Source organism: Pseudomonas sp. KBW05 (genome assembly GCF_003852405.1).
Lineage (GTDB): Bacteria > Pseudomonadota > Gammaproteobacteria > Pseudomonadales > Pseudomonadaceae > Aquipseudomonas.
Genome location: NZ_QAJM01000033.1, coordinates 1 through 57,671 on the forward strand (window position 1 = coordinate 1; position 57,671 = coordinate 57,671).

Genomic DNA, 57,671 nt, shown 5'->3' on the forward strand with positions numbered 1-57,671 from the left:
TTCACTGACCCACCGCATTCGCGAGCAAGCCCGCTCCCACATTTTTAGACCTGCTGTGCCTGGAAGACCGTACTCAGGCTCAAGCAATCAACGAATAAACCACCGCCGTAATCGCCACCAGGCCGACCGCCGTAACGAACACATTGGACGCCTGCCCACGGTACTTGGCCATGGCCGGCACCTTGCGAATCGCGTACATCGGCATCAGGAACAGAATCGACGCAATCACCGGGCCGCCCAAGGATTCGATCATGCCGAGGATACTTGGGTTAAGCGTGGCGACAATCCAGCACACCACCAGCATGAACGCGGCGGTCATGCGGTCCAGGGTCTTAGGTGCCGGGCGGCGGCCGGTCTTGACCACCAGGCCCTTGAGGCCTTCGCTGGCGCCGATGTAGTGGCCCAGGAACGACTTGGCAATCGCCACGAACGCGATCAGCGGCGCGGCGAAGGCGATGGTCGGGTTGTCGAAGTGGTTGGCCAGGTACGACAGGATCGACAGGTTCTGCGCTTTCGCTTCGGCCAGTTGCGCCGGCGACAAGGTCAGCACGCAGCTGAACACGAAGAACAGCACCATCACCACCATCAACAGGTGCGCGCGGGACAGGATCTGCGAGCTGCGTTCATCGGCATGTGCGCCGTACTGGCGCTTCTGGTCCACCGCGAAAGCCGAGATGATCGGCGAGTGGTTGAACGAGAACACCATCACCGGAATCGCCAGCCACAGGGTGCTGAGCAGCGCCGAGGGCTCCGGCACCACGCTGGCGGTGCTGAGGATGCCACCGGTCCAATGCGGGATCAGGTACACCGCGAGGAACAGCAAGGCGACGATAAATGGATACACCATCAGGCTCATCGCCTTGACGATCACTTGCTCACCGCAACGCACCACGGCCAACAGACCGAGGATCAGCACAAACGCCAGGATCGCCCGCGGCGGCGGCATGATGTGCAGTTGGTGCTCCATGAAGCTGCTGACGGTGTTGGTCAAGGCGACGCTGTAGATCAGCAGGATCGGGAAGATCGCAAAGAAGTACAGCAGGGTGATCAGCGCGCCGGCGGTGATGCCGAAGTGCTCTTCGACCACGTCGGTGATGTCGGAGCCTTCACGACCGGACAGGACGAAGCGGGTCAGGCCACGGTGCGCGAAGAACGTCATCGGGAATGCCAGCATCGCCAGGATCAACAGCGGCCAGAAACCGCCCAAGCCAGCGTTGATGGGCAAAAACAAGGTGCCGGCGCCAATGGCCGTGCCGAACAGGCCAAGCATCCAGGTGGTGTCCTGGCGGCTCCAGCTTGTGAGGGTTGCAGGTGTCGATGCATAGCGTTCGTCAACGCTATTGGCCTGATCATTCATCCGGTCGGATCTCCGCATTTACACGGCCGGGACGAGTCAGAAAAACCTGACAGGCAGCGCCCCGACCATAGAAGGGGCCGGATTGTCCGGGATTCTTGTGAATAAGCAAAGACTTAGCTGAGGAACGGTGGCGTGGTATATCGACACGCCGCACCCAAGCCAGACACATTTGTTGACAACCTGGCGTCGATCTCAGCATGATCGGGTCATGAACTTTATTCAGCTGCACCTCACCCGCACCACCACCACGACCGCTATCGGCGGGTCGCGCGGTGGCTGTGGGTGGTCAAGCTAAACACCCCACAGATTCAACCCAAGGCCCCGCCAGCAATGGACGGGGCCTTTTTATTGCTCCGCCCACCTGGCAATCTCAAGGAGCAACACCATGGCTGACGCCCTGCTGATCATCGACATGCAAACCGGCCTCTACGATGGCCCGGAGAAGCCTTTTGAGCGCGAACGCGTACTCGCCACCATCAACCAACTGATTCAGCGCGCCCGCAACGCCAGCGCGCCGATCTTCGTCGCACGCCACACCGGCCCAGAAGGCTCGCCCATCGCAGCGGGCAGCCCGCTCTGGCAGCTGTGGCACGGCCTGGACGTGGATGAATCCCGCGACCATCTGTTCAATAAAACCCGCCCCAGCTGTTTTCTGGGGACTGACCTGGCGCAGCAACTGAATGCGGCGCAGGTCAATGAGCTGGTGATTGTGGGCATGAAAACCCAGTTCTGCATCGACACGACTTGCCGAGTGGCGGTTGAACTGGGGTATTCGGTGATACTGCCCGAGGATGGCCACACCTGCATGGACACCCCGGCGTTCAACGCGCAGGCGATCATCGAGCACCACAATGCGACGTTGGCGGGGGCGTTTGTGAAGCGGGTCAGGGCGGCTGAAATCAGCTTCTGACAATGCTGATCCTGTAAAAACAGAAACCATTGTGGCGAGGGAGCTTGCTCCCGCCGGACTGCGCAGCAGTCCCCGGCTCTTCAGGGGCGCTTCGCACCCCAGCGCAAGCAAGCTTGCTCGCCACAGGAAACTCACGCCGAAAGGGAAACTTTTCTCCCCCCAGCAGCACGTTCATTCTCACAAATCCCGCATACTCCCCTCCTCAAACCCTTCAGGAAGAGCCTTCCGATGTCCACCACTGTCCTGGTTCTGGTTGAAACCATCAACGAATACCTGCACATCATCGAAAACGATGACTTCCACGTGATCCTGGCACCAACGCCCGCCGAACGCGCCCAGGCCATCAAGGCCCACGGTGGCCAGATCAAGGCCGTGCTGACCCGTGGCCCGCTGGGTTTGTATGCGGAAGAAATCGCCGCCCTGCCCCTGCTGGAAATCATCTGCGTGATCGGCGCCGGCTACGAACATGTGGACCTGCAAGCCGCCAGCAATCGCGGGATCGTCGTCACCAACGGCGCTGGCGTGAACGCGCCGTCGGTCGCCGACCACGCCATGGCGCTGCTGCTGTCGCTGGTACGCGGCATCCCGCAGACCGACGCCGCCGTACGGCGCAACGAATGGCCCAAGGTCATGCGCCCGTCCCTGGGCGGCAAGCAGTTGGGCATTCTCGGGCTGGGCGCCGTGGGCCTGGAGATCGCCAAGCGTGCAGCCCTGGGTTTCGGCATGGAAATCAGCTACCACAACCGCCAGCCGCGCGATGACGTGGACTACACCTACTGCGCAACAGCCGTGGAATTGGCGCGCACCTCGGACTTCCTGATCCTCGCCACGCCCGGCGGCGCAAGCACCCGCCACTTGATCGATCGCCACGCCCTCGACGCACTCGGGCCGAATGGCTTCCTGGTCAACATCGGACGCGGCAGCGTGGTCGTCACCGCCGATCTGGTGGCCGCCCTTGAGCAACGCCGCATTGGCGGCGCGGCGCTGGACGTATTCGACGACGAACCCCAGGTACCCGACGCCCTCAAACGCTTGAGCAACACCGTACTGACCTCCCATGTCGCCGGCCTGTCGCCGGAAGCCGCCCACGACACCGTGCAGCGTGTGGCCGACAACCTGCTGGAATACTTCGCCGGCCGCCCGGTGCTCACGCCGGTCGCCTTGCCCCCGCCCGCAAAATGACCGATCAGGCACGCTGATTATCACCCAACACGCTAACCTATTAAGCCGCCCCGACCTTGTCGCTGGGCGGTGGTGCGCATTAGATTAGGAAATAGTCCGAGGCCTTTAGAATAAGCAGAAGGGATAAGCATGGCGCTGAACGACCAATCGACCCAGATCCGAGCAGGCGAAGAACTTGATGCCAGCCTGATCGATCCCTACCTCAAGGCCCATATCCCCGGCCTGAGCGGCACGCCGACCATCAGTCAGTTTCCGGGCGGTGCGTCCAACCTCACTTACCTGCTGGAATACCCTGGCCAGGAATTCGTCCTGCGCCGCCCGCCCTTTGGCCACAAGGCCAAGTCCGCCCACGACATGGGCCGCGAATACCGCATTCTCAACCAACTCAAGGACGGCTTTCCGTACTGCCCCAAGGCCTACGTGCATTGCACCGACGAGTCGGTGATCGGCGCCGAGTTCTATGTGATGGAGCGCGTCAACGGCATCATCCTGCGCTCCGACCTGCCGCCCGAGCTGGGCCTGGACGCGGCCAAGACCGAGGCGCTGTGCAAGAGCTTTATCGACAAGTTCGTCGAACTGCATCAGGTGGACTACACCGCGTGCGGCCTGGCCGACCTGGGCAAGCCCGAAGGTTATGTGGCGCGGCAGATCAGCGGCTGGAGCGATCGCTACGAAAAAGCCCTGACGCCCGACGCCCCGCGCTGGGAAGCCGTGCGCGCCTGGCTCAACGACAAGATGCCGGCCGACCACCCCACTTCCAGCATCGTGCACAACGATTACCGCTTCGATAACGTGATCCTCGACCCGCACAACCCAATGCAGATCATCGGCGTGCTGGACTGGGAGCTGACCACCCTCGGCGACCCGCTGATGGACCTGGGCAACACCCTCGCCTACTGGATCGAAGCCGCCGACCCGGCACCGGTGCAACTGATGCGCCGCCAGCCGAGCAACGCCCCCGGCATGCTGACCCGCCGTCAGTTCGTGGACTACTACGCCGCACGCGCGGGCATCCAGATCGACAATTTCGATTTCTACTACACCTACGGCCTGTTCCGCCTGGCGGGCATCGTGCAGCAGATCTACTACCGCTTCTTCCATGGCCAGACCCAGGACAAACGCTTTGCGCAGTTCATCCACATGAACAAGCTGCTGGAGCAGATGAGCCTGAATGTGATCGCTAAATCAGCCCTCTAAGGAACCCCCATGTCCAAGACCAACCTGTTCGACCTCGACGGCAAGATCGCCTTTGTTTCCGGCGCCAGCCGTGGCATCGGCGAAGCCATCGCCAAGTTGCTGGCCCAGCAAGGCGCCCACGTGATTGTCTCCAGCCGCAAACTCGACGGTTGCCAGCACGTGGCCGACGCGATCATCGCCGAGGGCGGCAAGGCCACGGCCATTGCCTGCCACATCGGTGAAATGGAGCAGATTACCCAAGTGTTCGCCGGTATCCGCGAGCAGTTCGGCCGCCTGGACATCCTGGTCAACAACGCCGCGACCAACCCGCAGTTCTGCAACGTGCTGGACACCGACCTCGGCGCGTTCCAGAAGACCGTGGACGTGAACATTCGCGGCTACTTCTTCATGTCGGTGGAAGCCGGCAAGCTGATGCGCGAGAACGGCGGTGGCAGCATCATCAACGTGGCGTCGATCAACGGCATCTCCCCGGGCGTGTTCCAGGGTATCTACTCGGTGACCAAGGCCGCCGTGATCAACATGACCAAGGTGTTCGCCAAGGAATGCGCCGCGTTCGGCATTCGCTGCAACGCCCTGCTGCCGGGCCTGACCGACACCAAGTTCGCCTCGGCCCTGGTGAAGAACGACGCCATCCTGAAAACCGCGCTGGCGCAGATCCCACTCAAGCGCGTCGCCGATCCGAGCGAGATGGCAGGCGCGGTGCTGTATTTGGCGAGCGATGCGTCCAGCTACACCACCGGCGTTGCACTGAATGTGGATGGCGGTTTCCTGTCCTGATCACGCATTCGGCGGTTGCTGGCGAAAGCTCACCGCCAGGCGGTTCCAGCCACTGATGCTGGAGACCGCCATGGTCAGGTCCACCAGTTCCTCTTCGCTGAATTCCACACGCACGGCGGCAAAGAGTTCATCCGACACCTGTGAGGTGGGCAGCATCGCCACCGACTCGCTCCAGGCCAACGCGGCCTTCTCCCGCGCCGTGAAAAACGGCGAATCGCGCCACACACACAACGCAAACAAACGCCGCTCGGTCTCGCCGCGCTGGCGTGCCGCCATCGAGTGCATGTCGGTACAGAAGCCACAGTGATTGAGTTGCGACACGCGGATCTTGATCAACTCCAGCAAGGGCTGTTCGATCGACAGGCCAAAGGTGTTCGCCTCCAGCATCAACATGGCCTTGAGCGCTTGCGGTGAAGCCGTGTAGTAATCCAGACGGGGTTCCATGGGGTGCATCTCTGAAATGACAACCCAGCCTAGAACCCCCACGCCATAAGCCCTATAGCCAATCGGCCGGTTTATGCGCAGACCATTTTGCAGCCACCGCGCCAGCGCGTAGTCTTGGCGCAGACTGAAGCCTTGGGATACAACATGGAACTGCACGTCGTGATCAACGGCCGCAAGGATCTGGCCGAACAGCTGTACCAGCAACTGCGCGAGGCCATCAGCTCCGGGCGCCTGGCCGCCGGTGCACAATTGCCGCCCAGCCGCTTGCTGGCCGAGCAGTTGGGGGTGTCGCGCAAGACCGTGTCCGACACCTACGCCACCCTGACCTACGAAGGCCTGCTGGTGGGCAAGACCGGCCGCGGCACCTTCGTCAACGCCCATGCGCCGCAGGCAGAACGCCAACAATCGGCCACCGACCTGGCCTGCGCTGCCAACCTGGCAAAGTGGGCGTCGCTGCCCTCGCCCATGCGCCACCCCACGCGCGACAGCACCTTGCGCTACGAATTTATCGGCGGCGCCACCAGCCGCAATCAGTTCCCCCAGGATGAATGGCGGCGCTGCACCCAGGATGCATTGCGGCGCATTGCGCAAAACAGCGGCTTCTACAGCCAGCCCGAAGGCTTGCCCGCGCTGCGCAGTGCCATCGCCGGGCATATCGCGTTTTCGCGGGGCGTCAAATGCCGTGACAGCGACATCGTGGTCACCAACGGCGCGCAGCAGGCGCTCGACCTGATCGCCCGCGTGGTCCTGGAACCGGGCAGCATCGTCGCCATGGAAGACCCCGGCTACAGCCCCGCACGGCAGCTGTTCATGGCAATGGGGGCCAGCGTCGCCAGTGTGCCGGTGGACGAACAGGGCATTCAGGTTGACCAGATTCCCGATGGCACACGGTTGATCTACGTCACGCCGTCCCACCAATTCCCCCTCGGCATGCCCATGAGCCTGTCACGCCGCGAAGCCCTGCTGGCGCGCGCCTTCGCGCTGGGGGCGATCATCATCGAAGACGACTACGACAGCGAATTCCGCTACGAAGGCCGCCCCACCGATTCCCTGCAAAGCATGGACACCCGCGGCGTGGTGACCTACGTCGGCACCTTCTCGAAAACGCTGCTGCCCGAGTTGCGCCTGGGCTACGCGGTGCTGCCACCGGCGATCCATGGCGCCGTGCTCAAGGCCAAGCAATTGACCGACCAGCACAGCTCCACGTTGCCGCAGTGGGCGCTGGCCAAGTTCATCAGCGAAGGCTACCTGCTCAAGCACATCCGCCGCTGCCACACCGTGTATGCCGGGCGCCGCGAGCGCATCCTGCAACGGCTGGCGGGGGACTTGTCGCCCTGGTTCGAAGCGGTGCCCACCGTGGCCGGGTTCCATATGGCGGCGTTGTGCAAGGGCTCGATCGATATCTCGCTGCTGATTCAGCTGGCGCGCCAGGTCGAGGTCGGCTTGTACCCACTGGACGTGTTTTTCCATGACGCACCGCTGCGCCCGGGCTTGATCATCGGCTTTGGCGCCATCGAGACCCTGGACATCGACCCGGCCCTGGACCGGGTGCGCGATATCCTGCAGCAGATTGGCTAGGGGATTTACCGCCGGATTGGTCATTGGTACTGGCACAACAAGGCTCTAGCCTGTGCACTGACACCCGTCCCCGGAGACCATCGCCATGCCTGCCTGTGCCTTCAACACTGTCCATGTCCGCGCCATCGCCGGGCGCTCCAGGGAGCTGGGCGAACGCCTGCAACTCATCGCGCAAGCCGTGCGCAACAGCCCTGGCTGCCTGGACTACAACGTGTGCCGCAGCCCGCTGGACCTCAACCAGTGGACCGTCAGTGGCCACTGGGCCTGCGCCGAACAACGCAACGCGCACTTCGCCCTGCCGGCCCTGCAAGGGTTTATCGACCTGACCGGCGAACGCCTGGCCAGCCGCCTGGTGTTCGACCATTAAGGCATTGGCCTCCTGCACTTCACCGGGATTGGTTATTGGTGACCCCAGCCACGCGGCGTAGGGTGGACAGGTCTCGAACTATTCGGAAACCTCGCCATGAAACGACTGCTCGCTGCCTCCCTGATGCTCGCCGCCCTCAGCGCCTTTGCCCATGAACCGGTGTACAACCAGGAATCGATCAAGGTCTTGCAGGAACACACGCTGACCAATGTGCCCGGCAAGAAAACCATCATGCTCACCGTGGACTATGCACCTGGGCAAGCCACCGTACCCCATAGCCACACCGGCACCGCCGTGGCCTACGTGCTGGAAGGCGAAATCACCTCGCGGGTGAATGATGAGAAGGCGGTTACCTACAAGGTTGGTGAATCGTTCTATGAGCCGGCGGGGTCGCGGCATTTTGAATCGAGCAATGCCAGCCAGACCAAACCAGCCAAGTTGCTGGTGGTGATGGTGCTGGATGATAAGGCCGAGGTGCTGACCCCGCTGCCTAAGTAACCAGCCCCCAAAATTCATGTGTGTGCAGGATTGTGTGGGAGCGGGCTTGCTCGCGAATGCGGTGGGTCAGTCGAAGTATTTGTGGCTGACAGTCCGCATTCGCGAGCAAGCCCGCTCCCACAGGTTGAATGGTGTGCTTTCAAGGATTCAGGGGCGTTTGAACTGGCGCCGTAACTGCTCGATCCGGGGCCGGCAAGCGCACCCTTCCAGATGATCATTGACCATCCCCATCGCCTGCATCAACGCATACATCGTGGTCGGCCCCACATAGGTCCAGCCGCGTTTCTTCAGCGCTTTCGATAAGCGCACCGAAGCCGGCGAGGTCGGGTTGCCCGTCCAGTACGCCATATCCACCCGCGCCGGGCGCTCCGCCTCACCCGGTTCAAACGCCCATAACCAGCGCGCCAACGACCCCGTCTCATCCACCAGCTCACACGCCCTGCGTGCATTGTTGATGGTGGACACGATCTTCGCCCGATTACGCACGATGCCCACGTCCTGCATCAGCCGCGCGATATCGGCCTCGCCGTACTGCGCCACCCGGCGAAAATCAAAGCCCTCGAACGCCGCCCGGAACTGCTCGCGCTTGCGCAGGATGGTGATCCACGCCATGCCTGCCTGGAAGCCTTCCAGGCAGATCTTCTCGTACAGCTGAACGTCATCCGCCACCGGCACGCCCCACTCGTGGTCGTGGTAATGCGGGTATTGCGGCGCCGACGTGCGCCAGGCGCAGTAGGTCTGCCCGTTGGCGTCGGTGGTCAGTCCTGGTATGTCCATCCATCACCTCGTAGGCCCAGCGGCGGATGATAAGCGAAAAATTTTCCAGGGCACTAACCGCTCAAACATCGCCCTCCCCGACCAACTGGTCAGACCGGGTCCGGTCAACCACCGAATTTTTACTTGTGATTTCAAAAAAGCCGAGCGTAGACTGGCCGCGCACTGGACTTACCGGTAAGACCACAACAATTAAGCCCTGGAACCACCAGGGCACCGAATAGAGATCCCTCCCATGCTCAGATGGTGCTCGCGTTCGATTTTCCTGCAAGTCGTGATCGGCCTGATGCTAGGCGTTGTTTGCGGCCTGGCCCTTCCCGAATTCTCCACACAACTCAAACCCCTCGGCGACGGTTTTATCAAGCTGATCAAAATGCTGATCGGCCTGATCGTGTTCTGCGTGGTGGTCAGCGGCATCTCCGGTGCCGGCGACTTGAAGAAAGTCGGGCGCATCGGCCTCAAGTCGGTGATCTACTTTGAAATCCTCACCACCGTCGCCCTGGTGATCGGCCTGGTCATGGCCTTCAGCACCGGTATTGGCCAAGGCGCCAATATCCACCTGGAGCAATTGTCGTCCGCCGGTCTCAATGAACTGGCCGACAAGGGCCAGCACATTCGCGGCACCAGCCAGTTCCTGATGGACCTGATCCCCAACTCGGTGATCGGCGCCTTCGCCGAGAACAACGTGCTGCAAGTGCTGCTGTTCTCGGTGCTGTTCGGCAGCGCGCTGAACCTGGTGGGCGAAGCGGCATCGGGCATCTCGCGCCTGATCAACGAGCTGAGCCATGTGATCTTCCGCATCATGGGCATGATCGTGCGCCTGGCGCCGATTGGTGTGTTTGGTGCGATCGCCTTCACCACCAGCACCTACGGCCTGGACTCGCTGCAACACCTGGGCAGCCTGGTGGGCCTGTTCTACCTGACCTGCTTTGCCTTCGTCGGGCTGATCCTCGGCCTGGTGATGCGCCTGTCGGGCCTGCGCATGCTGCCACTGCTCAAGTACCTGCGTGAAGAACTGCTGATCGTGATGGGCACCGCCTCCTCCGACGCCGTGCTGCCACAGATCATGCGTAAACTGGAGCACTTGGGCATTGGCAGCTCCACCGTCGGCCTGGTAATTCCAACGGGGTATTCGTTCAACCTCGACGGGTTCTCGATCTACCTGACCCTGGCCATCGTGTTTATCGCCAACGCCACCGGCACGCCGCTGTCGATGACCGACCTGATGACCATCCTCCTGGTGTCGCTGATCACCTCCAAAGGTGCCCACGGCATTCCGGGCTCGGCGCTGGTGATTCTGGCGGCGACCCTCACGGCCATCCCGGCGATTCCGGTGGTGGGCCTGGTGCTGGTGCTGGCAGTGGATTGGTTCATGGGCATTGGCCGCGCACTGACCAACCTGATCGGAAACTGCGTCGCCACCGTGGCGATTGCGCGCTGGGAGAAAGACATCGACCTGCAGCGTGCCAACAAGGTGCTTGAAGGGCAGCAAGGGTATGCCTTCCAGGCCAAGAAGGCGGTGTTGCCGGCGCATCAGGAGTTCTAATCCATTTCATGAGCGACGCAGGTCCAATGTGGGAGCGGGCTTGCTCACGAATGCGGTGGTTCAGTTGGAACATCTTTGGCTGACACCCCGCTTTCGCGAGCAAGCCCGCTCCCACATTTAGACCTTTGCCCATTTCACTATTGTGTTTGCAACATAAAGGAGAGGTAGACGTGATCAGCACCTCAACCGTCGTCAATTCAGTGGTAGAAAAACTCCGCGCCGCCTTGGCGCGCGGCCAGTGGCGCCGCGGTGAAATGCTCCCCGGGCAACGCGAGCTGGCCGAACAAATGGGCATCAGCCGCCCGAGCCTGCGTGAAGCGGTGATCGTCCTGGAAACCCTCGGCCTGGTGCGCTCCATGCCCGGCAAAGGCGTGGTAGTGCTGGAGACCAGTGTCAGCGAACCACAATCCAGCGACGCCGTGGCCGACGCGAGCCTGGAAGATATCCTGCAACTGCGCTACACCCTCGAACCCTTCATCGTCGGCCTCGTCGCCCAATCCATCAGCAGCAAGGAAGTCGGCCAACTGCGCCTGACCCTGATGGACATGCGCGAAGCCCTCGACGCCGAAGACGCCGAGGCCGGCATGAACGCCTACATCGGCTTCCACGAAGAACTGTTCGCCCTGACCTCCAACCCGATCTTCCAGAATGTGGTGCAGCAAACCAGCAACGCCCTCAAGCAGAGCGCCCAGGTGCTGCGCAACTCGCCGGAGCACCTGGCCGAACGCCTGCGCGAAAACGAGGCGGTGGTGCGCGCCATCCGCAACAAGAACAGCGCCCTGGCCAGTGCCGAGATGCGTCGGCACATCCTGCAGGAAGGCCTGCGCATGGGCATTCGCTTGAACATCCCGGATGACCATCTGGGCAGCTGATTTATTGGAGACCGGCCATGACCGCTTACGCGTTGCAACGCGACCCTATCTTCCCTGCCCTGCGCTTGATCGCCGGTAAAAAGCCCTCGGTGGACGACATCTACCCGCGCCTGTTCGACGCCATCCTCGAACAACGCATTGCGCCGGCCAGCCGTTTCACCGAAGAGAGCCTGGGCGAGACCTTTGGCGTCAGCCGCAGCGTGATCCGCCGGGTGCTGGCGAAACTGTCGCACCAGCAGGTGATCATCCTGCGCCCCAACCAGCGTGCCCAGGTGGCTGCACCGGATGCCCAGCAAACCCGGCAGATCCTCGAAGCACGACGCCTGACCGAAATCACCGTGGTGCAATTGGCCTGCGTGCACGCCACGCCCACGCAACTGCGCCAGTTACGCGAGCTGATCGCCCGCGAACGCGAGTGCATCGAGCGCGACCAGCGTGGGCCGGCGATTCGGTTGTCCGGAGAGTTCCACCTGCAATTGGCCGCGATGGCACGCAACGCACCGCTGGCACAATTCCTCAACAGCCTGGTGCCGCTGACGTCGTTGGTCATTGCCCAATACGAGGCGAAAGCCTGTACTTACTGCGCATGGCAGGAGCATATGGTAATTGTGGATGCGGTAGAACAACGAGATGCTGCGGCAGCCGTTGCATTGATGACCCGACATCTGGACCATCTGGAATCGAAATTGCTCAAGCACCACTGAACCCAAGTAAATAGAGATCCAAACTGTGGGAGCGGGCTTGCTCGCGAATGCGGTGGTTCAGTTGGAACATCTTTGACTGACACACCGCATTCGCGAGCAAGCCCGCTCCCACATTTGCCCCTCATTGCCTGATCAATAGCGTTCCAATAAAAAGCCCCCGTATCTCGCGATACGGGGGCTTTTGTTTGCAGCGTCAGATCAAACCGGTGACAACACCGACTGACCACTCAACGCCAGGTCCAGCAACTCACGGTTGGCCACCGCGTACATGGCGTAGTCCGTGCCGACCGCAGCACGAATTTCTACCATCATCGACACCCAACGATCAGCCATGTCCTTGTGCTGCTCAAGCCACAGGGCCACACGGGCTTCCATGTCTTGTGGCGCGTCGGCCATTTGCAGGACCGAAATGGTGATCGCCCGTTGCTGCCAGTCCACATCGTCACGGAACGCTTCACGGGCCTGGGCCTGCCAGTTGTTGGCTACCGGCAGATCGCTGATCTGCTGCAGGTACCACGGCAGGTCCAGGGCGCTGCCAACGGCGAAGTAGGCCTTGGCCACTTCGGCGGCGTCATGCCCAGTCACGTCGGCGGCTTCGATGATCGGCAGCAAGGTGTACAGGTGAGTAGTCCCTGCAACCATGCGGGCCAACAACTCCGGCACACCGGCTTCGGTGTATTTGCCGTAGCGGTTCTGCCAGCCTTCGCGGGTCGGGCCTTCCAGCAGTTCGTCGAGCTTGAGGCCCAGTGCTGCCAGGTGTGGACCGAAGTGCGCGGTGTCACGGCCAGCGTCCTGCTCGTTGCGACGGCTGCGCAGGAACCAGCGCGTAGCACGGCGACCCAGGCGCATCAGCTCGTCCATCAACTCCAGTTGCACGTCGGCAGAAACCTGGTGGTCCAGGGCTTCAATCTGACGGAACCAGTGCGGGAGGTGGAAGATGTCACGCACAATCACATACGCGCCCGCCACGTTCGCCGGGCTCATGCCGGTCGACTCTTTGAGTCGTTGAACGAAGGTGATGCCCATGTGGTTGACCAGGTCGTTGGCGATCTGGGTGCTGACGATCTCGCGCTTCAAGCGGTGGCGACGCATGGCTTCGCCGAACTTGGCCACCAGGCTCGGTGGGAACGCGGTCTCCATGTCGCGGGTCAGGTAGTCGTCATCCGGTACCAGCGACTTGAGCAGCGCTTCCTTGAGGTCGATCTTGCTGTAGGAAATCAGCACGGACAGCTCCGGACGGGTCAAGCCCTTGCCCGTCGCGGCGCGCTCGACGAGCTGCTCCTCGGTCGGCAGGTACTCGATGGCGCGGTCCAGCTTGCCACGGCCTTCCAGGTCGCTCATCAGGCGCTTGTACTCGGCCGCACGCTCGTAGGCACGGCGCGCGGCCAGGGACAGGGCCTGGGTCTGCTTGTAGTTGTTGCCCAACACCAGGCTGCCGACTTCGTCGGTCATGCTCGCCAACAACTGGTTGCGTTGCTTGTCGGTCATGTCACCGGCCTGCACCACTTCGTTGAGCAGGATCTTGATGTTCACTTCGTGGTCGGAGCAGTCCACACCACCCGCGTTGTCGATGAAGTCGGTGTTGGAACCGCCGCCATTGAGGCCGAATTCCACACGACCCAACTGGGTCATGCCGAGGTTACCGCCCTCGCCCACCACCTTGCAGCGCAGCTCGTTGCCGTTGACGCGCAGCGCGTCGTTGGCCTTGTCGCCCACGTCGGCATGGCTTTCGCTGCTGGCCTTGACGTAGGTACCGATACCGCCGTTCCACAACAGGTCCACCGGCGCCTTGAGCAAGGCGTTCAGCAGTTCAGTCGGGGTCAGCTTGTCGGCCGCGATGTCGAAGCGCTCTTTCATCTGTGGCGAGATGGCAATGCTCTTCGCGCTGCGCGAGAAGATACCGCCGCCTTCGGACATGATGCTGGTGTCGTAGTCGGTCCAGGCCGAACGCGGCAGCTCGAACATGCGCTGGCGCTCGACAAAGCTGGTGGCCGGGTTCGGGTTTGGATCGATAAAGATGTGCAGGTGGTTGAAGGCCGCGACCAGTTGCAGCTTGTCGGACATCAACAGGCCGTTACCGAACACGTCACCGGCCATATCGCCGACGCCCACCACAGTGATGCTGTCTTCCTGCACGTTGATGCCGCGCTCACGGAAGTGACGCTGCACACCGACCCACGCGCCCTTGGCGGTGATACCCATTTTCTTGTGGTCGTAACCGGCGGAACCACCGGAAGCAAACGCATCGCCCAGCCAGAAGCCGTAATCGATGGCAATGCCGTTGGCGATGTCGGAGAAGGTCGCAGTGCCTTTGTCCGCTGCCACTACCAGGTACGGGTCGTCGTCGTCATGACGCACGACGTTGGCCGGTGGCACCAGGACGCCGTCTTTCAGGTTGTCGGTGATGTCCAACAGGCCGGAGATGAAGATGCGGTAGCAGGCGATGCCCTCGGCCGCGATCTCGTCACGGCTGCCGCCCAGTGGCAGGCGACGCGGCAAGAAGCCGCCCTTCGCGCCCACTGGCACGATGACCGAGTTCTTCACTTGCTGGGCTTTTACCAGGCCAAGCACTTCGGTACGGAAGTCTTCTTCACGGTCGGACCAGCGCAGGCCGCCACGGGCCACGTTGCCGAAGCGCAGGTGCACGCCTTCAACCCGTGGCGAGTAGACGAAGATCTCAAACTTCGGCACCGGCTTAGGCAGCTCAGGGATCGCACGCGGGTCGAACTTGAAGCTGAAGTACGACTTGTTCTGGCCGTTGGCGTCGGTCTGGTAGAAGTTGGTGCGCAGGGTGGCCTTGATCAGGTCCAGGTAGCGACGCAGGATGCGGTCTTCGTTGAGCACCTGAACATCGTCCAGGGCGGTGAGAATCGCTTGCTCCAGGCGTTGCTGCTTGTCTTCCAGGTCGTCGCTGGTGAGCTTGCGCGCCAGGTAGAAGCGGGTCTTGAACAACCGGGTCAACTCGCGGGCGATGTCGGTGTGGTTATTCAGGGTGCTGGCGATGTAACCGAGGTCGAAGCCCAGGCGGATCTGCTTGAGGTAACGGGCGTAGGCACGCAGCAGCGCCACGTCGCGCCATGGCAGGCCGGCAGTCAGCACCAGGCGGTTGAACGCATCGTTCTCGGCGTCGCCATGCACGATGTGCACGAAGGCGTCTTGCAGGGTGTCGTTGAGCTGCTGGATGTCCAGGTTCACGCCTTCGGCGGCGATGAACGCAAAGTCATGGATCCAGAACTCGCGGCCATTGGCGTGGCGCAGGCGGTACGGGAACTCGCCCAGCACACGCAGGCCAAGGTTTTCCAGGATCGGCAAGACGTCGGACAGCGCCAGCGGGGTGTCGGCGTGGTAGAGCTTGCAATGCAGCTCACGCTGGCCGGAGACCTGGCCCAGCGGCTGGTAGAAGCTCATCACCAGAGGGTTGGCTTCGGTGAGGCTGTTGAGGTGCTGCATGTCGACCACGGCCGAATGCGCGGCGAAACGCTCGCGGTAGCCGGCCGGGAAGCCTTTCGGGAAATCCGCCAGCACGTTGGTGCCCTGGGCTTCGCCGAAGCTTTCCACCACGAGGCTGGAGTAGTCGTCCTGCCAGCTGCGGCAGGCCTGCACCACTTCTTTTTCCAGTTGCAGCGGGTCGATGTCCAGGCGGTTCTTCGGGTCAACCCGCAGGATCAGCTGCACGCGAGCCAGCACGGACTCGGAGAAGAAGGTCCAGAACTCGCAGTCCGAGGCCTTCAGGCGATCCATCAGCACTTGCTGGATCTTCTGGCGCACTTCGGTGGAATAGATGTCGCGTGGCACGTAGGCCAGGCAGTAGCAGAAACGACCGTAAGGGTCTTTGCGCAGGAATACGCGGATCTTGTTGCGTTCCTGGATCTGCACGATCGACATCACGGTGCTGAACAGTTCGTCGACCGGGGTCTGGAACAGGTCATCACGTGGCAAGACTTCAACGACTTGCGCCAGCTCCTTGCCCAGGTGAGCCTTGGGCTGGAAGCCGGAACGGCGTTCGATTTCCGCGACCTTGCGACGGATATACGGAATCACCCGCACGCTTTCGCCGTACACCGACGAGGTGTAGAGGCCCATGAAGCGGTGTTCCTTGATGACCTTGCCGTCGGCACTGATTTCGCGGATCGACACGTAGTCCGGGTAGGCCGGACGGTGCACGCGGCTCGGGTGCGCAGCCTTGGCGAACGACAACACAGACGGCTCGCGCAGGTAAGCCACGGCGTAGTCTTCGATGCGCGTGTCTTCGGCGGTCAGGCCGGCACGCAGCAGCTTGGTCAGACCGAGGAAAGAGTCGGTGTCATATTCGATATGACCGCCATCTGCCTCGTCACGTACCACAAACTCTTCATAGCCGAGGAAGGTAAAGTGGTTGCCCACCAGCCATTCCAGGAAGCTCTTGATCTCAGCCTTTTCTTCGCCGTCGATAGTGAACTGGCTGGCGTCGATACCGGCCAGCAGGTCCTGGACCTTGGCTTTCATCGGTTCGAAATCAGCCACCGCCACGCGCACTTCGCCCAACACCTGCTCAAGCTCTTTGCTCAGCACGTTGAGTTCGGCGGCGTTGGCGCAGCGGTCGATTTCCAGGTACATCAGCGATTCTTGCTGGATGCCTTCGCCCTGGGTGCCTTTTGGCAGGATTTCCAACAGCTCGCCCTTGCTGCCACGACGCACGCTGAGCACGGTGGTTTGCAGGGTGTGGATGCTGTAGCCACGACGGTTCAGCTCGGTACGGACCGAGTCCACCAGAAATGGCAGGTCATGGTGCAGCACTTCGACCGCGGTGTGGGTCGATTGCCAGCCATGACGTTCGTAATCGGGGTTGTACACCCGTACTTGCGGTTGGGTGTGGTCAAAGCGCTCAAGCAGGCGCCACGCAGAGAGGGTGCAACCGGCCAGGTCGGAAAGGCGACGCTGGGTCAGTTCGTCCAGAGAAATGATGCCGAAGAATTGTTCAGCGAACAGCGCCACTTGTGGCAGTGCCTGTTCACTGATGTGCTGCGCCAGTGCCGCTTGCAGTTGATGCTGGAAGTCGGCCTTGCTGGCTGCGGTGAAGAACGCCATCTGTGGTACTCCGCTTGGGCTTGTTATTGATGAAAGCGTCGCGTGTTATCCCCTTGCGGGGAGACCGTCAGCTCTGTTCGCAGGTTAACCATAGCGAATCAAAGCGACAGGTGGGTGAAGCTGCACAAGACAACGGGGTCACATACAACTTGCACGAGATGCGCACCGGGCCAGATGACGGTACGACGGGCAGGTCAGGCGCCTGGCTCATGCACATCCGTTGCGCAGCTTAACGAGTGTGGGAAGACAGCTGCTTGCGGTGCTGCGACATATTCGGTCATCGGTACGCAGGCCAGCGGTTGCAACTTGGGCAACCCGGAATTTTCGGTTAAAAAACCAGGTGTTTTTACCGCACCGAGTACCGGAAATGACTGATAGCACGCGTCAGGTCATGCACTGGGTCTGACACAGGATGCAGCACAAAATTCGCGGCAATGGCACAATTGCCCGCATCAAGCCCCGCCCAGACAGGATTCCCCATGCTGCAACTGACAACCGACGCCCTGATGGTCACTCCGTGCGATGACGAAGAAGACAACATGGCCATGCTCTGCTGCCACGGCAAGAACGGCGAGATGTTCATGCTGACCCGCTACCCGGATGAAGACGAAGTGGAACTGACCTGGGACTACGAGCCATCGACCCTGGACGGGCTGAAGGTCACCCTGGGTGACACGACCCTGCTGGTGGAACTGGCTGCCGGCGACGCCGACGCTCTGGGCGGCAAGGATCAATTGCAGATCAGCCACGCCACCGCTGCCTCAGACATGGCCGAGGTTGAAGAAACCCTGCAGAACATCCTCAACGGCACCGGCACCTTCACCCGAATCTAAGCTGCATAAGAGAACTAATGTGGGAGCGGGCTTGTGTGGGAGCGGGCTTGCTCGCGAATGCGGTGGTTCAGTCAACAAAAATAGCGACTGATACTCCGCCTTCGCGAGCAAGCCCGCTCCCACATTGTCTTGCGCACGCCAAACAAATTTCCTACAAGTTTTGCCAAAAATACTCATTACGCCGTTAGTCGCTACACCCCGCGATGCATTAAAGTAAGCCTCCCTAGCCCGGCGTTTTGACTCGACCCCAGGGCGCACCTCTCCAGGAACCGTCATCGATGGAACATCGTGAAGCGCTGCTCGCGCTGCGAACCTTTCTTTCTACGCAGATTCTCGGCCAGGAAAAACTCATCGATCGTCTGCTGATCGCCCTGCTCGCAGACGGCCATATGCTGGTAGAAGGCGCGCCGGGCCTGGCCAAGACCAAGGCCATCAAGGAGTTGGCCGAAGGCATCGAGGCGCAGTTCCATCGCATCCAGTTCACCCCCGACCTGCTGCCGGCCGACATCACCGGCACCGAGATCTATCGCCCGGAAACCGGCAGTTTCGTGTTCCAGCAAGGGCCGATCTTCCACAATCTGGTGCTGGCGGACGAAATCAACCGCGCGCCGGCCAAGGTGCAATCGGCCCTGCTCGAAGCCATGGCCGAGCGCCAGGTCAGCGTCGGGCGCAGCACCTACGAGCTGTCGCCGCTGTTTTTGGTGATGGCCACGCAAAACCCCATCGAGCAGGAAGGCACCTACCCGCTGCCCGAAGCCCAGCTCGACCGTTTCCTGATGCATGTAAAAATCGGTTTCCCGGACGCCGCCGTCGAACGGCGCATCCTGCAACAGGCCCGTGGCGAAGCGCTCAACGGTGAAACCAAGCCCGAGCGCCGTGTCAGCCAGCAAGCCATCTTTGCCGCCCGCAAGGAAATCCTCGGCCTGTACATGGCCGACGCGGTGGAGGAATACCTGGTGCAACTGGTCATGGCCACGCGGACCCCGGCCAAGTTCGACCCGGAGATGGCCGAATGGATCGCCTACGGCGCCAGCCCGCGCGGCTCCATCGCCCTCGACCGCTGCGCCCGCGCCCATGCCTGGCTGGCCGGGCGCGACTTCGTCAGCCCGGAAGACATCCAGGCGGTGCTGTTCGACGTGCTGCGCCACCGCATCATCCTGTCGTTCGAAGCCGAAGCCGCGGGCATTGACCAGGACCGCGTGGTACAGCGCATTCTTGACGTCGTTGCCGTCGCTTGAACCCCATGAACGCAAGCGATGGCATCCGCGTCACCCTCAGCGAATTGATCGAGATGCGCCATCGCGTGCGCGAAGTGCAGCTGTTTTCCACACCCAGCCAACGCAGCCCGCTGATCGGCCTGCACCACTCCAAACTGCGCGGGCGCGGCGTCGACTTCGACCAGGTGCGCGTGTACCAGGCTGGCGACGATGTGCGCACCATCGACTGGCGCGTGACGGCGCGCACCCAGGAGCCACACACCAAACTGTTCCATGAAGAGCGCGAGCGGCCGATCTTCATCATGGTCGAGCAAAGCTGCCGGCTGTTTTTCGGCTCCGGGCAGATGTTCAAGTCGGTACTGGCCGCCCAGGCGGCGAGCCTGATCGGCTGGGCGGCGCTGGGGCACAACGACCGCGTTGGCGGGTTGGTATTCGGCGATAACGAGCACTACGAAATCAAACCCCGCCGCAGCAAGCAAAGCCTGCTGCAACTGCTCAACCGCCTGGTGCGCGTCAACCAGAGCCTGAACACCGAAAGCCATCCCGAAGCCGATGCCCTGGGCATGGCCCTGCGCCGTGGCCGTGAAGTCTTGCGCCCCGGCAGCCTGGTGATTGTGATCTGCGACGAGCGCGCCCTGACCGAAGGCGCCGAGCAGCAGCTGAGCCTGTTGTCGCGGCATTGCGACCTGCTGCTGCTGCCGATCTCCGACCCGCTGGACCACGCCCTGCCCGCCGCCGGGCTGCTGCGTTTTGCGCAACGCGGCGCGCTGTTGGAACTGGACACGCTGAACTACGATTTACGCCAAGCCTACAAAGCCCAGGCCGAGGCGCGCATCGCCCGCTGGGAATTGCTCGCGCAAAAGCTGCGGGTGCTGCTGATGCCCTTGAGCACCCAGAGCGAAATGGTCGAGCAACTGCGCGAATACCTCAACCCGCAACGCCCGGTTAAAAAGCAATGAGCAGCCTGGACCAACTGCAACCGCTGATCGCCCCGCCGGCCATTGGGTTCTGGCCGCCTGCGCCGGGCTGGTGGCTGTTGTTGCTGCTGATCCCGCTGCTTGGCTGGGGGCTGTGGACGCTGCGTCGTTTCCTGCCCGCGCGACGCCCCGTGGCCCGCGCCGAACAACCTCTGGACCCGTTGCGCATTGCCGCTCTGGCAGAACTTGCGCTGATGCCAAAACCCTACGACGGCGCGCCGGCTGGCGCCTGGCTGCAACAACTCAACGGCCTGCTCAAGCGCCTGTGCCGCAACGACTACCCCTACAGCCAGAGCCACACCCTCAATGGCCGCAAGTGGCTGGCCTTCCTCGACAACCGCTGCCCCGCTGCCGGCCTCACCCGTTGGATGGTGCTGGTGGAGGGCGCCTACAAACCTGAATGCAAACTCGACGACAAAGCCATCGCCGGCCTGACCCAAGCCGTCGACACCTGGATCCGCAAACATGTTTGAGTTCGCCTGGCCGTGGATCTTCGCCCTGCTGCCATTGCCCTGGCTGATGCGCCTGGTGCTGCCCGTGGCCGACAGCGGCGAGCCCGCGTTGAAAGTCAGCTACCTGGGCGACCTCGAAAGCCTTGCCCGCCGCCGTGCCCGCGTAAACCTGCCGGGCTGGCGCCAGCAAGCGCCGTTTGTAGTCTTGTGGCTGTTGCTGCTGACCGCCGCCGCGCGCCCGGAATGGCTCGGCGAACCGCTGCCGATTGCCGCCAGCGGCCGCGACCTGCTGGTGGCGGTGGACGTGTCCGGCTCCATGGACTTCCCCGACATGCACTGGCAGGACGACGACATCAGCCGCCTGAGCCTGGTCAAACACCTGCTCGGCGACTTCCTTGAGGAGCGCGAAGGCGACCGCGTCGGCCTGATCCTGTTCGGCAGCCAGGCCTACCTGCAAGCGCCACTGACCTTCGACCGCCGCACAGTGCGCACCTGGCTGGATGAAGCGCGTATCGGCATCGCCGGCAAAAACACCGCCATCGGCGATGCCATCGGCCTGGCCCTCAAACGCTTGCGCCAGCGCCCGGCACAAAGCCGCGTGTTGATCCTGGTGACGGACGGCGCCAACAACGCCGGGCAGATCGACCCGCTCACCGCCGCGCGCCTGGCCGCCGAAGAAGGCGTGAAGATCTACCCCATCGGCATTGGCGCCGACCCCGAGCAAACCGGTTCCCTGGGTATCCTCGGCGTCAACCCGAGCCTGGACCTCGACGAACCGGCACTCAAGGCCATCGCTCAGGCCACCGGCGGGCAATACTTCCGTGCCCGCGACGGCGAAGAATTGCAAACCATCAAGGACACCCTCGACAAGCTCGAGCCGGTCGAACAACAACCGACCCAGGCGCGCCCGGCGCAGGCGCTGTATAGCGGGCCGCTGGCCCTGGCGTTGATCCTGAGCCTGTTGCTGGTGGTCCAGGAACGCTGGCCGAACAACGCCCTGCAACGGCTGTTCAATAAACTCTCGAGCAAGGGGATTTTCCTGCAACAGCACCCCGAATGGCGCAAGCGCCTGCAACGCCTGCGTTTGCGGAGGCGGCGATGATCGACCTGTGGCCGCATTGGTTCCGCCCCTGGTGGCTGTTGCTGCTGCCGTTGCTCGGCTGGCTGCTGTGGCAGTTGTGGCACCGGCAGAAACGCGCCGGGCGCTGGCAGATGATCCTGCCGCCGGCCTTCCATGCCGTTTTGCTCAGTGGTGGCAACGGTCGCGAAAGCAAATCGCCGTGGGTGGTGCTGGGCATCGCTTGGCTGTTGGCCGTGCTGGCGCTGCTTGGGCCGAGTTGGCAGCGGGTTGAACAGTCCAGCCAGAAACCCTCCGACCCGTTGGTGGTGTTGCTGGAACTGACCCCGGAAATGCTCGCCACCGACAGCCCGCCCAACCGCCTGGAACAGGCGCGACGCAAGCTCTACGACTTGTTGCAGGCACGCAGCGACGCGCAGACCGCCATCGTCGTGTATGCCGGCAGCGCCCACACGCTGGTGCCGCTGTCCGACGACCTGGCCACCAGCCGCAACCTGCTGGAAGCCCTGCGCCCGTCGATCATGCCCGAGCCCGGCCATCGTGCCGACCTCGCGGTGGAAAAAGCCCTGGACCTGCTCAAGCGCGGCGGTCTCGGCCAGGGACGCTTGCTGCTGATCGGCTCGTCGCTGTCCAAACAGGAGCGCCAGGGCATTCGCCTGCTGCTGCAAAGCGCACAATCACCAAGCCTGTCGATCCTCGGCATCGGCAGCCGCGAAGGCACGCCCGTGACCCAGGAAAGCGGCGAATTCCTCAAGGACGAACAGGGCGCGATCCTGGTGCCGCGCCTCGACAGCCCGACCCTCAAGGCCTTCGCCAACGAAATGGGCGGCCGCTACCGTGCTGCGCGCCTGGATGACAAAGACCTGCGCCAACTCGGCGTGCTCGACCCGCCGCAAGCCCTGCGCGACGACGGCCAGCGCCTGCACCTCGACACCTGGGCCGACCAGGGTTATTGGCTGCTGCTGCCCTTGTTGCTGCTGGCCGCCTGTGCCGGGCGGCGCGGCTGGTTGTTCTGCCTGCCGCTGTTGTTCCTGGTCGCGCCACAACCCAGCTATGCCTTCGAGTGGCAGGACCTGTGGCTGCGCCCTGACCAGCAAGGCCAGTACCTGCTCAAGCAAAAACGCCCCGCCGAAGCCGCCGAACACTTTCAAGACCCGCAATGGCAAGGCGTAGCGCTGTACGAAGCCGGCAACTATGCCGAGGCCATCAAACGCTTTGCCGAAGGTAATGACGCCTATTCCCACTACAATCGAGGCAATGCGCTGGCCAAATCCGGTGAACTGGAAGCCGCCATCGACGCCTACGAACAGGCCCTGGAAGCCCAGCCCGACCTGCAACCGGCGCTGAAAAACAAAGCCCTGCTGGAAACCCTGATGCAGGAACAAACGCAGCCGGAACCTGAAAAGCCGGCAAAAAACGAAGATGACGAAACCACCCAACCCGGCCAAACTGCGCAACCGGGCGCCAGCGGGCAAAACGCTACGGGTGGCGAGCAGTCGTCCCAAGGCCAGGGCGAAGCCGGCACCGGCGATACCCAGACCGGCGCCACGCCCCACCCTGGTGGCAACGAAGTGCCGGGCAGCGAACTGGGGGATGAGCAAACCACCACCCCGCCGCTACGCCCCAGCGACGCCAGCCTCGACGGTGAACACCGCCAGGCCCTGGAGCAATGGTTGCGGGAGATCCCCGACAACCCCGGCGAACTGCTTCGCCGCAAATTCTGGTACGAACAGCAACAACATCAGGACAAGACTCGATGAGCCGCCGCCCCACCCTACTGCTTCTGCTCGCGTTATCGGCAGGCCACGCCCAGGCGGCGAACCTGGTCGCCAGCGTTGACCGCAGCCGCCTCAACTCCGGGGAAACGGTGGAACTGACGGTGGAATCCAGCGACGTCACCCAGTTCGGCAAACCCGACCTGTCGCCCCTGGAGGCGCAGTTCGAAGTCAGCGGCACCCGCCAGCTCAACCAACTCACCACCCTGGGCGGCGATAACCACGCCACCACACGCTGGATCATCACCCTGCTGCCCAAGGAAAACGGCATCGTGGTGATCCCGCCGCTGCAAGTGGGCGAATATTCGACCCAACCCATCAGCCTGCAAGTGGTCGAGACCGCCAGCCAGAACACCAACGCCGAACTGGCGCCGGTGTTTGTCGAAGCCAACCTCGACCAGACCAGCGTGTACGTACAGGCCCAGGCCCTGCTGACGGTGCGCGTGTACCACTCGGTGTCGCTGTATGACGACAGCAGCCTTACACCGCTGCAGATCCCCGACGCACGCATCGAGCAGTTGGGCGAGTCGCGCACCTACGAAAAAGTCATCAACAGCATCCGCCATGGCGTGATCGAAACCCGCTACGCGATCTACCCGCAACACAGCGGTGTGCTGGATATTCCCGCGCAGACCTTCAGCGCCACCTTGGTGGAATCACGCCCGCCCCAGGAAAACACCCTGCAAGGTACCAAGCCCGGCAAGTTGATCCACGTCAGCTCGGCGCCGCTGCCACTGACGGTCAAGCCCAAGCCTGAGCTATACCCTGCCGATACACCATGGCTGCCCGCACGTAGCCTGACCCTCGACGAAAGCTGGAACCCCGAGCCGGAGCATGTGCAGATCGGCGACTCGCTGACCCGCAGCCTCACGATCAAGGCCGAAGGCCTGTCGAGCGCACAACTGCCGGCCCTGCCCAGCAGCGAGATCAGCGGCCTGCGCCGCTACCCGGATCAACCGGTGCTCGCCAACCAGATCAATGACCGTGGCCTGATCGGCAGCCGCGAAGACCGCGAAGCCCTGGTGCCCAACCGCGTCGGCCCACTGGAACTGCCGGCGGTGGAAGTGGTGTGGTGGAACACCCACGAAGACCACCTGGAACGCACCAGCCTGCCGGCGCGGACCTTGCAGGTCGCCAACAACCCGAGCCTGGTAGTGGATACGCCTGCCACGCCCACTGTCATCACGGCGCCAGACGACAGCCACCTGTGGTTGTGGCAGCTCAGTACGCTGATCCTGGCCTGCACCACGCTCCTGGGTTTCGGCCTGTGGTGGCGTGCGCGCCGGCAACCGGCCGTACTGCGCGCCGCACAAACCGGCCCAAGCCCGCGCACCTTGCTCGACGACCTCAAGCGCGCCACCCAGGCCAACGACCCCCAGGCTACCCGTCAGGCCCTCGACGCCTGGGCGCGGCAGCAACCGGAAACCCTGGCCGAGATGGCTGCGCGGTTTATCCCACTGTCCGATGCCCTGGACGGCCTGAACGGCGCGCTCTACAGCGAAAGCGGCCAGTACTGGCTGGGTGAAGAGCTGTGGCGCGCGGTAAAGGCCATCCCAATGGCCGAACGCGAAGCAGACCCGACCGCCGACACCACCAGCCTGCCGCCGCTCTACCCCAAGTAACTGACACCACACAGATCAAAATGTGGGAGCGGGCTTGCTCGCGAATGCGGTGTACCAGTCAATACATGTGCTGACTGACACACCGCATTCGCGAGCAAGCCCGCTCCCACACTTGATCTGCACCATCCGGGGCAGTGTGTTCACATTCCGGGTAAACTCCCCTCCTTTTCATCTTCTCCAGGGAGTTCGCCTTGCGTCTGTTCCACACCTCCGACTGGCACCTTGGGCAAAACCTGCATGGCCAGGAACGCGATTACGAACACGCCTGTTTCCTCGACTGGCTGTTGGGCCAACTCAAGACTCATCAACCCGATGCGCTGCTGATCGCCGGTGATATCTTCGACACCGTCAACCCGCCGCTCAAGGCCCAGGAGCGCCTGTATGACTTCATCATCAGCGCCCACGAACAAAACCCCAGCCTCACCATCGTGATGATCGCCGGCAACCACGACTCGGGCTCGCGCATCGAATTGCCCGCGCCGTTGATGCGGCGCCTGCGCACCCACGCCCTCGGTCGTGTGTTGTGGCTGGATGACGGCCAATTGGATGCCGAGCGCCTGCTGATCCCATTGCCGGATGCCAAGGGCAAGATCGCTGCCTGGTGCCTGGCGCTACCGTTTCTGCGCCCGGCGGAAGTCACCGGTGCACACTTGGGTGACGATTACCTGCGCGGTATCGGCCAGGTGCACGAATGGCTGATCGCTGCCGCCAACGCCAAACGTAAAAAAGGCCAGGCATTGATCGCCATCAGTCATGCGCACATGGCCGGTGGATCGGTGTCGGAAGACTCCGAGCGCAGCCTGATCATCGGCAATGCCGAGGCACTCCCCGCCAAGCTGTTCGACAGAAGTGTCGGTTATGTTGCCCTCGGCCATTTGCACAAGCCGCAAAAGGTCAATGGCGAAGAGCGTATCCGCTATTGCGGCTCGCCGATTCCGCTGTCGTTTTCCGAAATCGGCTACAAGCACCAGATCCTCGACGTGACCTTCCAGGGTCAAGCCCTAGTGAGCGTCGAACCGCTGCTGATCCCTCGCTCGGTCGACCTGCAACGCCTGGAAGCCGCGCCCCTGGCCGATATCCTCAAGACACTGTCCGAACTGCCCGACATCGACCTGCTCGCCGAAACCCAGCGCCACCCCTGGCTGGAAGTGCGCGTGCGCCTCGACGAACCCCAACCGGACCTGCGCCAGCAAATCGAAACCGCCCTGCAAGGCAAGGCCGTGCGTCTGGTGCGCATCGCTGCCGAATACGCCGGCAACGGCGCGCGTGAGGAAGAAGGCGAAGCGCGCCTGATCGAACTCGACCAACTCACCCCCCAGGAGCTGTTCAGCCGCGCCTGGCAGGACAGTTACGGCAGTGAAGTGGATGAACAGACCTTGAAGGATTTCGCCGTGCTGCTCCAGGAAGTGCAACAGGAGGATGAACCCGCATGAAAATCCTCGCCATTCGCCTGAAAAACCTCGCCTCCCTGGCCGGCCCGTTTGAAATCGACTTTACTGCCGAACCGCTGGCCAGTGCCGGCTTGTTCGCAATCACCGGGCCAACCGGCGCCGGTAAAAGCACCCTGCTTGATGCGTTGTGCCTGGCGTTGTTTGGCGCCGTACCGCGCCTGGGCGACACCGGCCAGGCGAAGATGCCCGACGCCGACAGCGATATTTCCATCGGCGACCCGCGCACCCTGCTGCGACGCGGCACCGGTGGCGGTTATGCCGAAGTGGATTTCGTCGGCGTCAACGGCCGGCGCTATCGTGCCCGCTGGGAAGCCAACCGTGCTCGCGACAAGGCCAGCGGCAAATTGCAGAACAGCCGCCAAAGCCTGATCGACCTGGACAGCGACCAACTGCTGGCCAGCCAGAAAACCGAATACAAGACCCAGTTGGAACTGGCCCTGGGCTTGAACTTTGAACAGTTCACCCGCGCCGTACTGCTGGCCCAGAGTGAATTCAGTGCATTCCTCAAGGCCAACGACAACGAACGCAGCGAGCTGCTGGAAAAACTCACCGACACCGCGCTGTACACCCAGCTCGGGCGCCGTGCGTTCGACAAGGCCAAAGAGGCCAAGGACGCCCACAAACAGCTGCAAGACCAGGCCACCGGCGTCGTGCCCCTGGCAGCCGAAGTGCGCGCCGAATTGGATCAGCAATTCGACGCCGCGCAACAACAACTCAAGACCCAACAAGCCCAGCTCAAGCAACTGGAGGCGCAACAAGCCTGGCTCAAGGAGTTGCGCGAATGGCAAGAGCGTCAGCTCAGCGCGACCGAACAACTCCAACGCGCGCAGGCCGATTGGGCCAGCCAGGGCCAGCAGCGCCAGGACCTGAGCCGGCTGGACCAGTTGGCGCCGCAACGTCATCACTTCGCGCGCCAAGCCGAACTGGGCAATCTGCTGTCGCCGCTGGCCGCGCAGATCCAGCATCATATCGAACAGCAGGCCACGCTCAATGCCCGCCAGGAACAGGCCCAGCAACAGCAAACCGCCGCCCAGGGCGCATTGGTCGGCGCTGTCAGCAACCAGAGTGAAGCCGCGCCCCTGCTGCAACAGGCGTTCGCAGAGCAAACAACGTTGGCGCACTTGACCAAGGAAGTGGGCAAGTACATTGACGAAAAACAACTCAAAGAAAATGCGTGCATAGAAGGCCAATCTGCACTGGGTAACGTACAGGCTATGCATCAACAAGCGTCTGTACGCATTGAGCAGTTGGATGCTGAGTTGGCGCACAGTATCGCTCTCGCACCGTTAAGTGCGGCATGGGATGGTTACCGCCCAAGCCTGCAACAACTCATGCAAACCGCTAGCCGATTCAACAAAGGTAGCGCCGAATTACCACAGCTTGAAAAGCGCGCCACCACCGCTGCCGAAGACTTGGCCCAGCAACGTCAAGCCCTGGATCTGCTGTACCAGGAAGCCGGTGCAGAACCCCATGCCGTAGCCGAACAAATTCATTTGTTGGCCGGCCTGCTGCAAGACAATCGCAAGCAACAACACGCTTTCGAAGACCTGAAGCGTTTGTGGGATAGCCAGCAACAACTGGATCATCAATCCACCGTGCTCGCTCAGAAGCTGGTTGATGCCCACCAGCAACGCGAAATCCTTATTCATTCGGGCAAACAGGCAAAGGCGGAACTGACCACTGCCGAACATACGCTGACAGTGACCAAACAGTTGCTGGAGCGTCAACGCGCGGCACGCAGTGAAAGTGTGGAGGAGTTACGCGCGACGCTTGAAGACGACCACCCCTGCCCGGTATGTGGTAGCCACGAACACCCCTATCACCAACCCGAAGCTCTGCTGCAAAGCCTTGGACGTCACGACGAGAGTGAGGAGGCAACCGCGCAAAAGGCGGTCGATACGCTGAATCAAACACTGATCGAGTTGCGCGGTGACCTTGGCGGGGTGAATGCGCAAATCAAGGAGTACCTGAGCCAGCAAGAAGAACTGATCAAGGCCCAGACAACCTCGACGCTGAATCTGCAAGCTCATGCACTTGGCGCCTCGCTGCTCGATCAGGACGCGACCAAGCGCAGCGCCTGGGTCATCCAACAACTGAGCCAACTGACGCAACGCATCACCCAGGACGAACAGCGCCAAAGCGCCTTGCTGGGTCTGCAACAAAACGCCGGACGCATGCAGCAGCAGCTGGAGACTGTGCAGGAGGCGAACCGACAGACCAGCCAAATGCTCGCAGACCAACAACGTGAATTGTCTGCGGACAGCAAACGCCTCGACGAAGCGTTCAATACCTTCGCCAGCCTGTTGCCCACTGAGATCCTGGAAGGATTGCGCAGCGAACCGACGGCCACCTTCATGCAGTTGGACCAGCAAGTCAGCCAGCGCCTTGAGCAGATGAGACTCCAGCAGGATGAACTGTCTGAGCAGCAGCAACGCCAGCAAGCCATCGAAAAAGAAACTGACCGTCAACAGAATCGCCAACAACAATTGGAAGACGCTCAACGAAACCTCGCTGGGTTGACTGCGCAGCAACAGGCCGCGCAGGAGAAACTCAGCGCACTGCTAGGCGACCACACCAGCGCCGAACACTGGCAACAGCAACTCGACCAGGCCGTCACGCAGTCGCGTCAAAGCGAGGCCGACGCCAATAAGCAACTGCATGAGCTGCACAACGCGCTGATCCAACTGGCCGCCGACCTCAACGCGCAACAGGAGCGCCAGCAGGCGCTGCAAACCGAGCAGCACACGCTCGTCAGCCGTATCGGCGAATGGCGCGCCCTGCACCCGGAGCTGGATGACGCAGGCCTTGCACGCTTGCTGGCCTTCGATGACGCGCAAGTCAGCGCACTGCGCCAGCAGTTGCAGCACAGCGAAAAAGCCGTCGAGCAAGCCAAGGTCCTGCTGCAAGAGCGCGAACAACGCCTGGCCGACCACCAGGCCCTGCACAACGGCAACCTCGACGCCGAACAGCTGGACAGCGCCCTCGCCGAACTCAATCAGCAAGTGACCGATGCTGAAAAACACCTCGCCGAATTGCGCGCGCGCCAATCCGAAGACCAGCGTCGCCAGGACGCCAACCATGCCTTTGCCGCGCAGATCGCCAAGGCGTATGAGGAATGGCAACGCTGGGCACGCCTGAACGCTTTGATCGGCTCGGCCACGGGCGACACCTTCCGCAAGATCGCCCAGGCCTACAACCTTGACCTGCTGGTGCACCATGCCAACGTGCAACTGCGCCAACTGGTGCGCCGCTACCGCCTCAAGCGCGGCGGCAGCATGCTCGGCCTGCTGGTGCAGGACACGGAGATGGGCGATGAACTGCGCTCGGTGCATTCGCTGTCTGGCGGCGAGACCTTCCTGGTGTCGCTGGCGCTGGCGTTGGGCCTGGCGTCCATGGCGTCGAGTACCTTGAAGATCGAGTCGCTGTTTATCGACGAAGGTTTCGGCAGCCTCGATCCCGAATCCCTGCAACTGGCCATGGACGCACTGGACGGCTTGCAGGCCCAGGGCCGCAAGGTGGCGGTGATCTCCCACGTCCAGGAAATGCACGAACGCATCCCGGTGCAGATCCAGGTCAAACGCCAAGGCAACGGCTTGAGCACCCTGGAAGTCAAATGAGCGAAGCGCTGCTGTATTCGTTCCGCCGCTGCCCCTACGCGATGCGCGCGCGGTTGGCATTGCGCTACGCCGGCGTGCCGGTGCGTATCGTCGAGGTCAGCCTCAAGGCCAAGCCGGCCGAAATGCTCGCGCTATCGCCCAAGGGCACGGTGCCGGTGCTCAGCGTTGACGGGCGGGTGATTGAAGAGAGCCTGGAAATCATGCAATGGGCCCTGGCGCAGCACGATCCTGACGACTGGTTGCTGCACGGTGATCCGGCGGTCTTGGGGTTGATCGCAGAGAACGATCAGGGCTTCAAACATCACTTGAATCGATACAAGTACGCCGAGCGCTACCCGGAACAGTCGATGGAACATTATCGGGCCGAGGGCGAGGTGTTCTTGCAGAAGTTGGAGGGGTTGCTGGCCGGGCGGGATTACCTGCTGGCCAACCACCTGACCCTGGCGGATGCTGCACTGGCACCGTTTGTGCGCCAGTTTGCCCATGTGGATCGAGTGTGGTTTGCCGGTACATCGTATAAACGGTTGCAGGTTTGGTTGCAGCGTTTTCTAGAGTCGCCGCTCTTTGTTGCCGTCATGGCGAAGGCTTGAAAGCCACACAATCCGAATGTGGGAATGGTCCTGTGGGAGCTGGCTTGCCTGCGATGCAGACACCTCGGTGAATCAGTGGTACCGAGTTGATGCTATCGCAGGCAAGCCAGCTCCCACATTTGACCTCACCAGCTTCTGGATCAGTGCTGGGCTTTGTGATCCAGGGCCGCATAGAAGTTGGCGCTCTGTTGCAGGTATTTCTGGGTGTAGGCGCTGGTGCTGGATTTTTTGCCGGTGAGTTCCACGCTCGCAGCAGCCGGCAGGGCCACGGTGGCGGAAACGGCGGAAGCAGCGATGATCGAGAAGAGATTGAAGTTCATGGCGGTAACCCTTGTGTTCGTTTGATTGAGTGGCCGGGAAGGCCTTGGAACCAAACTTACGCCCGAGGGTTACGCCTTAGAAATGCTTTGAAACAGTAGCCGTTATCACTCGAATTAATAGAAAGGCGCAGGCCCCGCAGTGCGGGGCCTGTGGCTTATTGACGCAGCAAGAACTTGAGGTCGCTAGGCGCATCGATCGGCAATTTCTGCACGGTTTTACCCAGCAGGCCGGTCTTGGGGTCACGCTCGACCACTACGATTTCATTGCTTTTCTGGTTGGCGATCAGCAAGAACTTGCCGCTCGGATCCAGGCTGAACTCGCGCGGATGGTCGCCCTCTACGGAGCGGCGTTGCAGTTCCTTGAGGTGCGCGGTGGCCGGATCGATGCTGAATACCAGCAGTTGATTGGCCGTGCCACGGTTGCTCACATACAGGAACTTGCCGTCGCTGGACGCGTGCAGCGCAGCACCGGCCTTGTCGGACACCGGCTGGCCAGCCGCGAAGTCCACCAATTGGGTCTGGGTAAGTGTGCCATCGTGGTAGTCATACACCGCGACCTGGGCGCTCATCTCGGTGGTCAGCCAGGCATGCTTGCCATCCGCGCTGAACAACAGGTGACGCGGGCCGCTGCCCGGTGGCAATTGCACTGCAGCCGGGTTGGCCGGGGTCAGCGGCAGCTCGTGGTTGGCCTTGGGATCGTAGCGGTAGGCAAACACCTTGTCGGCGCCCAGGTCTTGCACAAACACGTACTTGCCGTCCGGTGACGACACCACCGAATGCACATGGTTGGACGCCTGGCGCTCAGGGTTGACGCGGCTGGCCGGGTGCCCGCTCAACTGCACGGGTGCCGACAGTGTGCCAGCAGCGTCCACGGGCAGGATCGCCAGGCTGCCGCCCGGATCTTCCAGTACCGAATAGTTGGCAACGAAAAGATAACGCCCGTCAGCGGCCACGCTGGAGTGAGTCGGTTCGTTGCCCAGGCTCTGCACCTGATTGATCAGGGTCAGTTGATGACTCTGCGGGTCGATGCGGTAACTGCTCACACGACCGACCGGATCCTTCTGACCCGGGCCATTCTCATTGACCACAAACAAATGTTTCTGGTCCTTGGAAACAGTCAACCAGGACGGATTCGCGGCCTTGGCGGCCAGGACGGGCTGGCCCTGAAACTTACCGGTACGGCTGTCGAATTGCAGGCGGTAGATGCCTTCGCTGGTGCCGGCGGTGTAGCTGCCGACCAACAGTTCATAGGTCTCGGCCGGCGCGGCCTGCACCGACATTGCTCCAACACTGCCCGCCATCAGCAGGGGCCAGAATTTACGCATCAGCATCGGCTTCGTCCTCGTCGTTATTGTTGCCGGTGAACGCGCTCAAGCAAACCAGGCGGTGCTCGCCGTCTTCATTGATCAGCAACCAGCTTTGCAAGCTTTCATCGAAGGTGGCGGCGGCCAGTTGTTCGGGACTGAACTTCCAACGCTTGAGGTCCCGGCCGTCCATGCTTTCGATCAGCAAATGCTGGTCAAAGGTGAACTCGAAGGCGTGCAGCCCGTTGATGATCAGCATGTCGCTGTCGTTCAGGGCGCTGCTCAGGTTTGGTGTTGCGTCGGTCATGATGTGAAGTCACTGCGGGGGAAAAGACACATGATAGGTCAATTCCCCCGCCGTGCCTTGCGGCAATGGTCTAATCGATCAATGGGCGAACAGTGAGTTGCCCTTCTGCCCCGCCAACTTCTCGGGTTTGATCAGGAACCGCGCCAGTGCCGGCAACAGCCACAGCGCACCGAACATGTTCCACAGCAACATGAAGGTCAGCATCAGGCCCATGTCGGCCTGGAACTTGATCGCCGAGAAGATCCAGGTACACACGCCAATCGCCAGGCACAAACCGGTGAACAGCACAGCTTTACCAGTGGACTTGAGCGTCTGGTAATACGCCTCTTGCAGTGGCAAGCCGGCACGCAGGAAGCTTTCCAGGCGGCTGTAGATATAGATGCCGTAGTCCACGCCAATCCCCACACCCAGGGCCACCACCGGCAAGGTCGCGACCTTGACGCCGATACCCATGAACGCCATCAACGCGTTGCCCAGTACCGACGTCAGCACCAGCGGCAGCACGATGCACAGGGTCGCCGCCCACGACCGGAAGGTGATCATGCACATGGTCGCCACGCACAGGTACACCAGGATCAGAATGGTCAGTTCCGACTCCTTGATCACCTCGTTGGTCGCGGCTTCAATCCCGGCATTACCGGCGGCGAGGATGAATTCCAGGCCGTCCTTGTTGTTCTCCTTGGCAAATTCCTGCACCGCATGCACCGCACGGTCGAGGGTTTCGGCCTTGTGGTCGTTGAGGAACACCAGCACCGGCGCCAGGGAGCAATTGTTGTTGTACAGGCCATCGGCACGGGAGATCGAGCTGTTCAATACATCAGGGTTGCGCGACAGGGTTTCCCATTTCAGGTTGCCCTCGTTCATGCCCTTGATCATCTGCTTGGACACGGTCACCAACGAGATCGCCGACTGCACGCCCTCGGTGTTCTGCATCTTCCACATCAACTGGTCGATGGGCGCCATCGCCTCGTAGCGCGAACAGCCCTCGGCAGCAGTCTTGACCATCACCACCAATACATCGGAACTGGTGGAGTAGTTGCTGATGATGAAGTTGTTGTCTTTGTTGTAGCGCGAATCCGGGCGCAGTTCCGGCGCGCCCTGATCAAGGTCGCCGATTTTCAGGTTCTGGCTGTACCAGAGGCCGCCGCCAAAGGCGACCAGCGCCAGGGCGATGGAGATCGGGGCGACTTTCGGGCTGGCAAAGTTCGACAGCAGGCGCCAGAACCCGTGTTCGCGATTCGCGTCTTTCTTACTCTTGGCGATGGCGCGCTTGCTGATGCCGACGTAGGAAATCGCCACCGGCAGCAGGATCAGGTTGGTAAACACGATCACCGCCACACCGATGGACGCACCGATGGCCAGTTCGCGGATCACGCCGATATCGATGATCAGCAGCGTAATAAAGCCCACCGCATCCGCCAGAATCGCGATCATCCCCGGCAGGAACAGTTGCCGGAACGTACGTCGCGCCGCCGTCAACGCGTTGTCGGCCTCGCTGGATTGCAGGGCGATACCGTTGATCTTCTGCACGCCGTGGGAAATACCGATGGCAAAGATCAGGAACGGCACCAGCATCGAATACGGATCGAGGCCAAAACCGAAAAAGTGCATCAGGCCCAGTTGCCAGATTACCGCCACCAACGTGGTGCTCAGTACGGCGATGGTGCTGCGCAGGCAGTTGGTGAACCACAGCAACAGGATCAGAGTAATGACAAACGCGATGCCGAAGAACATCACCACCATCACCAGGCCATCGATCAGGTCACCGACCTTCTTGGCGAAACCGACAATGTGGATCTTGACGTTGGGGTTCTGCGCCTCGAATTTGTCGCGGATCTTGTCTTCGAGTTCATGGGAGAACTTGCGATAGTCCAGGGCCAGCAACTTGCCCTGGTCCTGCGGGTCCGGGTAGGCCTCCAGCAGCGGGATATCGACGATGCTCGACTTGAAGTCATTGGACACCAGGCGCCCGACCTGGCCGGACTTGAGCACGTTGTTGCGCAGTTGATCGAGGCTTTCCGGCGAGCCGTTGTAGCTCTGCGGGATCACCTCTCCGCCGGCGAAGCCCTCTTCGGTCACTTCGGTCCAGCGCACGCTGGGGCTCCACAGCGACTTGAGGCCCGAGCGGTCGACGCCGGAGATGTAGAACACCTCGTCGTTGATCTGGCGCAGGGTCTCCATGTATTCCTGGGTAAAGATGTCACCGTCCTTGGCTTCCACCGAGATGCGCACCGTGTTGCCCAGGTTCGCCAGGTCATTGCGGTGCTCCATCATCTTCTCGATGAAGGGGTGCTTGAGGGGGATCATCTTTTCAAAGCTGGTGGACGGGCGAATCAACGTCGCCTGCCAGAACAGGAAAATGCTCACCAGCAGGCAGATCACGATCACTGCCGGGCGGTTGTTGAAGATCAGGCGCTCAAGAAAGGTCGCTTTATCGTTGTGATGACTGCTCATTGAATCCCCGCCTTCTTATTATTTTGAGAGCTCTGCGCCGGCAACGGTGGCGACACGCACGCCACCCTGCCCCGCGAGGATCAAGTTGCCGTTGCCTGCCGCCGTCACCGCCGATAGCGAAATACGGTCGGGCCGGTTGAAGACGCTGAAGGTCTGGCCATCGTCATGGCTCACCACCACGCTGCCGCCGTTACCGACAACGACAAGGGCGCCGTCCTCCAGCAACGTCGCGCCGGACAAGCCAAACTCCAGCGCTCCCCGCGCCGCCTTGAGTTCGACCTGCTCCCAGGTCGTACCGAAATCCGTGGAGCGGTACAGGTTGCCGCGCAAGCCATAGGCCAAAAGGGTTTGCGGCTGCGCCGTGCTGATCACGCCGAACAGCGAGCCCTCGTACGGGCCTTCGAGTTTTTCCCAGGTCTGGCCGTCATCCCTGGAGCGGAACATGCTGCCCTGCTCGCCGACGATAAACAGGCCCGCGTCCTTGATAAAGGCGATGGCATTGAGGTGGAACTGGTCTTCGTTGTCGAGGCGGTCGCTGACATCGGCCCAGGTTTTGCCGCCGTCGGTGGTTTCGATCAGCGCACCATAGGCGCCGACAGCCAGGCCGTGGTTGGCGTTGTTGAACCAGATATCCAGCAGCGGCGCTTCGCGCTTGAGGTCTTGATACTGCTGGGTCCAGGTGGCGCCGCCGTCGGTGCTGGCGAGGATTTGCGCATCGTGCCCGACGGCCCAGCCTTGTTTGTCATCGACGAAAAACACCGCCGTGAGCAACTGCCGGGTGGGGACTTTGGCTTGCGTCCAGGTCGCGCCCTGGTCATCGGAATAGAGGATATGCCCGCGATCACCGACCGCCACCAGGCGTTTGCCGGCATGCACCACGTCGATCATCAGGCCCTTGGCGGCCTTGGGCGATTCAATTGCAAACACCGCCGCGGCGGGGGTATCGCCAGCGGCCTGGGCGACGGTCGGCAACGCGACGGCCCCAAACAGCGAGAGCGCTGTGGCCAGCAACGCAACGCTGCGTGCGGCGCGTGGGCGGCAAACAACCCAACCCATGACAGGCTCACTCATAGACCTTCTCCCATTTATTATTGTTAGGTCATCTCGCCTTCCCGGGCTCTGAAACCTGCAATCTAGAGCGCCTGGAGGAAGCAGGGGCCATCCTATCGGGCTTTCGAATCGTCTGACAATCGGCGCTACGTTATCTTTTGTTAACTGGCGGCATTTGGCCACGGGCTGAATATAGCTGCATTCGCCAGAGTGATTGCCTGCGCATAGATGAATTTTTATTCCATCTATTGAAATTAGAGAATTTTTATTCCATTAATAGCGCCTCTGAAAACAATAATGCAAAGGACCACGGCTATGCGTGAACTCGGAATCGGCTTGATCGGCACAGGCTTCATGGGCCGCGCCCATGCCTTGGCGTTCAATAACGCCCGCGCGGTATTCGAACTGCCGGTACACCTAAAGCTGGCCGCCCTGGCCGACGCCGATACCGAGCGCGCACAACGCTGCGCCAGGGATTGGGGCTTTGCCCAGGCCCATGGCGACTGGCAAGCGCTGATCAACGACCCCAACGTCGATGTCGTGGCCATCACCACCCCCAACCACTTGCACTACCCCATGGCCATGGCCGCCATCGCGGCCGGCAAGGCGGTGTACTGCGAAAAACCCCTGGCCGTCAGCCTCGAACAGGCAGACGCCATGCGCCGTGCGGCGAGTGCCGCCGGTGTGGTGACGCGCGTGGGCTACAACTACCAGCACAACCCGATGATCGCACTGGCCAGGCAGATGATCGCCCGGGGCGACCTGGGCGAAATCATCAGCTTCCAGGGCGAGTTCAGCGAAGACTTCATGGCCGACCCGACCTCACCCTGGTCGTGGCGCTGCGAAGTGGAACATGCCGGGGGCGCCCTCGCGGACCTGGGCAGCCACTTGCTGTCGATGGCGCGCTATCTGGTCGGTGATGTGACCAGCGTGTGCGCCGACACCCAGACCGTGCATGCCCTGCGCCCTGCCGTCAAAGGCAGCAGCGAGCACAAAACCATCGCCGTGGATGATCAGGTACACGCGCTGCTGCGCTTCGCCAACGGCGCACGCGGCACCGTCAGCAGCAGCTGGCTCAAGCATGGCTACAAGAACCACCTGAGCTTTGAAATCAGCGGGACTAAAGGCACGTTGGCCTTTGATCAGGAGCGGTTGAATGAACTGCAACTGTGCCGGGTCGGCCAGGACGGGTTCCAGCGCTTGCTCGCCGGCCCCGCCCTGCCCGGCTACGCCGCGTTCAGCCCTGCGGCCGGTCATCAGCTGGGGTACAACGAGCTGAAGACGCTGGAAGTGCAGGAACTGATCATGGCCGTGGCTGGCCAGGGTACGGATGGCACCGACTTTGAGGCGGCATGGGAGGTGGAGCGACTGGCAACGGCGATTCGCATCGCCGCTCGGGAAGAACGCTGGGTCGGCGTGGGGTCCGTCTAAAGCAGCTTTCTACGGCGTACTCAACGGAGTCTGAGTACGCCGGCAAGGCGAACTACTCCTATACCGCCTCCACGGCACACGCATAGGGTTTTCTGAGGGCGCAATCAGGCACGGCCTGAACACCTCTCTCAGAAGGACTTAACCTTTGGCTACCGATTCCTCCCCGCTCCCCTTGAGCAGAGTGCTGGCCCAAGCGGTCACCACGCAATTCGCCAACCGCCCTACGCTTCATTCAGTCGTTTCCCAGAGATTGCACGACAGTGCCCAGGAGAAGTACCCGTCCCTGAGACTCGACATCGCCACCCTACGAGTGGCAGAACCCAGCAGCGCTGGCGCCTGGCATCTCAAACCCTTGATTGACCTTGCCCTCGAATTCCTGGCAACTGGCGTGCCCGTCGACTTTTCGGACAAACATTCGTCTGAGTACTACCTGTGCAATCGCGATACACCACAAGTACGCATCACCGCCAACAACGCAAAGATCGACATGCAAGTGATCGCGAGTCTGGTCAATGAGCTTCCCGTCGTCCTGCCCGTCGAACTCCAGAGCGCATTGGCAACCTTCTGGCAACACACTGGCAGCACCGGCACCAGCCGCTGGCAGTGGATGGGCGACCTGCTGCGCACCTCACTGCGCAACAGTGTCGCGCGCGCCAGCGGCCTGAGCGACGAACACCTGCAACTGCTCAACAACGTGCTTGATTACCCTGACAATCGCGAACGCGACAACCTGAACCTGCCTGGGGAACCCGTGCATGCCTACACCTTGGAGACCACCCTCATCCAGGGCGACCTGCGGGTCAGTGTGCAGGCAAGCGAGTTGCTGCTCGTACAAGGCACACGCGTAGTCTCTTGCGGTGTATCGGGCAATATCCGCACCTACCCCAGCGTCGATGCGTTCGGCAGGGCCTGGTCCAGTGCCATTAAAAACAGCTATCAATCCGAACAGATCGTGTGGAAACGCTTCGAACCTGATGGCAACATTTTCGATACCCAGGCCGCACTGATTTTGAATCAGCAGCTTGAAAACCTGGCAGCCCTGCAACTGCCGGCCAACACCAGCGTCGCCGCACTGCAAGAGCGTTACGAGCGTGTCACGGACCCCGCGGCCCTGTTACTCAACGCCCCCGTCAGTACTGCGCTGCCGTTCTCCAAATTGCACGCGGTGTTACCCGAATGGCTTGCGCAAGGAACGTACGCCGAACGTAGTGCATACGCCCATCACCTGGCGGAACTGGCCACTATCAAGAAGCGTACCCATGGCCGCAGTTTCCTGGACGGCATCGAGGGGCTGCGTACCTTTGCGGCAAAAAAACTGCAGGCGCTGATGCTCGCGGATCACCCCTCCGGGCCCGTTTACAACGCTGATGCGCTGGAGCTGACATATGCAGTGCCGGTGGGGGATATAGGTAGCAGCTACCTCGAACACGTGAGGATGACACTGACGGACCTGGCGCTGAAAAACCTGTCTGGAAAACCCAAGGGGCGCCTGACGTTAAGTAGTCAGGACAGCCAGGCACTCGCTACATGGCTCACGCCCGACTATGTCGAAGACCTCGTCACCCGAGCCGACATCGGCACGGCGTACCCGGCACTGCTTGAGCGCTTGTTTTTTAACGACGGCGAGCAGTCCGATACACGTGAAACCCTGTTTGCCCAACAACTGCGCGTGCACTTGCCGATGACCGCGCTGGAGTTGGCCGTGCGGCAACAGTCGGGGATGACATGGCAAGGTTATCGATGGGTCGCCGCGGTGGTCAAAGAAACCGCGGCGGATCGCCGGGTGGATGACAAGGACATCGTCATCCACGCACTGGGGTTCTTGAGAAAGCCAGGCGCAGACCCCGATTACGTGACCGATATGTTTGTGATTGAAGAGCAGAGCTGTACCACAGGCCCGGTGATTCTCTATCGCCCGCAGTATGTGCCCGTGCTCTCGGAGTTCAGCTCGCGCGAGGCCCTGATGCAAGCCATCGCGGCGCCCGGAGCGTTGCAGGAGAGCGCATTGACCTGGCTCTCGGACGGCGCCCGCACGGTGTACGCCAATGGCGGGTTCCAGCAGCCCCACTACGTGCGGATGGGCATCGGCATGGAGTTCGATACCTTGGAGATCCCGGCGCCTGCCACCTTGGCAACGTGCGCAAGCGACTCCGAGATTCTGCAATCGCTGAGCATCGGCCACTTGATGCAGCATCTGTTCGGCAGCTACGCCAGAGCCCTGGTGACAGTGGCCGACCGCCAATCGGTGTCTAATCACGAAAGCCGTTGGGCCAGTATCCAGGAAGGCGCAGGCTTATTGTTCAATACGGTGCTGCTTCCCCTGCTGAGGGGGCCGGCCATGCTGGTGGGCTGGATGCTGCAGATAACGTCAGGGCTGGCCCACGATATTCCGGCGCTGGAAAGCAGCGACCCGCAGGCACGGGAACTCGCATGGATCGACCTTTTATTGAACCTGGGCCTGGTACTGATACATGCCGGCGCCAACGCCGGCGAGCGCGCAACCAGCCGCCCGCTGAGTGAAGTCGGGCAACCTCCAGTCGCACTTGCCCCACTGCGCCGCACCCCGCAAACCCCGCTGGCTACACCCAGCCGGGTCAGGCAAGGCCCTGTCGGCCAGCCTTCACAACCTCCGGGCAACGGTAACACGCTGATTGACTTCAACCTGTCCACAGCCCGCGAAGCCTCGCGAGCGCGGCTGTTCGAGCAGTTGCTCAAAATACGCGTCGACTGGCCCAAGGATCTGCCAACACCGATGGCAACAGGTCCGTTCAAGGGCCTGTACTGGATCGACGCGACCTGGCACGCCAGCGTCAGGGGGCGACTGTTTCAAGTCAGCGTGGTGCCAGGTTTTGGTGACGTGTATGTGGTTCACCCCGAGCACCCGGACCGCCCGGGGATCGAACTCAGGACCGACGGCCAAGGGCACTGGACACTCGAAGAGGGCTTGAAGCTGACAGGCGGCGGACGAAAAAATCGTGTGGCCGAAGCACGCAAGGCCAATGCTGAAAGACTCGTCTCCCTCAATAGTCGTAAAGCCGAGGCTGAACTGGCACTGGCACAGCGGGTACGAGATGAAAATACGGCGCTGGCGACATTAAACACAGCCAGAACCCAATACACCGAACAAAACGGCAAGTTGAGGCGTACATGGGCCATTTGGAATGCCGCCACCGCTGAGCAAAAAGCCCGGATAAACGCCGCGTATCAGTTGGAGCTGGCGAAGACACAGGAACAAAGGTCGTTCTATAGCATCAGCCTGGTCAATTACCGGGAAAAGGCAGCCAAAACCGTTCAGGCATACAGGGCTGTCATCAGTGCGACCAGCGACATCAAGGCTGTCGACCATCAAACCAACCACGACCGTGGGCAGACGGCGCAGTTTTTTGCCTTATGGGAACAGCAGGACCAATTGCGCACTCACTTGGCCCACTTCGGCCTGGGCACTGAAATGTGCGGCCGAGGAATGACTGCAGTACAACGCTTCACCCTCGCCTACGAAAAACTCGAACAGGGAGAGCCCGAGGAATATCTCGCGCTGATCGAAGACCTGAAGGTCTCCCGCACCTACCACGATCAAATCGTCGACGTTACCGTCGTCCAGGAACAGATCCTCGAAGAAATGGCCCAAGCATCAGCCTTTGGCAAGAGTTTCAGGGACGACATGGTTGAACGGCTGTCGAACCCGGAAAACTACCTCTCGGACAATGCCAGATTGATGGGCATCGACATTGTTCAAGAGCTCAGCCTTGACCGGAGCGTCCCACTCGAGCAAAACAGTATGGAGGCGTTGTTCTTTCTCCAATTTGAGCGAATACGCTTACGTCCCACCATCTCGGCGCACATAGAGATGACCACCAGCCGGGGCTACAGCGCGACCGAACGGATCGATGTACTGGAATCCATCGTGGACCGCTATGCCGCAGCCGAATACATTGGGCAGAATCTCAGGCAGCTGAACCCAGCCTGTATTCGTACGTCGTACCTGGACGCCTTTCTGGACAGAGTCAAGCGAGGTCGCACCAGCGCCGAAAATGACCTGAAAACCCTCATCATCGACAGCGAGGAAAACCAGAGTGTCTCTCCTCCCCCCAAAGCCATCAGACAAAAACCTGCCTCCAAGCGGGTGTTCAAGACGCGTACTCGCGGCACTCTGATCGGTGATCTGCGTACGGCGTTACCCGAGGGGGGCGAGCAGCATATCGAGATCATCGACCCCTCTAACGGCGAAGTGGTCGAGCGATTCCACGAACACCCCGATCAGGGCGTCTATGTGGAAATCGAAAAGGGCCATGCACCGCCGCCGTCCAGACCGGCGCGTTCGCCCAGGGCAATCAGAAGTGCTGCGCAAGATATCGAAGCCAAGCGCGTGAGCATCGAAAGCACGATACGACGCGAACTCAATCAAATGGACCGTGACGACGTGCTACGGGAAGAAAAGGTGCCTCAGGATTGGCAGTTCATGCTCACCACTGAAGCAGAAAAACTCGAGGCCCTGGCCGCCGAACTGGAGCAAGCCGCTCCCTCTGACCAAACAACCCGTACAGCCACGCAATGGCGAGCCCAAGCCTTGCAAATGAAAGCTGCCGGAACACAGTACCGCATCGCTGGCCACAAAAAGCAGTCGCCCACGGTAGGTACCGTGGATTACCTGTGGCATGAAAAGACAGTGGACATCGGCCTGGTAAAAGCGCGCGAGCGTACAAACGCCAAGGACTTTCTCAGCGAATACGCCGTACGCGACCGCGATACCGGAAGCGTATTGTGGTATGCCCACTTTCACTACGACAGCTTGACCGCGGCCAACACGGCGTACACCAGTGGCCATTTAAAACGCGCGGCACAACGTCACATCGGGTTCAAGGCACAACTGGAACAATATCGGCACAACAGCGCCAAGGTTATCGCCATCTGGCGAAGCAAAATCCCGCCCGCCCTGGCTCACAAATTGTTCTTCTATATCGACTGATTGCCCTTGGGTCACGCTGCGTCAATGTCGCAGGACATTGACGCCATCCGTCAACGCAAGGCTCGTCGCAATACCTTGCCCACCGTGGTCTTGGGCAACTCGGTCGTGCGGAACTCCACATACCTGGGCACCTTGTACCCCGTCAGATACTCCCGGCAGTGTGCAAGGATCTGTTCCTGTGTCAGGTTCGGGTCTTTGCGCACCACGATGATCTTGACCTTTTCGCCGGTCACCGGGTCCTCCACACCAATGGCCGCCACCTCGCCCACACCGGGGTGCAGCGCCACCACATCTTCGATTTCATTGGGGTATACGTTGAAACCCGAGACGAGGATCATGTCCTTCTTGCGGTCCACCAGGCGGATATATCCGCGCGCGTCCATCACCCCGATATCGCCGGTAGACAACCACCCCTCGGCATCCAGCACCTCGGCGGTAGCCTCAGGGCGTTTCCAGTAGCCCTGCATCACCTGCGGCCCACGCACTTGCAGTTCGCCCTGCTCGCCAACCCCGGCCAACTCGCCGTCTTCACGCACAAAGCGCACCCAGGTCGACGGCAACGGCACGCCGATGCTGCCGGTGAATTCCATCTCGCGCATGCGCGCAATATTGATCGGGCTGATGCTCACCACCGGCGAGCACTCCGTCAGGCCGTAACCCTCGATGATCGGCAGCCCGGTGACTTCCTGCCAGCGCTTGGCCACCGCCGTGTGCGTCGCCATGCCCCCAGCGATCACCATGCGCAGGTCGGAAAAGTCCCGCGCACAGAACTCCTTGTTCTCCAGCAAGCCATTAAACAAGGTGTTGACCCCAGCGATGCCGTTGAAGCGTTCCTTGCGCAGGATCATCTGCACCCGCTTCACGTCCCGTGGGTTGGCGATGAGGATGTTGCGCCCGCCCAGGCACATGAACATCAGGCAGTTCACCGTCAGGGAAAAGATGTGGTACAGCGGCAGCAAGGTGACGTTGGTTTCCTGCTTGTCCTGGTCCAGTTGGTCGCCAACCCAGGCCTTGGCTTGCAGCAGGTTGGCGATGATATTGCGGTGGCTGAGCATTACGCCCTTGGCGTCACCCGTAGTGCCGCCGGTGTACTGCAGGAACGCCAGGTCATCGAGTTGCATGGGCACCGGGAAGTGGTTCAGGCCACGCCCTTGCTTGAGCACCCGGTTGAAGCGCAACGCCCCCGGCAGATTGAATGCGGGCACCTGCTTTTGCACGGTGCGCAGGATGAAGTTCATCGCCGCCCCCTTGAAGGTGCCGAGCAGGTCGCCAATGGCCGCGATCACCACGCGCTTGACGCTGCTGCCGGCGATGACTTTTTCCAGGGTGTGGGCGAAGTTCTCGAAGATCACCACGGTTTCGGCTTCGCTGTCCTTGAGCAAGTGTTTGAGTTCGTGGGAGGTGTACAGCGGGTTGACGTTGACCACCACCGCACCGGCCAGGATCGTGCCCAGCAGGCAGATCGGGTACTGCAAGCAGTTGGGCATCATCAGCGCCACACGGTCGCCCTTTTTCACCCCCTGGCCCTGCAGCCACGCGGCAAACGCGAAGCCCTGGACTTCCCAGTCGGCGTAGGTCATTTCCGTGCCGATGCTGACATAGGCCACCCGCTCGCGGAATTTCTCCAGGTGCTCCAGGAACACTTCCCGCAACGACGGGTAAACCTCGATGCCCGCGTCGATGTCGGCCGGCACGCCGGGCAGGTAAGCGTCCAACCAGATCCGTTCGGTTTGTTCCAGGCTGACAGTGCTCATGGCAGTTTCCTTATTGTTGTTTTTGATAGCGCTACTTTTCGACGATGGCGGTAATGCCCAGCCCGCCCGCCGCACAGATCGAAATCAGGCCACGGCCGCCGCCGTTTTCATGAATGGTCTTGGCCAGCGTCGCCAGTTGCCGGCCACCAGTAGCGGCGAAAGGATGGCCGCAGCCCAGGGAGCCGCCATTCACGTTCATTTTGGCGCGGTCGATGGCGCCCAGCGGCGCGTCCAGGCCCAGGCGTTGACGGCAGTAATCGGCGTCTTCCCAGGCCTTGAGGGTGCACAGCACCTGGGCGGCAAAGGCTTCATGGATCTCGAAGAAGTCAAAGTCGGCAAAACTCAGGCCTTCGCGCTTGAGCATGCGCGGCACCGCGTAGGCCGGGGCCATCAGCAGGCCTTCGCTGCCATCGACAAAATTCACCGCCGCCGTTTCACCGGTGCGCAGATATGCCAGCACCGGCCAGCCGTTTGCTGCTGCCCACTCTTCACTGGCCAGCAACACCACCGAGGCACCATCGGTCAGCGGTGTCGAGTTGCCGGCGGTGAGGCTGCCGTTGTCACGGTCATAGGCCGGCGCCAGGCTGGCGAGTTTGGCAAGGTGGGTGTCGGCGCGCAGGTTGTTGTCCCGGGCCAGGCCGCGATGGGGGCTGATCAGGTCATCGAAAAAACCGCGTTTGTAGGCCGCGTCCAGGCGCTGGTGACTGGTCAACGTCAGTTCATCCTGGGCCAGACGCTTGATCTGCCAGCGCTGGGCCATGGCTTCGCAGTGCTCGCCCATGGACAAGCCGGTCCGCGGCTCGCCATTGCGCGGCAGCAGCGGCTTGAAAAACATCGACGGGCGCACCTTGAGCAAGGCCTGCAACTTGCCGCCCAGGCCTTTGGCGCGATTGGCCGCGAGCAAGGTGTGACGCAGGGATTCGTTGATGCCGATGGGCGCGTCGGAAGTGGTATCAGCCCCCCCGGCGATGCCCACGTCGATCTGGCCGAGGGCGATTTTATTGGCCACCAGCAACGCCGCCTCCAGGCCGGTGCCGCAGGCTTGCTGCACGTCATAGGCCGGTGTGTCCGGCGACAAAGTGGTAGACAGCAGCGACTCACGCGCCAGGTTGAAATCCCGCGAATGCTTGATCACCGCACCGGCGGCAAACTCCCCGAGGCGCTTGCCGTGCAGGTTGTAGCGGTCCACCAGGCCTTGCAGCGCCGCCACCAGCAAGTCCTGGTTGCTGTCGTGGGCATACACCGTGTTGGAGCGGGCAAACGGGATGCGGTTGCCACCGATAATCGCCACGCGGCGAGTCGGGGCCGGGTTGAAGCTGTAGTCAGTCATCGATGGCTCTCATTCCAGACAAATAGCCCGCGCATATGCGGTTTATCACCGGCGAAATTGCGCACTTCAAATTCACGGCGCGGGCCGCTGGCGGGATGGTTCCACAGCGCGACCTGGCCGGGCAGGAAGATCGGCAGTTTGAAATCACAATGCGCCTCGGCCTGCTCCAACCCTCCGGGCGGTTGCTGGGCAGCAAGTGCGCGGCCCAGGGTCCACATGCCGTGGGCGATGGCGCGGCGAAAGCCAAAGAGCTTGGCGCCGATCAGCGAGGTGTGGATCGGGTTGAAATCTCCCGATACCCGGGCAAAGCGCCGGCCCAGATCGGCGGGCAACACCCATCGCTGGGTGCGCAGCAGGCCTTCTTCCTGCAACGCCAACGCCGCATTCCAGGGTTCGCCGACGGGGTCCTTGACGTCCCGACGCAGGTACAGACTGTCGCTTTCCCACGCCAGGGTGCCCGCACTGTAGGCCCGGGTGGCGATGCTCAGCGCCTGGCCCTTGGCGTGGGCGACCCAGCGTTCGCAATACACCTCCAGGCGCAGCGCCTGGCCTGCCTGCAAGCGCTGATGCTGGCGAATGCGATTGGCCAGATGCACCATGCCGCTGGCCGGGTACGGAAAGCTTGGCCGTGTGAGCAGCATCAAGTGCAGCGGGAATGCCAGCACATGGGGGTAGGACAGCGGCACGCCCTGCTCCGGGCGAAATCCGCAGGCACGGCCATAGGCGGCAATATCGGCGGCCTGCAACGCCACGGCCGAACGCACCAGGCGTTCCGTGGGCAATACCGGTGCACCGTCCAGCTTGGGCTTGCGCAAGGCACGCACGCCGTCGAACAACAGCTGGGTGCGCGACGGCGGTGGATCGATAATCTGCGTCACGTAGTCCATGGCTCAAGCTCCCAGCAGGCTTTGCCCGCACACCCGTACGACTTGTCCGTTGACCCCGCCGGAAGCCGGGTGCGCCAGCCAGGCGATCGTCTCGGCCACATCAATCGGCTGTCCGCCCTGATGCAACGCATTCATACGCCGCCCCGCCTCGCGGATCATCAGCGGGATCTTCGCGGTCATCTGGGTTTCGATAAACCCCGGCGCCACCGCATTCACCGTGACCTGCTGCGCCGCCGCACGCGGCGCCAGGCCTTGCACCAGGCCAATCACCCCCGCCTTGGAGGTGGCGTAGTTGCTTTGCCCGAGGTTGCCGGCAATACCGGAGATCGACGACACGCCCACAATGCGCCCACCGGGGTTGAGGCCCTGGCTGTCCAACAACGCCTCAGTCAGGCGCAGGGGCGCCTCCAGGTTGACCGCCAGCACGCTGCGCCACGCGGCTTCGGTCATTTTGGCGATGGTCTTGTCGCGGGTGATCCCGGCGTTATGCACCACCACGTCGAATGCGCCGTATTGGCTGACATGGGTGCCCAGCAACGCAGCGGCGTCGGCGGCGGTGATGTCCAACGGCAATGCCGAACCGCCCACACTGGCCGCCACTTGTTGCAGCGAGTCCTGGGCCTGGGGCACATCCACGCACACTACATGGGCGCCGTCACGGGCCAACACCTGGGCAATCGCCAGGCCGATGCCACGGGAGGCACCCGTGACCAGCGCGCGGCGACCGGCGAAAGGCTTGTCCCAATTGACCGTCACGTGGCCGTCCACGGGTTTTTCCACGCGCACCACTTGCCCCGAGACGTAGGCTGAACGACGCGACAGAAAGAAGCGCAGGCTGCTGTCCAGCGCGTCTTCGGCCCCCGGCGCAACGTAGAGCAATTGCACGGTGATCGCACGGCGCAGCTCCTTGGCCAGGGAGCGCACCAAACCTTCAAGGGCGCGCTGGGCGATGGCCTGGGGCAAGTCCGCACAATGTTCCGGCGCGGTGCCGAGCACCACCACACGGCCGTGTTGGCCCAGACGTTTGCCGTTGGCATGGAAGAATTCGTACAGCTCATCCAGTTGTTGCAGGCTGCTCACGCCACTGGCGTCAAACACCGCGCCCTGCACCTTGCCGGTGGACGGTGCCTTGAGAGTGGCTGCAGCGGCAGTGACCGTGTCGGTGGCGCTGAACAGTTGTTGCACCTGTGCAGCCAAGCGCCCTGCCCCGGCGACGATCACCGGATTGGCCAAGCCCTGCTGGCCGCTGCGATGGCGCTGCAATGGCAGGGGTTGCGGCAAGCCGAGGGTCTGGGCCAGGCGGCGGCCCCAGGGGGAATTGACGAACGTTAAGTAGCTGTCACTCATAAATGCACTCACAACACTGTATTGACCTGGAAACCCAATCACTGTGGGAGCGGGCTTGCTCGCGAATGCGCTGGGTCAGCCAGCACATCTGTCACTGACAGACCGCATTCGCGAGCAAGCCCGCTCCCACAATGACCCTGTGTCGCCTAGTTGACCGAGGCGTTTTCGCCCTGGCTGCTACGGCGCTTTGCCACCGGCTCCAGCGCCTGCTTGCGCTGCTGCAACGCCTCCAGCAAACCGAAATCCTGCGGGAAGTCGTCCACCTGGATGGCGTGATCGGCGTATTCCACATAACGCGCCAGCAAGGCGTCTTCGTCGTCGCTGATCAGGTCCAGCGCCCGCGCCTTGATCCGCCACGCAGTGAAGGCCGTGGCCGAGATCGGCAGCGGTTCGAGCAGGCCTTGCTTGATCGCCGGCTTGAGCCGCGCGTCGATCAATTCCACCTGTGGCAACAAGCGGAAGCCCAGTTCGCCGTAGGCCAACTTGTCGATTTCCGGGCGTGGGATGTAGGAATTGGCCAGCAAACGGTCGCGGGTTTCACCGGGGGTTTGCACCACATCCGCTACCTGGGCCAACAAGCGATCCGACGGTTTGCGCAGGGGAATGCCCAACGGAAAACTCAAGCCACGCACCACCGCCGCAGCGGCTTTGGACGGGTAATTGTCGAGTACTTCGGCGAGGGCTTCATGGGCGCGCAGCAGCGCATCCTGAGCCGCCCAATGCACCAGCGGCAGGTCCGCCTGGGGCCGGCCGTCATCCTCAAAACGCTTGAGCACGCAGGACAGGATGTACAGCTGCGAAAGAATATCCCCCAGGCGCCCGGTGATACTTTCCTTGCGTTTGAGGGCACCGCCCAGCACGCCCATGGACACATCCGAGATCAACGCCAGCACCACCGACAGACGATTGGCCTGGCGGTAGTAGGACGCCAGCGCCGGATCGGTCTTGGCCGGTACGGAAATCAGCCGCCCACCCGTCAGCCCATGCACCGCCGCGCGTACGGTGTTGGCCAGGACAAAACTCACATGGCCGAACATCGCGCTGTCAAAGTCTTCCAGCGACTGGCGCCGGTCCGGGTTGCGCGCCGCTTCCATCTCGCGGAACACGTAGGGATGGCAACGGATCAGGCCCTGGCCAAAGATGATCAGGCAGCGAGTCATGATGTTGGCGCCTTCCACCGTGATGGCGATAGGACTTTGCTGGTAGGCACGGGCCAGGAAGTTGTTCGGGCCCATGCAGATGCCCTTGCCGGCGACGATGTCCATGCCGTCGTTGACGATGATCCGCGCGCGCTCGGTGACGTGGTACTTGGCAATGGCCGAGATCACCGAAGGTTTTTCACCGGCATCCAGGGACGCCACCGAGACTTTGCGCACCGCGTCGCACGCATACAAGTGCCCGGCCATGCGCGCCAGCGGCGCCTGCACGCCTTCGAACTTGCCGATGGGCAGGCCGAACTGCTTGCGCATCGCCGCATACGCGGTGGTGCCGCGCACGGCGACCTTGCCCAGGCCGACGTTGGCCGACGGCAGGGAAATCGCCCGACCTGCTGCCAGGCATTCCATCAGCATGCGCCAGCCATTGCCGACTTGTTCGCGGCCGCCGATCACCCACTCCAGTGGGATAAACACATCCTTGCCAGTGGTCGGACCGTTCTGGAACACCGCATTCAACGGCCAGTGCCGGCGGCCGCTGTTGACCCCGGGATGGGCGGTGGGGATCAACGCGCAGGTGATCCCCAGCGAACCGGCCGGGCCGAGCAAACCGTCGGGGTCTTCGGCACGGAACGCCAGGCCGAGCACGGTGGCAATCGGGCCGAGGGTGATGTAGCGCTTGTCCCAGGTCACGCGGAACCCCAACACTTCCTCGCCTTCATGGGTGCCTTTGCAGACGATACCCAGGTCGGGGATCGCCCCGGCGTCAGAGCCGGCATAGGGGCTGGTCAGGGCGAAACAAGGGATGTCCTCACCCCGCGCCAGGCGTGGCAGGTAGTAGTTGCGCTGGGCGTCGGTGCCGTAATGCAACAGCAACTCCGCCGGGCCCAGGGAGTTGGGGACCATCACCGAAATCGCCGCCGCCGAGCAGCGCGTCGACAGCTTCATCACCACCTGCGAATGGGCGTAGTGGGAGAAGCCTTTGCCGCCGTACTGCTTGGGAATGATCATGCCGAGAAAGCCGGCGTCCTTGGTGTACTGCCAGCCTTCGGGCGACATGTCCTGCCACACCTGGGTGGTTTCCCAGTCGTTGGCGATGTCGCACAGGGTTTCCACTTCGTTATCGAGGAAGGCTTGTTCTTCAGCGCTGAGGCTGGCGGGAGCGGCTTGCAACAGGCGCTGCCAGTCGGGTTTGCCGCTGAAGAGCTCGGCGTCCCACCACACGGTGCCGGACTCGATGGCCGCGCGCTCGGTGTCGGACATCGCCGGCATGATGGTGCGAAACAGGGCGAGGGCCTTGCTGGTCAACAGCGTACGACGCAGGGGTTTGATCGCCATCAGCAACGCGGGCGCCAGCACCAGCAACGCTGCGACCGTGACACCCAAGCCCTCGACCCCATTGAACAGGTAACCCACCGCCAGCCAGACCAGGCCAGCGCCCAGCCACAAGGTGGCCGCTGCTTGTCGATACGCCAGGGCAATCGCTGCTGCAACACCCGCCAATAACCAGATAACCATGGGGATACCTCTACTCGATTCAGGGTACGGCCTCGAAGCGACAGCCCGGAAAAGCTGCGGCGTAAGGCCACACTACAAACTCGCAAAGCATTTTTCAAATTTTGTTTTGAAATTTTTATTTAATGCTTTGGCGAAAAAAACAGCGGCTGAGCGGGTCAGCCGGATCAATCAACACGCAAAAAAGGAATGAGGATGAACCACGGAATAACGGCAGCAAGATGCGCTTGATGCCCTCCTCCATCATCCTCGATCAATCATCAGAACGCGTAGGTGGCCGACACACTGACCACATCGCCCGACGACTCGGCTTTACCGTCGAGGCTCGCGCCCCCCAGGCGGTCGACGTTTTTGGTCTTCAGCTTGACCTCCTGCACGAACTGGTGAGAGTACGCCACGTCAAGGCTCAAGCCCTTGATCGCTTTGACCTCGTAGCCCGCGCCCAATGACAGGAATGTACGGTCGCCGTCTGGAATCCGTGGGTCACGGGTCGAGTTGCGCGTTGGCGTCTGGTCAAGGGCCACACCCGCGCGCAGGGTCAGCTCATCTGTGGCGCGGAAGTCGCCACCGACGGAGTACATCCAGGTGTCTTTGTAGTTGTAGGGAATGGAGACGATGGTGATATCGCCGGACTTGAGGGTCAGGTCCTTGAACGACGACCATTGAGTCCAGGCCACACTGGCGCCCAACGTGAAGCGGTCATTGAACTGGTGGACCCAGTCAAAGGCCGCCGTGGCTGGAATGTCCAGCTGGGTGCTGGCATGCGCGCCATCCGGGAACAGCTTCAGCCCAGGGTAAGCCTCTTCGACCAACGTGCCGCTGCCACCAAACGGGCTGGGTTGGGTCATCAGGTTGTAGGAAAACTGATCGGCGTAGATATTGTATTTGCCGGTCATTTTGTTCTTGATCTTGGCGTGATAGTTCAGGCCCAGGGTGTCTTGCGGCGTCGGTTTCCAGACGATGCCGGTGAACCAGCCCGCCGAGATATTATCGACCTTGACCCGCATCAGCGCGCCACCTACCCCTGCCGGGAAATCAATGCCGCCCAACAACTCGGACTGGGAGTTGGAGGCCGCCGCCAGCAAATCGATATTCTGGCTGACGAAGCCTTTGCTGTGCTGGACGATGACACCGCCACCAATCGAGAACTCGTCGTTCACTTTGAACGAAAGAGAACCGGTCAGGCCGACGGTTTCAATCTTGGTGTCTACCGCAAAATCCCGCAGTTTCGAGTCTGAATCCCACGTTGAACGCATGCCTTGCGGAACTACCTGGCTCAAGCCAAACGCAAAGCGGTCCCCCAGGGGCATTACCATGAAACCGGTGGGCAACCAGGCGGTGAACCCGCCTTCGCCGCCATCGTTGTTGTTCAACGTAGCGTCTGAGCCCGGAAACCCTTCGTCAGTGACCGGCGTGTTGGTCACCGGGTTGCCAAGATAGTTGTTGGCCTCCCCTTTGTACTTGATCTTGATTCGCGCGTAATCGACGGTGAATTGCGCGACATTGTGCTCGACAAATGCCATGGCCGCCGGGTTGTTATAGGCGGAACTGGGGTCGTTCTTGAACAGCGAGCCACCCCCAAACGCACGTCCCCAGCCCTGCGCACCATAGGTCGGCGTGGAGAAGCCGCCGGCTTGCACCGGCGCGGCAACCATCACCCCTCCCATCAGCGCCAACCCCAGCAATACCTGTACCTGTTGTTTTTTATTATTCATGCGGCACTCCTTATTGTTATCTCACTGAACCGACCCCAGCCGGTTCGTCATGCTGCTTGGTTCGCCTAGTCAAAGGCGGTACTTCGAATAGCGGCGCCAGGATCGACCTCAAGGGTTGATCGTCAGCACCGGCGAAGGCTTGAAGGTCAACGCGGTGATCTTGCAAGTGGCATTCATCGTGAACGGGCTGGCCAGGTTGAAGGCGCTGCTGGCAGCGCTCCATTGCAGGCTCAAAGTGCTTGGCGTCGCGCAACTGTCGTAGGCCGCCTTCTCACTGAAACCGGCAAGCGTCGCCGTATTCGCGCTGGTGGGTAGCAACGTCCAGGGCAAGTTCAGAGGTGCCGAATAGGTACACAGCAAGTTGGTGCCACTGACGGGGGTAAAGGTGGCCCCGGTGATGGTTGCGTGGCTGCCATCGGCGGCGACTTGGCCGGTCAAGGTGAGGTTGCAGGGAACCGGGGTCCACGCGAGCATCTTGACCGCTGTGGAAATCGAGCCCGTGGTGGTAAATGCAGTTCCCGCTTGGGCAAACGTGGCCGCGGTTGCCATCGATGAGGTGAACACCACACCCAGGAGCAGTGCGGCCAAGGAAATTCGTGAGCTGACGCTTTGCATTGTCTTGGTCCTCAGACATTTTATTTTTCAGCCGGCTCCGCCAGCGTCTGTTCGTAATCGCCGTGCATTGATCAGGGGATGATGGACGTAGCGGGAATGGCGACGTTCAACGACGCCACTGCGCAACTACCCGGCAGGTACATGTTGAGTGCCGATACGTTCACAACCCCCGGTCCATTTACCAGCCCTACCGAAATAGTGGCGGGACCGCAGTTAGAGGCAGGAATAATTGGAAGAAGCGCTGTAATGACGAACCCGACATTGCTCAGATCGCCAGTCGTCAACGTGGTCGGCGTTAACTTCCAGGTTGCACCGTTGTTCATCTGAATTCTTTGGCACAGCGGCTCAGTGCCCGAAAACCTGACGTACTGGATGTCGGCCGCCGAACCATCCAACCGCACACCACCGGTCAGCTGAATACGGCAAGTGACGGACGCACCAAAAGAGGACGGCGTCTTCAGCGTAATCGTGCCAGTCGGACTGCTGGTAAAAAGCGAACCCGGGTTAGTGAACGTCGCGGCACTGGACATCCAAGGCACAGTCGCGCACAGCGCAAACAATCCGGTACATATGAAGGTGTTTAATCTGTTCATCATGTTCCCTACTTGCCCGGCAAACCCAATCACCTATAAACAGGTGCCCCGTGAGAGGCACCTGCGTTGTTGCGGGTGATCAGCCCTTGTTACGGAGTGCCGCTATCAAGGAACGATGGTCACGCCGGTAGCGGTGACATTCAGCGACTGCACGGTGCAGCTGCCCGACAGTGGCTGGTTGGCAGCCGCCAGGCTGATGGACGACGCCGTAGACGACAGGGTTACGTTGATCTGGGATGGGCCGCAGTTGGTGGCCGGGATCAGTGGTGGAGCACCGGTGATGGTGTAGCCGACGTTGGTTGCGGTGCCGGTGGTGGTGGTGACAGGCGTCAACAGCCAAGGCAGGCCGGTAATGTTGGGCAGGTTGCACAGGGTGCTGGAGCCCGGGGAAATCGTTACGTTGGTGATATCCGCTTTACCATCGGAGCGAACAGTGCCTTGGAACACTGCTTTACAGGTCACGGCACCACCAAATGACGACGGCGACTTCACCACGATAGTGCCGGTGGCATCCGTGGTAAACGTTTTGCCCACTGGGCTGAACGACGCCGCATTGGCCATTGAGGCCGCACCCATGCAAACAGCCAAAGCAGTGAACGATACGAGGGTTTTCAAACTTTTCATTGTTGTTCCTCACATGTTATGGCGAAGTCATTTCGCCAGGGGGTAATGGCCATGAACGAGAGGTCACGGTGAAACACAGCAGAACTTCCCTTTCCAGCCAAATCTCAATTCGATTACCGCACTAACAGCAGACGCTTATTCAACAACTTTGAAGTTTGGCGGCATCTTGATCGACACCGTCTTGATCTTGCAGTCTTCGCCAATCGGTACATTGCTGGCTTCCAACTTACCGGTGGCGTTATCCCAAGTACCCTCGGCGGTGGAAGGCCCACACTTGCCGCCCAGGCCGAAGGCGTGCACGTCCACGCTGATCTTCGACATGGAACCGCTCTTGGTGTCTTTGGCGATCAACACCCACGGCAAGTTGATGGCTTCAACCCGGCTGCACTTGAGGCCGCCGTCGAATTCGACTTTGTCGACATTCACCGATGAACCATCCGCCGCGACCTTGCCAGCCACTTTGATGGTGCAGTCGGCGCTGATCAGCGCGCCCTTGGAAAAGCTGATGGGGCCCTGGGCCGTGAAGGCACTGCCGGCCGGCTCGATGCGCGCGGCCTGTGCCTGGTGATAGACGATCAGCCCCAATGCGGCCAATACGATATGGGTGGTGAACTTGGCAGGTGCTTGCATGGTGTACGTCCTTCCCTTGAAATTATTTTTGTTAGGGTCAAACAACTTTCTTGCAACTAAACCGGGAAACCGTGGGCGATAAAAACCTGCGCGATACACAGATCCCGAGTACGCCCACTCACGCGTTAGTTCACATCAGAACGGCTTGGCACTGCCGCTGTACTTCTCCAGGTACTTCAAGCGTTGTGACGGCTGAAGATTGGTCAGGGTGATATCCCCGGCGTAGTGATTCAACACTCGATGGTCCATGCGTCGACGCCACAAGTAAGGCACATAGGCCCAGACAATCATGCTCGCGTAACCATACGGCAGTTGCGGCGACTCATCGAAGTGGCGCAGCGACTGATAACTACGCGTTGGGTTGGCATGGTGATCGGAGTGCCGTTGCAGTTGGAACAGGAAGATATTGGTGACAATCCGATTGCTGTTCCAGGAGTGCCGTGGCGAGCAACGTTCATAACGGCCATTGCGCAACTTCTGGCGTTTCAGGCCGTAGTGCTCGACGTAGTTCACCACTTCCAGCAATGAGAACCCGTAGATGCCCTGGATAATCAGGAACGGAATCACCGCCGCCCCCAGCCAGGCAATCATCGCGCCCCACAACACCACGCTGTACATCCAGGCGCTGAGCACGCCGTTCTGCCAGTGCCAGGCCGGCAAGCCGAGTTTGCGCAGGCGTTCACGCTCCAGGTTCCACGCCGAGCGGGCGCTGAACCATACCGAGCGCGGCAGGAAGGCCCAGAAGCTCTCCCCCAGGCGCGAGCTGGCCGGGTCTTCCGGGGTGGCCACACGTACGTGATGGCCACGGTTGTGTTCGGTGTAGAAGTGCCCGTAGAACGTCGGCGCCAGGGTGACCTTGGCAAGGAACACTTCCAGGGCGTTGGGCTTGTGCCCCAGTTCATGGGCGGTGTTGATGGCGATCCCGGTTGCCGCGCCGGTGGACATGGCCATGCCCAGGTAAGTGAACCAGCTCGGTTCGCCATGCAGTTGAGTGCGCGCGGTGATGTAACTGGCGGCCTGGGACAGCCAGCTGGAAGGGTCCAGTGTGGCAGCGGCTTGCAGCAGGCCACCCTGGATGATCCATTCAATGCCGCCGGCGGCGAGCCAACCGGTGATCACCACTGACGAGATCACAAACAACACGCCGGTGTAGACGATCCAGCGGTAGTAGCTTTGCGTTTCCAGATGGCTGACGGCGGATTCAGGCGGGTTGCTGACGTCTTCGCCGAGCAGGCCGTCGATGAGCGGGATCAGGCCGAAAATCACCAGTACACCGACCCACCACAGTTGCTGGATACCAGTGGTAATGGCCAATGCACCGGACAACAGAGGAGTGGCCAGCGGCATGATGCCCAACCACCACAGGTGGCGCTTGCCGTCGGTCCATACGCCAGGAGCTGCCAGAGTCTGGTTCATGACAGGCTCCTTGGCAGGCGGGCAGAAAACAGGTCCGTGGAGCGTTGAATGCTCCCGAAAACCAACCATGCGATAAAAGACGTTTTTTTCATTTTTATTCGCTCTTAGGCATTTCAAAAATCATTTCAAAATATAAATTGAAATATTTTTTTAAATAAATAACGCGGAATCGGTAGGTCGTCAACTACTTTTTCGAGGCCTTTTTTACGTGACCGAGCAGTCTCTTTTTCAGCCGTTTGGTCAGGTCTCTAGCGCAAGCATTTGCGACGGTCCAACCCGCAACCGAGGCCACGCTTATTTGTTCGCCAGGGCAAACGACGGGGGCAAAAGCGTCGCGTTTTGTGGCGCGCGCATCCGCTTGGCGACCTGCTGCACCACCTCCACCACGCGCGCGGTGGCAGTAATCGGCAGCATGTGGCCGCGCCCTTCCACCAGTTGCAGCTTCACGCCCGGGATCTTGTCGGCCAAGGCCTGGCCGTGTTGGCGAAAGTTCAGCAGTTGGTCGCGCGAGCCATAGATCAGGCCGATGGGCAGGGTCAGTTGCGGGTAGCGCTTGACCATCCCCGGCAGGTCATCATTGAGCGTATTGACCTCGGTGGAAGCGGCATAGAAGTTACCTGGGCGCATGCCGAGCAGGCCGCCGCCACGGGTGGCGAAGTCAGCCGGGGCGGGGTCGGGGGCAAACACGCCTTTGACCACTGCGCCTTTGGTCAACAGCCCGATGGGCATCGTCAACGTGTGCGCCATCCAGCGTCGCAACCACCCAGGGCGCACCGCCAGCGACAGGAACACCCACGGCAATCTGCGCTGGGGATGGGTCAGCGGCGCCACCAGGACCAACCCGCCTACCGCCTCGGGATGATCGAGGGCCAGCGCCAGGGAAATTGCCCCGCCGAGGGAATGCCCCAGCAACAGCGGATTATCCAGATCAAGGGTCTTGATAAAGGCGGCAATTTGCCGGGCCTGGGCCGGCAGGTCGGCCGGCGTGCCCGTGTGGCGCGTGGAGTAACCCGACCCTGGGCGATCCAGGGTGATCACCCGAAACTGCTCGGCCAACTGGCCGGACAAGGCATACGTCAGGTTGCGACTGCTGCCCATCAGCCCGTGAATCATCACCAGCGGCGGGCCCTTGCCCTCTTCTACATAATGAAAGCGCTCGCCCTCGACCTCGACAAAACGCCCGTTGCTCGGTACCGCCGCTTCGATGCGCCGGGTCATCCGCGCACTGAAAGCCCATAACAAAGCACTCGCGCCGACAAACACAGCGCCAGCGGCAATCCATTCGACAGCCATAGCTCGGTCCTCTGCTTCCCTGCTGCTGACGGCCTGACCGGTATTGGTACCGACCTCAGCTACCGTTAACGCTCTGTTCCT

43 protein-coding genes are annotated in these 57,671 nt (G+C 61.5%); 22 read left to right on the forward strand and 21 right to left on the reverse strand.

All coding sequences use genetic code 11. The features are described from left to right. Positions 1-79: 79 nt before the first annotated feature. On the reverse strand, positions 80-1,357 hold the full coding sequence (locus tag DBR46_RS25430) for a serine/threonine transporter (RefSeq protein ID WP_124528449.1): 1,278 nt from the start codon (positions 1,355-1,357) through the stop codon (positions 80-82). Positions 1,358-1,742: 385 nt separating this feature from the next. Between DBR46_RS25430 and DBR46_RS25435 the strand changes: the two genes are divergently transcribed. From DBR46_RS25435 to DBR46_RS25450, 4 genes are all read left to right on the forward strand, one after another. Then, positions 1,743-2,267 (forward strand): cysteine hydrolase family protein, encoded by a 525-nt coding sequence (locus DBR46_RS25435; protein WP_124528450.1) that lies wholly within the window; start codon positions 1,743-1,745, stop codon positions 2,265-2,267. Between the two features lie 228 nt (positions 2,268-2,495). Continuing rightward, a complete protein-coding gene (locus DBR46_RS25440) occupies positions 2,496-3,449 on the forward strand; it encodes a 2-hydroxyacid dehydrogenase (protein WP_124528451.1) in 954 nt (317 codons plus the stop codon). A gap of 129 nt (positions 3,450-3,578) precedes the next feature. Further along, positions 3,579-4,646: a phosphotransferase family protein gene (locus DBR46_RS25445; RefSeq protein ID WP_124528452.1), complete on the forward strand. Its 1,068-nt coding sequence runs from the start codon at positions 3,579-3,581 to the stop codon at positions 4,644-4,646. 9 nt (positions 4,647-4,655) lie between these two features. Beyond that, positions 4,656-5,423, forward strand: a complete 768-nt coding sequence (locus DBR46_RS25450; RefSeq protein WP_124528453.1) for an SDR family oxidoreductase — start codon at positions 4,656-4,658, stop codon at positions 5,421-5,423. Here DBR46_RS25450 and DBR46_RS25455 read toward each other — a convergent pair whose 3' ends face one another. Then, positions 5,424-5,867 carry a carboxymuconolactone decarboxylase family protein gene (locus DBR46_RS25455; RefSeq protein WP_124528454.1) on the reverse strand — a complete coding sequence of 148 codons (444 nt, stop codon included), beginning with the start codon at positions 5,865-5,867 and terminating at the stop codon, positions 5,424-5,426. Between the two features lie 144 nt (positions 5,868-6,011). Between DBR46_RS25455 and DBR46_RS25460 the strand changes: the two genes are divergently transcribed. The 3 genes from DBR46_RS25460 (at position 6,012) to DBR46_RS25470 (ending at position 8,310) form a co-directional block, all read left to right on the forward strand. After that, the gene (locus DBR46_RS25460; protein ID WP_124528455.1) at positions 6,012-7,445 is read left to right on the forward strand and encodes a PLP-dependent aminotransferase family protein; all 1,434 of its coding nucleotides are present in this window, start codon (positions 6,012-6,014) and stop codon (positions 7,443-7,445) included. A gap of 85 nt (positions 7,446-7,530) precedes the next feature. After that, positions 7,531-7,812 (forward strand): putative quinol monooxygenase, encoded by a 282-nt coding sequence (locus DBR46_RS25465; RefSeq protein WP_124528456.1) that lies wholly within the window; start codon positions 7,531-7,533, stop codon positions 7,810-7,812. Positions 7,813-7,908: 96 nt separating this feature from the next. Continuing rightward, the gene (locus DBR46_RS25470) at positions 7,909-8,310 is read left to right on the forward strand and encodes a cupin domain-containing protein (protein WP_124528457.1); all 402 of its coding nucleotides are present in this window, start codon (positions 7,909-7,911) and stop codon (positions 8,308-8,310) included. 147 nt (positions 8,311-8,457) lie between these two features. Here the strand turns inward: DBR46_RS25470 and DBR46_RS25475 are convergent, their stop codons facing one another. Then, entirely contained in the window at positions 8,458-9,087 is a 630-nt protein-coding gene (locus DBR46_RS25475) for a DNA-3-methyladenine glycosylase I (protein WP_124528458.1), read from the reverse strand. A gap of 217 nt (positions 9,088-9,304) precedes the next feature. Here DBR46_RS25475 and DBR46_RS25480 point away from each other — a divergent pair, with 217 nt between their 5' ends. From DBR46_RS25480 to DBR46_RS25490, 3 genes are all read left to right on the forward strand, one after another. Continuing rightward, positions 9,305-10,630: a C4-dicarboxylate transporter DctA gene (locus DBR46_RS25480; RefSeq protein WP_177414125.1), complete on the forward strand. Its 1,326-nt coding sequence runs from the start codon at positions 9,305-9,307 to the stop codon at positions 10,628-10,630. A 170-nt stretch (positions 10,631-10,800) separates the two neighbouring features. Beyond that, positions 10,801-11,502, forward strand: a complete 702-nt coding sequence (locus tag DBR46_RS25485; protein ID WP_105521795.1) for a FadR/GntR family transcriptional regulator — start codon at positions 10,801-10,803, stop codon at positions 11,500-11,502. Positions 11,503-11,519: 17 nt separating this feature from the next. Continuing rightward, entirely contained in the window at positions 11,520-12,206 is a 687-nt protein-coding gene (locus DBR46_RS25490; protein WP_124528461.1) for a GntR family transcriptional regulator, read from the forward strand. Between the two features lie 198 nt (positions 12,207-12,404). On the opposite strand, the gene DBR46_RS25495 is transcribed toward DBR46_RS25490, so the two are convergent. Next, positions 12,405-17,273 carry an NAD-glutamate dehydrogenase gene (locus DBR46_RS25495; RefSeq protein WP_124528463.1) on the reverse strand — a complete coding sequence of 1,623 codons (4,869 nt, stop codon included), beginning with the start codon at positions 17,271-17,273 and terminating at the stop codon, positions 12,405-12,407. A gap of 479 nt (positions 17,274-17,752) precedes the next feature. Between DBR46_RS25495 and DBR46_RS25500 the strand changes: the two genes are divergently transcribed. From DBR46_RS25500 to DBR46_RS25545, 10 genes are all read left to right on the forward strand, one after another. After that, positions 17,753-18,106 carry a hypothetical protein gene (locus tag DBR46_RS25500; RefSeq protein WP_124528465.1) on the forward strand — a complete coding sequence of 118 codons (354 nt, stop codon included), beginning with the start codon at positions 17,753-17,755 and terminating at the stop codon, positions 18,104-18,106. 278 nt (positions 18,107-18,384) lie between these two features. Next, positions 18,385-19,344 carry a MoxR family ATPase gene (locus tag DBR46_RS25505; protein WP_017739127.1) on the forward strand — a complete coding sequence of 320 codons (960 nt, stop codon included), beginning with the start codon at positions 18,385-18,387 and terminating at the stop codon, positions 19,342-19,344. A 5-nt stretch (positions 19,345-19,349) separates the two neighbouring features. After that, positions 19,350-20,282, forward strand: a complete 933-nt coding sequence (locus DBR46_RS25510; RefSeq protein WP_017739128.1) for a DUF58 domain-containing protein — start codon at positions 19,350-19,352, stop codon at positions 20,280-20,282. Beyond that, positions 20,279-20,773, forward strand: coding sequence for a DUF4381 domain-containing protein (locus tag DBR46_RS25515; RefSeq protein WP_124528467.1), 495 nt, complete (start codon positions 20,279-20,281; stop codon positions 20,771-20,773). The genes DBR46_RS25510 and DBR46_RS25515 overlap by 4 nt, the downstream gene beginning before the upstream one ends. Next, positions 20,766-21,854, forward strand: coding sequence for a VWA domain-containing protein (locus tag DBR46_RS25520; RefSeq protein WP_124528469.1), 1,089 nt, complete (start codon positions 20,766-20,768; stop codon positions 21,852-21,854). Before DBR46_RS25515 ends, DBR46_RS25520 begins: the two co-directional genes overlap by 8 nt. Further along, complete coding sequence (locus tag DBR46_RS25525) at positions 21,851-23,590, forward strand: tetratricopeptide repeat protein (RefSeq protein ID WP_124528470.1); 1,740 nt, start codon at positions 21,851-21,853, stop codon at positions 23,588-23,590. Before DBR46_RS25520 ends, DBR46_RS25525 begins: the two co-directional genes overlap by 4 nt. Further along, positions 23,587-25,227 (forward strand): BatD family protein, encoded by a 1,641-nt coding sequence (locus DBR46_RS25530; protein ID WP_124528472.1) that lies wholly within the window; start codon positions 23,587-23,589, stop codon positions 25,225-25,227. The genes DBR46_RS25525 and DBR46_RS25530 overlap by 4 nt, the downstream gene beginning before the upstream one ends. A gap of 191 nt (positions 25,228-25,418) precedes the next feature. Further along, positions 25,419-26,660: an exonuclease SbcCD subunit D C-terminal domain-containing protein gene (locus DBR46_RS25535; protein ID WP_124528474.1), complete on the forward strand. Its 1,242-nt coding sequence runs from the start codon at positions 25,419-25,421 to the stop codon at positions 26,658-26,660. Further along, entirely contained in the window at positions 26,657-30,295 is a 3,639-nt protein-coding gene (locus tag DBR46_RS25540; protein WP_124528476.1) for an AAA family ATPase, read from the forward strand. Before DBR46_RS25535 ends, DBR46_RS25540 begins: the two co-directional genes overlap by 4 nt. Continuing rightward, positions 30,292-30,885: a glutathione S-transferase gene (locus DBR46_RS25545; protein WP_124528478.1), complete on the forward strand. Its 594-nt coding sequence runs from the start codon at positions 30,292-30,294 to the stop codon at positions 30,883-30,885. Before DBR46_RS25540 ends, DBR46_RS25545 begins: the two co-directional genes overlap by 4 nt. A gap of 140 nt (positions 30,886-31,025) precedes the next feature. Here DBR46_RS25545 and DBR46_RS25550 read toward each other — a convergent pair whose 3' ends face one another. The 5 genes from DBR46_RS25550 to DBR46_RS25570 form a co-directional block, all read right to left on the reverse strand. Then, positions 31,026-31,205 carry a hypothetical protein gene (locus DBR46_RS25550; RefSeq protein WP_017739136.1) on the reverse strand — a complete coding sequence of 60 codons (180 nt, stop codon included), beginning with the start codon at positions 31,203-31,205 and terminating at the stop codon, positions 31,026-31,028. Positions 31,206-31,360: 155 nt separating this feature from the next. After that, on the reverse strand, positions 31,361-32,536 hold the full coding sequence (locus DBR46_RS25555; RefSeq protein ID WP_124528480.1) for a lactonase family protein: 1,176 nt from the start codon (positions 32,534-32,536) through the stop codon (positions 31,361-31,363). Then, a complete protein-coding gene (locus DBR46_RS25560; protein ID WP_124528482.1) occupies positions 32,523-32,816 on the reverse strand; it encodes a DUF5629 family protein in 294 nt (97 codons plus the stop codon). Before DBR46_RS25560 ends, DBR46_RS25555 begins: the two co-directional genes overlap by 14 nt. A gap of 78 nt (positions 32,817-32,894) precedes the next feature. After that, positions 32,895-35,270 (reverse strand): RND family transporter, encoded by a 2,376-nt coding sequence (locus tag DBR46_RS25565; RefSeq protein WP_124528484.1) that lies wholly within the window; start codon positions 35,268-35,270, stop codon positions 32,895-32,897. A gap of 18 nt (positions 35,271-35,288) precedes the next feature. Then, positions 35,289-36,326: a YCF48-related protein gene (locus DBR46_RS25570; protein WP_124528563.1), complete on the reverse strand. Its 1,038-nt coding sequence runs from the start codon at positions 36,324-36,326 to the stop codon at positions 35,289-35,291. 309 nt (positions 36,327-36,635) lie between these two features. Between DBR46_RS25570 and DBR46_RS25575 the strand changes: the two genes are divergently transcribed. Continuing rightward, on the forward strand, positions 36,636-37,751 hold the full coding sequence (locus tag DBR46_RS25575) for a Gfo/Idh/MocA family protein (RefSeq protein WP_124528486.1): 1,116 nt from the start codon (positions 36,636-36,638) through the stop codon (positions 37,749-37,751). 145 nt (positions 37,752-37,896) lie between these two features. Next, the gene (locus DBR46_RS25580) at positions 37,897-42,717 is read left to right on the forward strand and encodes a DUF6543 domain-containing protein (protein ID WP_124528488.1); all 4,821 of its coding nucleotides are present in this window, start codon (positions 37,897-37,899) and stop codon (positions 42,715-42,717) included. 50 nt (positions 42,718-42,767) lie between these two features. Here DBR46_RS25580 and DBR46_RS25585 read toward each other — a convergent pair whose 3' ends face one another. The 12 genes from DBR46_RS25585 to DBR46_RS25640 form a co-directional block, all read right to left on the reverse strand. Next, positions 42,768-44,471, reverse strand: coding sequence for an AMP-binding protein (locus tag DBR46_RS25585; protein ID WP_124528490.1), 1,704 nt, complete (start codon positions 44,469-44,471; stop codon positions 42,768-42,770). Between the two features lie 31 nt (positions 44,472-44,502). After that, a complete protein-coding gene (locus tag DBR46_RS25590) occupies positions 44,503-45,801 on the reverse strand; it encodes an acetyl-CoA C-acetyltransferase (protein ID WP_124528492.1) in 1,299 nt (432 codons plus the stop codon). Continuing rightward, entirely contained in the window at positions 45,798-46,688 is an 891-nt protein-coding gene (locus DBR46_RS25595) for a MaoC/PaaZ C-terminal domain-containing protein (protein WP_124528494.1), read from the reverse strand. The genes DBR46_RS25590 and DBR46_RS25595 overlap by 4 nt, the downstream gene beginning before the upstream one ends. 3 nt (positions 46,689-46,691) lie before the next feature. Further along, positions 46,692-48,035: a 3-oxoacyl-ACP reductase gene (locus DBR46_RS25600; RefSeq protein ID WP_124528496.1), complete on the reverse strand. Its 1,344-nt coding sequence runs from the start codon at positions 48,033-48,035 to the stop codon at positions 46,692-46,694. A gap of 146 nt (positions 48,036-48,181) precedes the next feature. Continuing rightward, a complete protein-coding gene (locus DBR46_RS25605; protein WP_124528498.1) occupies positions 48,182-50,707 on the reverse strand; it encodes an acyl-CoA dehydrogenase in 2,526 nt (841 codons plus the stop codon). Positions 50,708-50,964: 257 nt separating this feature from the next. Beyond that, positions 50,965-52,419: an outer membrane protein transport protein gene (locus DBR46_RS25610; RefSeq protein WP_124528500.1), complete on the reverse strand. Its 1,455-nt coding sequence runs from the start codon at positions 52,417-52,419 to the stop codon at positions 50,965-50,967. Positions 52,420-52,527: 108 nt separating this feature from the next. Continuing rightward, positions 52,528-53,007 (reverse strand): protein activator, encoded by a 480-nt coding sequence (locus DBR46_RS25615; protein WP_124528502.1) that lies wholly within the window; start codon positions 53,005-53,007, stop codon positions 52,528-52,530. Positions 53,008-53,105: 98 nt separating this feature from the next. Continuing rightward, positions 53,106-53,627, reverse strand: coding sequence for an alkane oxidation protein activator PraB (gene praB, locus DBR46_RS25620; RefSeq protein ID WP_124528504.1), 522 nt, complete (start codon positions 53,625-53,627; stop codon positions 53,106-53,108). Between the two features lie 105 nt (positions 53,628-53,732). Further along, complete coding sequence (gene praB, locus DBR46_RS25625) at positions 53,733-54,251, reverse strand: alkane oxidation protein activator PraB (protein ID WP_124528506.1); 519 nt, start codon at positions 54,249-54,251, stop codon at positions 53,733-53,735. A 135-nt stretch (positions 54,252-54,386) separates the two neighbouring features. Beyond that, positions 54,387-54,881, reverse strand: coding sequence for an alkane oxidation protein activator PraA (gene praA, locus DBR46_RS25630; protein ID WP_124528507.1), 495 nt, complete (start codon positions 54,879-54,881; stop codon positions 54,387-54,389). Between the two features lie 135 nt (positions 54,882-55,016). Beyond that, positions 55,017-56,297 carry an alkane 1-monooxygenase gene (locus DBR46_RS25635; RefSeq protein WP_124528509.1) on the reverse strand — a complete coding sequence of 427 codons (1,281 nt, stop codon included), beginning with the start codon at positions 56,295-56,297 and terminating at the stop codon, positions 55,017-55,019. 294 nt (positions 56,298-56,591) lie between these two features. Further along, positions 56,592-57,590, reverse strand: coding sequence for an alpha/beta fold hydrolase (locus DBR46_RS25640; RefSeq protein WP_177414124.1), 999 nt, complete (start codon positions 57,588-57,590; stop codon positions 56,592-56,594). Positions 57,591-57,671 lie beyond the last annotated feature (81 nt).

Excerpts from the sequence above, each read along its gene's own strand:
- DBR46_RS25430 (WP_124528449.1), bottom strand. The coding sequence starts at position 1,357 with ATGAATGATCAGGCCAATAGCGTTGACGAACGCTATGCATCGACACCT.
- DBR46_RS25435 (WP_124528450.1), top strand. The coding sequence starts at position 1,743 with ATGGCTGACGCCCTGCTGATCATCGACATGCAAACCGGCCTCTACGAT.
- DBR46_RS25440 (WP_124528451.1), top strand. The coding sequence starts at position 2,496 with ATGTCCACCACTGTCCTGGTTCTGGTTGAAACCATCAACGAATACCTG.
- DBR46_RS25445 (WP_124528452.1), top strand. The coding sequence starts at position 3,579 with ATGGCGCTGAACGACCAATCGACCCAGATCCGAGCAGGCGAAGAACTT.
- DBR46_RS25450 (WP_124528453.1), top strand. The coding sequence starts at position 4,656 with ATGTCCAAGACCAACCTGTTCGACCTCGACGGCAAGATCGCCTTTGTT.
- DBR46_RS25455 (WP_124528454.1), bottom strand. The coding sequence starts at position 5,867 with ATGGAACCCCGTCTGGATTACTACACGGCTTCACCGCAAGCGCTCAAG.
- DBR46_RS25460 (WP_124528455.1), top strand. The coding sequence starts at position 6,012 with ATGGAACTGCACGTCGTGATCAACGGCCGCAAGGATCTGGCCGAACAG.
- DBR46_RS25465 (WP_124528456.1), top strand. The coding sequence starts at position 7,531 with ATGCCTGCCTGTGCCTTCAACACTGTCCATGTCCGCGCCATCGCCGGG.
- DBR46_RS25470 (WP_124528457.1), top strand. The coding sequence starts at position 7,909 with ATGAAACGACTGCTCGCTGCCTCCCTGATGCTCGCCGCCCTCAGCGCC.
- DBR46_RS25475 (WP_124528458.1), bottom strand. The coding sequence starts at position 9,087 with ATGGACATACCAGGACTGACCACCGACGCCAACGGGCAGACCTACTGC.
- DBR46_RS25490 (WP_124528461.1), top strand. The coding sequence starts at position 11,520 with ATGACCGCTTACGCGTTGCAACGCGACCCTATCTTCCCTGCCCTGCGC.
- DBR46_RS25495 (WP_124528463.1), bottom strand. The coding sequence starts at position 17,273 with ATGGCGTTCTTCACCGCAGCCAGCAAGGCCGACTTCCAGCATCAACTG.
- DBR46_RS25500 (WP_124528465.1), top strand. The coding sequence starts at position 17,753 with ATGCTGCAACTGACAACCGACGCCCTGATGGTCACTCCGTGCGATGAC.
- DBR46_RS25505 (WP_017739127.1), top strand. The coding sequence starts at position 18,385 with ATGGAACATCGTGAAGCGCTGCTCGCGCTGCGAACCTTTCTTTCTACG.
- DBR46_RS25510 (WP_017739128.1), top strand. The coding sequence starts at position 19,350 with ATGAACGCAAGCGATGGCATCCGCGTCACCCTCAGCGAATTGATCGAG.
- DBR46_RS25515 (WP_124528467.1), top strand. The coding sequence starts at position 20,279 with ATGAGCAGCCTGGACCAACTGCAACCGCTGATCGCCCCGCCGGCCATT.
- DBR46_RS25520 (WP_124528469.1), top strand. The coding sequence starts at position 20,766 with ATGTTTGAGTTCGCCTGGCCGTGGATCTTCGCCCTGCTGCCATTGCCC.
- DBR46_RS25525 (WP_124528470.1), top strand. The coding sequence starts at position 21,851 with ATGATCGACCTGTGGCCGCATTGGTTCCGCCCCTGGTGGCTGTTGCTG.
- DBR46_RS25530 (WP_124528472.1), top strand. The coding sequence starts at position 23,587 with ATGAGCCGCCGCCCCACCCTACTGCTTCTGCTCGCGTTATCGGCAGGC.
- DBR46_RS25540 (WP_124528476.1), top strand. The coding sequence starts at position 26,657 with ATGAAAATCCTCGCCATTCGCCTGAAAAACCTCGCCTCCCTGGCCGGC.
- DBR46_RS25545 (WP_124528478.1), top strand. The coding sequence starts at position 30,292 with ATGAGCGAAGCGCTGCTGTATTCGTTCCGCCGCTGCCCCTACGCGATG.
- DBR46_RS25550 (WP_017739136.1), bottom strand. The coding sequence starts at position 31,205 with ATGAACTTCAATCTCTTCTCGATCATCGCTGCTTCCGCCGTTTCCGCC.
- DBR46_RS25555 (WP_124528480.1), bottom strand. The coding sequence starts at position 32,536 with ATGCTGATGCGTAAATTCTGGCCCCTGCTGATGGCGGGCAGTGTTGGA.
- DBR46_RS25560 (WP_124528482.1), bottom strand. The coding sequence starts at position 32,816 with ATGACCGACGCAACACCAAACCTGAGCAGCGCCCTGAACGACAGCGAC.
- DBR46_RS25565 (WP_124528484.1), bottom strand. The coding sequence starts at position 35,270 with ATGAGCAGTCATCACAACGATAAAGCGACCTTTCTTGAGCGCCTGATC.
- DBR46_RS25570 (WP_124528563.1), bottom strand. The coding sequence starts at position 36,326 with ATGGGTTGGGTTGTTTGCCGCCCACGCGCCGCACGCAGCGTTGCGTTG.
- DBR46_RS25575 (WP_124528486.1), top strand. The coding sequence starts at position 36,636 with ATGCGTGAACTCGGAATCGGCTTGATCGGCACAGGCTTCATGGGCCGC.
- DBR46_RS25585 (WP_124528490.1), bottom strand. The coding sequence starts at position 44,471 with ATGAGCACTGTCAGCCTGGAACAAACCGAACGGATCTGGTTGGACGCT.
- DBR46_RS25590 (WP_124528492.1), bottom strand. The coding sequence starts at position 45,801 with ATGACTGACTACAGCTTCAACCCGGCCCCGACTCGCCGCGTGGCGATT.
- DBR46_RS25595 (WP_124528494.1), bottom strand. The coding sequence starts at position 46,688 with ATGGACTACGTGACGCAGATTATCGATCCACCGCCGTCGCGCACCCAG.
- DBR46_RS25600 (WP_124528496.1), bottom strand. The coding sequence starts at position 48,035 with ATGAGTGACAGCTACTTAACGTTCGTCAATTCCCCCTGGGGCCGCCGC.
- DBR46_RS25605 (WP_124528498.1), bottom strand. The coding sequence starts at position 50,707 with ATGGTTATCTGGTTATTGGCGGGTGTTGCAGCAGCGATTGCCCTGGCG.
- DBR46_RS25610 (WP_124528500.1), bottom strand. The coding sequence starts at position 52,419 with ATGAATAATAAAAAACAACAGGTACAGGTATTGCTGGGGTTGGCGCTG.
- praB (WP_124528504.1), bottom strand. The coding sequence starts at position 53,627 with ATGAACAGATTAAACACCTTCATATGTACCGGATTGTTTGCGCTGTGC.
- praB (WP_124528506.1), bottom strand. The coding sequence starts at position 54,251 with ATGAAAAGTTTGAAAACCCTCGTATCGTTCACTGCTTTGGCTGTTTGC.
- praA (WP_124528507.1), bottom strand. The coding sequence starts at position 54,881 with ATGCAAGCACCTGCCAAGTTCACCACCCATATCGTATTGGCCGCATTG.
- DBR46_RS25635 (WP_124528509.1), bottom strand. The coding sequence starts at position 56,297 with ATGAACCAGACTCTGGCAGCTCCTGGCGTATGGACCGACGGCAAGCGC.
- DBR46_RS25640 (WP_177414124.1), bottom strand. The coding sequence starts at position 57,590 with ATGGCTGTCGAATGGATTGCCGCTGGCGCTGTGTTTGTCGGCGCGAGT.